Raw genomic sequence first — 54,749 nt, 5'->3', positions numbered from 1 at the left:
GACGAGGCCGTCAAGACCCTTCCGGTACGCGAGCAGCTGCAGACCGGACACCCCGCCGACGTCGCCCTCTTCGGCCGCATGGTCGCCGACATCCCCGGCCTGAACGTCGACGCCGCCACCCAGGTCGCCCACGCCATCTCCACCCACGCCACCGAACTCGAATTCGACTACTACACGGCCGTCGACGACGAGAACAGCGCCGACGAGACCGGCGCCGGCATGATCGGCACCATCGGCTTCAACTCCGCCACCCTCTACCGCTACGCCACCGTCGGCCTCCACCAGCTGCACGACAACCTCGGCGACGACAAGGCCACCATCGACGCCGTCGACCTCTTCGTCGACTCCTTCGCCCGCTCCATGCCCACCGGCTACGGCAACTCCTTCGCCCACCGCACCCGCCCCAGCCTCGTCGCCGTCGTCGTCCGCACCGACCAGCCCGTCAACCTCGTCTCCGCCTACGAGAACCCCGTCCCGGCCAGCCGAGGTATCGTCGCCGAGTCCGCACGCCGCCTCGCCACCGAATTCGCCACCGCCACCGACCAGTGGGGCGACACCCCGCCCTACGTCGCCGTCTGCCACACCCTCGCCAACGACACCGACGAAACCGGCCAAAAGCTGGGGCAGGCATTCGGCAAGAACCGCACCTTCGCCGAGCTGCGCGACGGCCTGCGCACCGCCCTCACCGAGCGGGTGAACAGCAACTGATGCTCGCCGACCCCACCCCCGAGCCGGCTCCGACCCCGGAGCAGGACCAGGCGGTCCTCGTGCTGCGCCTTGCCGGGCCCCTGCAGTCCTGGGGCGAGCACAGCGCCTTCAACCGCCGCGACACCCCGCCCCAGCCGACCAAGTCCGGCGTCGTCGGGCTGCTCGCCGCCGCAGCGGGATACCCCCGTGAAAAGGACATCACCAACCTGGTCCGCCTTCGGCTGGGCGTGCGTATCGACCAGCCCGGGACCCTGATTCGCGACTACCACACCGTCAGCGACTACCGGGGCCGGCCGCTGCCGCAGGCCGGCGTCAACGCGAAGGGCCTCCAGAAGCCGACCTCCCCGGCCAAGGACACCCACGTCACCCACCGCTACTACCTCCAGGACGCGGTGTTCGTCGCCGCCGTCCAGGGCCCGGTCGCCCTCGTCACGACACTCGCCGAGGCCGTCCGCCACCCGGCTTTCCCCCTCGCCCTCGGCCGACGCTCCTGCGTCCCCACACAGCCGATCGCCCTCGGGACGGTACGCGACGGCACGCTCGAGGACGTTCTCGCCCAGGAGCCGTGGCAAGCGGGTGAGGCCGCCAAGAACGCCTACCGCCGACAGGCCCAGCGTGGTCCGGAGCCGTCCTCCCCGCACCTGATCGACCTGGCCGCGACCTTCGACGACCCACTCGGCGATGGCACCCTGCAGGATGTTCCGCTGTCCTTCGCACCCCGCGAACGCGGCTTCACCACGCGGCGGATCCGCCACGCCTGGCTCAGCGTCCCCACCGGCCTGCCCTCATCCGCCACGACTGCTGACGATGCCCGACCGACCCACGACCCGTTCGCCCTGCTGGGCTGGTGACCCGATGACCTACCTCTCCCGCGTGCGCATCAACCCCCTGCGCGCCGCCAGCCGCACCCTGCTCGCCAACCCCCGCTCCCTGCACGGCGCCGTCATGGCCGGAATCCCCGACACCGCCCCCGGCGACCGGATCCTGTGGCGCCTGGACGCCGACCACCCCCGCCGCCCCATGCTGCTCGTCCTCACCCCCTCCAAACCCGACTGGACCCACGTCGTCGAACAGGCAGGATGGCCCGACGCCGAAGGCGAGCACTACGCGATCCGCGACTACAGCCCGCTGCTCGCCCAGCTCGCCATCGGCCGCGAGTTCGCCTTCCGGCTCAAGGCCAGCCCCGTCCAGAACACATCCAAGCCCGACAAGGCGAGCCCGCACCGCACCAAGACGGCGGCCGAGCTCCACCACCGCTCCTACCGCATGGCCCACCGCACCGCCGCCCACCAGCTCGTCTGGTTCCTGGAGCGCACCGAGCGCTGGGGATTCACGATCCCTGAGGCACGGACCGACAAACCAGCACCCGGCCTCGAGTTGCCCGCCACCGAACGTCACGGCGAGGTCCCGCCCATCGCTCGGGAAGTCCGGATCACCGACCGCAACCGCACCACCTTCACCAAGCCCGGCACCCGCAACTCCGTGACCCTCACCACCGCCACCTTCGAAGGCCACCTGCGCATCACCGACCCCGGTCTCCTGCAGGCCGCATTGCTCGGCGGGATCGGCCCCTCGAAGGCGTACGGCTGCGGCCTGCTCACCCTCGCTCCGCTGCTCCCCGGCGCCTGCTGACCGATGGCCGACATCTGGTGGAAAGCCCACCCGCACGACCTGCACCGCCTCGCCGACCGTGTCTCCAGTGTCTATGTAGAGCGCAGCCACATCGACCGTGACGAGAACGCCGTCGTCGTCATCAACAAGCGCGAGACCGTCCGCGTCCCCGCTGCCATGGTCGCTGTCATGCTCCTCGGTCCGGGCACCCGCATTACCCACGGCGCGGTCAACCTGCTCTCCGACTCCGGCACCACCATGTGCTGGGTCGGGGAGCAAGGCGTGCGCATGTACGCTGCCGGCCTCGGCCCCAGTCGTGGCGCGGCCCTCCTCAATCGCCAGGCCTGGCTGGTGAGTCGAACCAAGGAACGCCTCGCCGTCGCACGGGCCATGTACCGCATGCGGTTCCCGGGCGAGGACGTCAGCGCCGCCACCATGCAACAGCTGCGCGGCCGCGAAGGCGCTCGCATCCGCAAGCTCTACCAGGCCGAATCACGCCGGACCGCCGTCCCCTGGAACGGCCGCGTCTACAAGGCCGGCGACGCCTACGCCGCAGGCGACGACCTCAACCGCCTCCTGTCGGCGGCCAACGCCGCGCTCTACGGGATCTGCCACGCCGTCATCACCGGTCTGGGCGCCAGCCCCGGCCTCGGCTTCGTCCACACCGGACTGGCCACGTCGTTCGTCCTCGACATCGCCGACCTCTACAAGGCCGAATACACCATCCCCCTCGCCTTCGACCTTGCCAAGCAGGGCCACACCGAGGAACGAGACGCCCGCCTCGGCCTGCGTGACCGGATCGCCCAGGACAAGCTGCTGGGCCGCATCGTCCACGACGTCAAGGCGCTCTTGAGTCCGGACGGCACCGACATGCCCGACGTCGAGGTCAACGAACTCTGGGACGAACGCGTCGGCACAGTACAGGGCGGCGTTAACTGGTCCGACACCGAGGGCCCCGGGGCGGCCACTGTTACCGACCCGGGAATGGGCGACGAGCATCTGGCCATCATCGGCCCGGAGTTCACCGAGGACACGAGCAGCCCATGACCGTCATCATCCTTATCGCAGCCCCCGAAGGTCTACGCGGACACCTCACCCGCTGGATGGTCGAAGTCAACGCCGGCGTCTTCGTCGGCACCCCCAGCCGCCGCATCCGCGACCGCCTCTGGGACCTCCTCGCCACCCGCATCGGAGACGGCCAAGCTGTCCTCGTCGAACCCGCAACCAACGAACAGGGCTGGACCGTCCGCACCGCTGGCAAGGACCGCTGGAAGCCCGTCGACTTCGACGGACTGATTCTCTCGGCCCGCTCACGCCGCTAAACCCGCAGGTCATGAAGTGTCGGCCCCGCACGCGCGGGGATTGCTCCCCGCCGTCGGTCTCCGGCCCGTCCCGGCCCCGGTCGGCCCCGCACGCGCGGGGATTGCTCTGTGGCGCGCGGCGCGAAAGCGCTCGATGTGGCGTCGGCCCCGCACGCGCGGGGATTGCTCGGGCCTGTGAGAGGAGTCATCGTGACCTGGGGAGTCGGCCCCGCACGCGCGGGGATTGCTCCGTCCCGACGCCGTAGTCGTCGCAGTCCCTGCAGTCGGCCCCGCACGCGCGGGGATTGCTCCGGTAGGGTCGGCCCGGCTTAGCTGGGGCAAAGGTCGGCCCCGCACGCGCGGGGATTGCTCCAGCTCGGGCTGGCTGCCCGGGATGTCCATGGCGTCGGCCCCGCACGCGCGGGGATTGCTCCGACCCGGCAGAGATCGCCGCCCAGGTCGCCCGGTCGGCCCCGCACGCGCGGGGATTGCTCCCGGCCGCCATGAGAGTGATCCGTTGCATAGCCGTCGGCCCCGCACGCGCGGGGATTGCTCCTCGGCGTGGAACAGCAGGTACCGGACAGCGACGTCGGCCCCGCACGCGCGGGGATTGCTCCGGTGTTCCCGACCTGCTGGATCCCGCGCGCCCGTCGGCCCCGCACGCGCGGGGATTGCTCCGTGCGCGAGGGCATCCACGGTGCTCCGGGCGAGTCGGCCCCGCACGCGCGGGGATTGCTCCGGTGTTCCCGACCTGCTGGATCCCGCGCGCCCGTCGGCCCCGCACGCGCGGGGATTGCTCCGTGCGCGAGGGCATCCACGGTGCTCCGGGCGAGTCGGCCCCGCACGCGCGGGGATTGCTCCGACATTGACGACGACTTCGACGATGACGACGAGTCGGCCCCGCACGCGCGGGGATTGCTCCTTCAGCGCCTGGACGTAGTACTGCTGCCCCAGGTCGGCCCCGCACGCGCGGGGATTGCTCCGGGGCCGGGATCTCCGCCCTGACCGCGACCGCGTCGGCCCTGCACGCGCGGGGATTGCTCCAGCCACGCGGCGGTCACCCGACGGCTGCAGGTGTCGGCCCCGCACGCGCGGGGATTGCTCCGCCCCGGTGTCGATCCGCGCCGTCGGCACCAAGTCGGCCCTGCACGCGCGGGGATTGCCTCGCCGACGCCGAGAAGCTCGACCTGCCCCCGAAGTCGGCCCTGCACGCGCGGGGATTGCCCTTGGCGGGCGGGGACGATCCAGAGCCGGTCGAGCTCGGGGAGCAGGCCGTCCGGGGGCTGAAGGGCGAGGGACGGGTGGTGGTGGCGTGCGGGTGGGAGGTGGCTATGGGCGGGCGGGGAGGGCGAGGCGTTCGATGCGAGCGGCCAGGTCGGGATCGCTCTCGGTGCGGCCGAGCCGGCACATGGTCGTGGTGCGTACAGAGGTGGCCTTGACGCCGCGCATGCTCATGCAGAGGTGCTCGCCGATGGTGTAGACGGCGACGTCGTCGGTGCCGGCGGACTTGGCGATGTCGTGGGCGACGTCGTTGGTGATGCGTTCCTGGAGTTGGAGGGCGTGGGTGTGGGTCTGGAGGTGCCGCACCAGTTTGGACAGGCCGAGGACGGCTGTGTCGGGGACGTAGGCGATGGAGACGTCGAGGCGGAAGGGGAGCAGGTGGTGCTCGCAGATGCTCCATGCCTCGATGCCGGTCAGCAGGACGAAGTCGCCGTACTGGCCTTCCTGGGCGAAGGCGGTGTCGAGCCTGCCGGGGTCGTGGTCGAGGAACTCGGCCCACCAGTCGGCGACTCGGCGGGGTGTGTCCTTGAGGCCGTCGCGGTCGGGGTCCTCGCCGAGGGCGAGCAGCAGCTCGCGGGTCAGCTCCGCGACGCGCTGGTGGTCGATGGGGCGGCGTTGAGCTTGGACGGGTATGGACGTCACTGATCGTCCCCTTGGGGTGGGTTGACGGGGTCGCGAAGTGCGGTGTGTCAGAGGTGGGTGGCGCCGGGCAGGCAGCCGAGGATCGGCACGGCGGTGAACGCCTCCGCGTACCGGGTGCCGATGCGGGCACCCCAGAGCCGGCCGAGGGTCTCGGCCATGGGGCCGAAGTGCTGCTCGATCGGCTGGCTCGCGTGCACGCGCAACGCGGTCAACTTGGTGTCGAAGGTCGTGGTCGCGTCCACGATCACGTCGGCGCGAACCGGGCCGTCGAGGGTGAGCGAGTTGTAGGTGTCGCAGGTGTAGAGGCGGGTCGGGCGGCCGGTGGCGATGCGGGGCTCGGGGACGGCCGCGAGCACGGCGGCGGCGACTGCCCGGTGCTCGGGGTGGACGTCGTTGAGTGGGTGGGTGATGACGATGTCCGGCCGTGTCTCCAGCAGCAGTTGCTGCACGGTGGCGTGGTCAAGCCGGGGGACCTGGCGCAGGCCGGCGCCGAGGACGGCTGCGCCCCTGCGGGCCTCGGCGTCTCGGACGTCGTCGTGGTGCGGGACGGCGATGGTGACCGCGTTGTGCTTGGAGTGGTGGGCGAGGGTTGCGCCGGCCCACAGCTCGGCGTCGTCGGGGTGGGCGAAGGCCGCCAGGACCGATCCGGGCAGCGCGGCGGTCACCAGAGCCCCAGCTTCTCGACGACGTCGGCGGGCTTGGGCAGCTGCGGGCTCGCCACGTCGCGAAGGGCGACGGGGACGTCGAGGTCGCGGCGTACCGTGATCATCGTCTCCCAGCGGAGTACGTCGGCCCATGCGATGGTGATGGCGGCGCCTTTTGCGCCGGTGAGGCGCCCGGAGCCGGGCAGGTCGTGCAGTGGCATGCCGTCTCGCAGCAGGGTGGCGGCGACCTTCGGGCCGATGCCGCGGAGGCCGGGGATGTTGTCGGACTTGTCGCCGGTCAGGGCGCGGAAGGCCGGCCATTGGGCGGGGGTGACGCCGTAGCGGGTGAGAACCTCGTCGGCGGTGATGATGCGTTGGGAGGCTTTGCGGAAGCGGTTGAGGATCCGCACGTCGTCGTCGAGGAGCTGGTAGAAGTCCATGTCCCGCGACATGATCAGGACCGGCCGGGTGGCGGCGGCCCGGGTGGCGAGGGTGGCGATGACGTCGTCGGCCTCGGCGTCGTCGACCTCGACCCACCGGATCCCGTACGCGTCCAGGCCGTCCTTCACCGGGGCGAGGAACTGCAGCGGCTTGAGCGCCTCCGGCGTCGCCTCCCGGTTCGCCTTGTAGCCCTGGTCGGCGGCCACGCGGTCGGCGGTACCGTACTCGCCGTCGAAGACGACCAGGACCTCGGGCTGTGCGACGTCGAGGTCGTCACGGATCGCGGCGCGCAGCAGGGCGAAGAAGGCGAACAGGCCGGTCAGCTCACGGGACTTGTCACGGGAGAAGATCGGTGCGGGAAAGCCGAAGGTGCCGGCCCACAGAAGGTTGAAGCCGTCGACGAGCAGCAACGGGGCAGGGGTTGCGGGGTTTTTGGGCATCACGACACCGCCTCTAGAAAGAGTTCAGCGATTCGGCGCGGCTGGAACTCGGCCGCTCTCCGATACACGGTCTGTGTAGTCGCGGCATACAGTATGTCATCTTCCAGGAGGGTCTGTGCCGTCTTGTGGAGGGCGGCGGGGCCGTCGTCGTGCTCGACGAGCAGACGGTCGCCGTGGCCGGTCGGTTCGATCAGCGCGGGCAGGTTGCCGATCCGGTAGGCGACCACCGGGGTGCCGACGCTCATGGCTTCCAGGGCCACCAGGCCGAAGGTCTCCTTCAGGCTGGGGACGATCACCACCGCTGCCCCGGCGAGCCACGGCAGTACCTCGTCCCAGGCCAGCCCGCCGAGCAGAAGGACGTTCGGAGTGCGGGCCGCCGGTCGGCGGCAGCGTTCGAGGAGCTCGGACTGCGAGCCGACGGTGTTCTCGAATCCTGCTTCGGCGAGGGCCACTTCGACGGGCCGGTTCCAGTCGGCGGCGGCCTCCAGGAAATCGAGTACGCCTTTTTCCGGTCCGAGCCGTGCGAGGACGCGTACCGGGCCTTGGCGGCGCAGCTGCTCGCGGCGGGACGGCGTGGGCGGGGCTGCCGAGGCGTCGGTCATGAGTGCGTTAGGGACGACGCGCAGGTTCCGCGGGCCCCAGCCGGCCAGTTCGTCGCGGACGACCGGGGAGGGCACGAGGACGCGGGTCGCGCGGGCGAGTGCGGGTCCGGCGTCGAGGACGTGCGGCTTGACGTGGGCGGCGAGCGCACGGCGGACGTGACCGGGGATGTCCGCGCAGGCGACCGAGCCCCCACAGGGCGTCGCAGAACAGGACAGTGTCGATGCGGTGTTCGGTGATCAGGTCTCGGATCTGCCGGGTCAGCCTGCTGTCCTGGTAGGTGATGGCGCGCCGCAGAACGTCGTCGTCGCAGGGGAAGCGCACGTCATCGAGGCGCAGGTGCGCGATGGCGACGCCGGGAAGACCGGGGCTCTCGGGCTGGGGCGCGGCGGTGGCGATGACGGGCCGGTGGCCGCCTTGGGCGAGGCCGAGGGCCAGGGCCGCCGTCGCGCGTTCGATGCCGGCCGGGGCGTCCGGGGTCCAGGAGACGAGGACCAGCAGGACGCCTCGGGAGGAGGCGGCGGTGATCACCGGGAGTTCACCCGCCGCAGGGCCGGGACGGGCTGGGTCTGGCCCTGCGGCTGGATCTCCCAGGGGAAGACGACCCAGTCGTTGACGGTCCAGGCCCACCGGTGGGGGTTCTGCGGGCAGCCGCGGTTGCGGAACAGCGCCGCCGTCATGATCGTGGCATTGTCGGCGAGCAGATGGTGTAGTGCGTCGGTGACGGCAGCGAACGTCGCTCCCGTGCCGATGATGTCGTCGACGAGGAGCACCGTGCCGGTGAAGCGGGCGGGCAGCGTGTCCGGGAGGAGGACCCGGACGTCGCCGGTGGCCTTCTGGAACAAGGCGTCGCTCGTGTTGTGCCGGGCGGTGACGGCGTGAAAGGGCGTTTTCAGGTAGTCGGCCATAATCCGGGCCGGCTCGATGCCGCCGGAGGCGATGCCGATCACGCAGCCGACCGCCGGTTCGATGCCGACGACGGACTCGGCGAGCAACCGGGCCGCGTCGAAGCACTGGTAGCGCGTCGGCGCGAACGGAATCCGCCGGGCGAAGACCCGCCGCGCAGGGTAGGGGGCGTTGGTCATGAGCTGCTCCCGGAGGTGGGCAGGCGGAGGTCGGCCGGGCCGGTGACGGGGACGAACGCGGAGATGCCGGTGGCGCCCCGGGTGTTGCGCCAGGCGAAGCCGTCGGCGCGCAGGACCGTGAAGCCGCCCGCGCTGTGCCGGGTGCGCAGCCGGACCCGGACGCCGGCCGGGACGGTCAGCGGGCCGACGGTCTCCTGGGCCTGGTCGTCGGTGAGCATCTGCTCGGCGGCGAGTGCGGCGCCGTCGCCGATGGGGAGCATCTGGAGGAAGGACACCCCGCCGGCGCCGAGCTGGGCGGCGAGGTTCAACAGCTCCTGGGCCTCGTGCTTGTTGGCCTGCATGAGGACCATCTGGAGCTGGACGAACAGGCCTTCGGCGACGGCGGCGCGGATGCCCGTGATGGCGCGCCGGTAGCTGTCCTGGCCGCGCCAGGTGTCGTGGGTAGCCGCGGTGGCGCCGTCGAGGGAGACCCGGATCGCGTCGAGGGCGCCGGCGAGTGCCCGGGCTCGGCGGGCGAGGTGCCAGCCGTTGGTGGTGCAGCTGACCACGCTGGTGCCCCGGCTGCGGATCGCCCGTGCGAGGTCGGGCAGTTCGCGCAGCAGCAGCGGTTCGCCGCCGGAGATGTCGACGCCCAGGACGCCCGAGGCGGCGATGTGGCGCACGAGGGCGCGCCGTTCGGCCTGGGTGGACTCGCGCACGGTCTTGTCGTCGAGGCACTGGGGGCAGGCCAGGTTGCAGCGCACGATCGGGGACCAGCACATGCTCAGCGGGTAGTCGAGCGCGAGGGCGGCCGGGTCGGCCAGGGGCCAGGCAGCGACCTGCTGGTCGTCCAGGGCGACGCAGCCACTCGGGAGCGGTTGGGGCGGAAGGTGGTTGGTGCCGACCGCCGGGTCGTGAACGACGGTGGCGTCGTCGAACGTGGCGGCGGCGAAGGTACGGATCATCGGGTGATCACCTCGGCGTCGGTCAGGTGCTTGTCGGCAGTGGCGGCGAAGGCGCGGACCTGTCCGGCGGGTGCGGGCAGGGACAGCAGGTGGCGGTAGCGGGCGAGCGTGGCGGGCCAGGTGGCGAGCTTGGCCTGCCATTGGGCGGCGGCGTCCGACGGGTCGAGGTGGAAGCCGACGGCCTGGCGCAGCGGGATGACGAGGCAGCCGGCGGCGATCAGGGCCGCGCCGAGGTGGGTGTCCTCCATGCCCCAGCCCAGCGCGCCGAACTCCTCGTCGAAGCCTCCGACGTCCACCAGCTGCTGGCGAGGCACGGCCAGCAGCGCGGTGACTGCCATCCTCGGCAGGTCCCAGTCGTAGTAGAACCGGCCGTAGCCGAGGTTCTGGAAGTCGTCGGTGGCGTCCAGCGGTCGCCCGTCCAGCTCTTCGGTGAGCGTGATGCCGGAGTACGGCAGGACCTTGCCGACCGGTGGTGTCCAGATGACGCGGTGGTCGGCCGCCAGGAGCGGAGGCCCGTCGGGCAGCCGCACCCCGTTGCACGGCGCCGCCTGGCAGGGGACGTTGTGCCGGAACCCCGTCAGCACGGTGTCGTCGGAGGCCCGTGCGGCCACGTCGGCGATCACGTGGGAGGGCAGCACCATGTCCGCGTCGACGAACAGCACGGTCGGGGCCTGGGCGAGGCGGGCCCCGGTGTTGCGCGCCGCGGCCGAGCCGCGTCGCTCGGCCAGGCGTACCGCGGTGGTGACCGCCGGGTGCCGGCGGGCGATGTCGAACGTCTCGTCCGTGGACGCGTCGTCGACCAGGATCACCTCCACCGCGGCCGCGTGCTGCTGGGCGCCGAGCGCGTCCAGCACCGCCGGGAGGGCGTAGGCGGTGTTGCGGGCGGGGATCACGACGGACAGTCGTCGGCCGGCGCTGGCACCCGCGGGGGTGGGCTGGTGCCAGCCCACCCCGGTTCGCGCGGTGAAGTCCGTCGTGAAGTACCGGTGGGCGTTGGCCTGGGTCCCGAGCGTGTCCGCGAGGCTGGTGTGCATCATGGCCACCTCCATTCGTCGAGCACGGCGGCGGCCTGCGGCCAGCCGCGAGGGTCGGAGATCCAGTGCAGGGCCGGGCGCTCCGGCAGGGCCAGGAGATCGGCGAGCAGGATCAGGTAGTCGGGTTCGAGGACCAGTAGCACCCGCCGTGGGGCGCCGTTGGCGGTGAAGTCGCGGCGGATCTGTTCGGCTACCACCGGGCGTAGCTGCCGGGCGAGGCCGGCGTCGAGCCGCTGGTCGTAGGGCGCGAGAAGGTCGTCCGCCCGGACCAGGCCGTAGGCGGCGGACAGGAAGCGGATTCGGGTGCGGGCCTCGCGGTGCCCGGCGAAGCGGGCGTTCAGCTGCGGGGCGATGCCGCCGGTGTACCGCTCCAGGGCGGGCAGCGGCCGGGACTCCGGCGCCTTGCGGTGCGAGCAGCCCGCGATCACGAGGTCGCCGATCACGCCGCTCTCACCACCCTGAAGCCGATCCCAGGCGAGGCGAGCTCGGCGGGCGCGGCGTTCAGGAACGTGCACCTCGCATACAGCGGCAGTGAGTTGTAGGAGCCGCCGCGGATCACGAAGCCGTCGCCGATCGTGGCCGACGACGTCCACTCCCAGCAGTTACCCGCCATGTCCCACAGGCCGCTCGGAGTCCGCCCGTGGGGATGGGAGGTCACGGGGGTGGGTCGTCCGCAGGCGCCACGTAGGTTCGCTCGCGATTCGTCCGGCTCCTCGCCGCCCCACGGGTACAGACGGCGCTCGACGCCGGAGGCCGCCCACTCCCACTCCTTCGACAGCGGCAGCCGGCCGCCCAGGTCGGCCGCGATCCGGGCCGCCTGCGCATGGGCCACTGCGACCAGCGGCCGGTGGTCCGACCCGAGCCCAAGCTGGAAGGGCGTCAGCGGTGTGGCCGTCCACTCCAGGTCGGCCACCTTCACCGGCTTCCGCCGGTCGCCGAACAGGCACGTTCCACCCGCCACCGGCACCCAGACGAACGAGCGTCCGGCCAAATTCGCGGTCATCGCTCGCCCTCTCATCCGGCGATCAGGAACAGGTCTTCGGCGTTCGCCCCGGCCCAGACCTTCGACTTGGCGAGGTTGGGCCACAGTCCGCAGCAGGCCAACGCCTTGGTGACGGCTTCGAGGGCCTCGCCGGCCTGTTCGGCGCCGTCGCAGAAGACGCAGTAGTTGTCCGCGAACCGCACGACGCGGTACCCGGCCAGCCGTGCGTCCGCCCGGGACAGACGCAGGTTGATCAGCAGCGGCGCCAGCGCCGTCCCCGGCATGATCGGGAAGGGCAGCGGTTCCAGCACCCGCTCGAACAGGCGCAGGAACGAGCCGTCCGCGACGTGCTCGGCCAGCCAGCCGGTGACCTTGGTCGCGCTCGATCCTTCCGACACCCTGCGCACGTCCACGTCCACGACCCACCGGCAGCCCTCACGCAGGTGTCGGTCGGCGTCGCGCAGTGCCGAGATCCGGTTGCGCCCGGCCCGATAGCCCGAGACCCAGTCGGCGAACGCCCGCTGCTCCAGGACCGGCTCGACGGCGTTGCGCATCGCCCGCTGCACGACCCGGTCCGCCACCGTCGGGATCACGGATACGAACGTCTTGCCGGTGTACGAGGTGATCTCGACCTCGCGCACCGGGCTCGGAGTCCAGGAGCCGGCTCGCAGTTCCTCGGCCAGAGCCTTCAGCCGGCCGCCGAGGTCCTGCCGGAACTGGGCCCAGCTCATCCCGTCGGCCCCTGGGGCGCCGGCGCGGCGCATGCAGGCACGTGCCGCCCTCTTCAGATGCCGGACTTCGACGAGGAACGGCATCAGCGAATGGGCGCGTAGTGCAAGGGAGTTGGCTATAGTGGGATGTGCCTGAGCGGCATGCAGGATCCCGCTCCCCTCCGCACCGAGTGCTTGGCCGCTACCCAACACGAGCGGCCTCGGGGAGCCGGAACGACCGCGCCGCTCAGGCACCTTGCTGTTCTCAGCGGCCACGCTCGTCCTCCCAGAGCAGCGTGTGCAGCCGCGGCGTGAGGTTCCAGCCCCGGGCCAGGACTTCGTCCGCCAGCGCCCGCATCCCGCCGAGCACCGCTTTGCTGCTCGTGCCCTCCGGCATGATCCACACCTCGGGGAACGAGAACTCCTCCGCCAGGGAGGCGACTTCATCGAGCTGGCCGGCCTCGCGTACGACGAACTTGAACCGGGCCTTGTCGCAAGCCGCGAACGCCCGCAGCGCCTCCGGGTTGATCCGCCGGTCGCCGGGCGCGGCGAAGGCCTCCAGCTTCGGCGAGACGTTGAACCCGGACACCGCTTCGACCAACCCGGGCCGCGGGCTGATGGTCCCGTTCGTCTCCACCTCCACCCGCCGCCCCGGAAGCAGTCGCACCAGGTCGACGACCGCGTCCTGCTGGAGCAGCGGCTCGCCCCCGGTCACCACCACCAGCCGCGACAACCAGGACATCACCCACGCTGCGAGGTCCTCGACACCGATGCGGGTGGAAACCTCGCGCGGGTCGAACCGCGACCAGTCCCACGTCTCCGGGGTGTCGCACCCCGGACAGCGCAGGTTGCACCGCGACAGCCGCACGAACAGAGCCTGCTGCCCGCAGCTCGGGCCCTCACCCTGGAGCGTCGGCCCGAAGCACTCCGCCACCAGCAGCCCCCTGCCGCCGGCGAGCTTGCCGCCCGACAGGCTCACCGCTCCTCCAACACGAACTCGGCCCAGCTGCTCGCCGTTTCCGACACCCGAACCGACACCAGCCGGCCCGGCAGCCCCGGTTCCAGCTGCTCCACGAACCAGCTGGCCAGCCACGCGGCGAGGTTCTCCGACGTCGGCGCGACCGGCAGGACGTCGTTCAGCACCCGGTGATCGAGCGTGCCGTCGATCATCTTCTTCACCGGGCCGAGATCGCCGAAGTCCGTGACGAAGCCCGGCCCCACCAACCGGTCGGCCGCGAGCACGAACACGGCCTCGTAGGAATGGCCGTGCATCCGGGCGCACTGGTGCCCCACCGGCAGGCTGGACAGGAAGTGCGCGGCCTCGAACCGGAACGTCTTCGCGATCCGGTACCGGCCGGGCAGCACGAGCCCGCTCATCGGGCCACTCCCGACGACGCGGCGGCGTACACGGTCGGATCATCGACGCCGGCCAGCTCGAACGCCTCAATCCGCTCGGTGCACGTCCCACACGTCCCGCAGTGCAGCGCGCCGCCGCGGTAGCAGGACCAGGTCTCCGCGAACGGCACACCGACCTGCTCGCCGACCCTCACGATGTCGGCCTTCGTCTGACCGATGAACGGCGCCAGCAACTGGAAGTCCTCGGGGATGAACCCCTCGTTCCCGACCCGGGCCACCTCGGCGAAGCGGTCGAAGAACTCGGCGCGGCAGTCCGGATAGACGGAGTGGTCGCCGGCGTGGGCACCGAACGCCACCGCGTCCGCACCCGAGGCGACCGCCACACCCAACGCGACCGACAACATGATCGCGTTCCGGTTCGGCACCACCGTGCTGCGCATGCCCTCCGCGGTGTAGTGGCCGTCCGGCACCGCGATGGTGGCGTCCGTGAGTGCCGAGCCTGACAGCAGGCGGCCGAGCCCGCTCAGGTCCACCACCTCGTGGCGGGCCCCGAGACGGTCCGCGATCAGCACCGCGAAGTCGAGCTCCTTCCGGTGCCGCTGGCCGTAGTCGAAGGAGAGCAGCGTGAGTCGGCTGCCGCCGCTGGCGAGCCAGTAGGCCACGGTGGTGCTGTCCAGCCCACCAGAGGCGATCACCACCGCGTGACGCGGGGGCGCTTGTACAGTCATCTCCATACATCTTTCTCGTAGTCCTCCAGTACGGAGGGCGGAGTGAGTTCGTGCGGCTTGGCCAGGACGCAGCCGGTCTTCTCGAACAGCCGGCAGATCTGACAAGGCGCGAAGGTGTGTACGGGTGCGGTTGCTCGGCTACGCGGTCGTTCCCGTGAACGAGGCGTCCGGGGCGCCCGGGGCGAGGACCACGGTGGGTTCCTCGGACCTGTCCAACTGGTGGTCGATGAGCAGGCCCAGCAACGTCAGGCCCAGGAGGTTCCCGGCCAGCCAGCCCGCTTCGATCGCGGCCCCCAAGCGGTTGGAGAGGCGCGCCCGCCGGTGCTGCGAACCATTGCCCGAATGCAGGCCGCTGATCTCCTCGCGAGCTTCGCGCCGTGCGACGGCCGTGCCACTGAGAGAGGGCGACTTCATGGTCAGTCTCCGCGGATGCGCAGGTGAATTCCGCTCGTCCGGAAGAGCCGGGTGAGCGGATGGGAGCTCAGAATGCCTTGCAGAAAGGGGACATGATCAGACCCGAGCTGGACGTCTCGGGACGTCCTCTGTATCGTCCTGAGGCCTCAGTACGTCCCAAGACGTCCTACTCGGGAGCGCAATGGCGAACGAACGTCTCCGATCGGCTCTCGTCATCCGAGGCGTTACGGAGAAGGAGCTGGCTGAGCACTGCGACGTGGACGCCAAGACGGTGGAACGCTGGATCCTCAAGAACCGCGAACCGTACCGGCGTCATCGGCAGGCTGCAGCGGCCAGGTTGCAGATCGACGAGGACTATCTCTGGCCGGACGCGAAGCCTGAGACGCAACGCCGGGACGAGTCGGACGCCGAGATCGTCCACCTCTACCCGCACCGCTCCTCCGTCCCGCCAGAGCTGTGGCTCCAGCTCGCCGAGCGCGCCACGGTCGAGATCGGCGTCCTTGTCCATGCGGGCGTCCACCTTGCGGAGAACCCGCGGTGGCACCGAACGCTCGTCGAACGGGCGCGAGCGGGGGTTCGCGTCCGTCTGCTGCTGGGCGACCCGGACAGTGCCGAGGTCGCGCGCCGGGGCGAGGAAGAGGAAATCGGCGAAGGCGTCGCGTACAAGGTACGCGAGGTCATTAAGCTCTACCGCCCGCTCTACGGCACGCCCGGCATCGACTTCCGATCCCACCGCTCCACACTGCACAACTCCCTGTACAGGTTCGACGACGAGATGCTCGTCAATACCCAGATCTATGGCGTGAGTGCCCCGTTGACCCCGGTGCTCCACCTGAGGCGCGTCGCCGGCGCCCAGCTCGTCTTGACCTACCAGCACAGCTTCGAGAAGGTCTGGGCGAGTGCCGTTCCCCTACCGAGGCAGGCATCGTGAGCCGTACCGACTACTTCGACGACCCGGGTGCCCCGAAGGCCCAGCGGATCGTCCCCGCCGTCACCGCCTTCGTGGTGAACGACCGCGGCGAGCTGCTTCTCGAAAGGCGCTCCGACAACGGCCGGTGGGGGATGCCGGGCGGGGGCCTCGAGATCGGCGAGAATCTCCCAGGTGCCGTCGTTCGCGAGGTACTTGAGGAGACGGGCATCGAGGTCGAGGTCACCGGCCTCGTCGGCACCTACAGCGACCCGGGGCACGTGATCGAGTTCTCCGACGGGGAGGTCCGTCAGGAGTTCTCCCTGTGCTTCCGGGCGAGGCCGGTCGGAGGTGAACTGAGCGCCAGCTCCGAGTCCTTCGAGGTCCGGTGGGTACCGCGCGAGGAACTGGAGGCGCTGGACATCGCCCCGACGACCAGGCTCCGCCTCGCTCACGGTTTCCGGGAGGAAGCGGCCCCCTACCTCGGCTGATCAGGCGCAGCCGGCTTCGGCGAGGCGCTTGGCCACGCGGTCGACCATGGCCAGGAAGGCGGGCCGGGCCGCTGACACCGCGCGGTGGACGACGTCGTCCGCGTCGTACCGCCGAAGCACTTCGTCGAGCCTGGACACGGGTTCGACGACGGTGCCGTCGGGGCCGCTGGTGACGTCGCAGTAGGTGATCGCGTCCAGCAGCTCCGACGGCGGCCGGCGGAAGACCGCCAGCTCGGCCGACAAGGCCAGTTCGGCCACTTCCCATTCCGACGAGGAGTGGTAGGCGACGAGCGAGCAGACCATCGGATCGACACCGAGGTGGCTCAGATAGCGCGCGCCGTCGATCATGTGCTGCCCCGTGTCGACCACGGAGGCGGCATAGCCGACATCGTGGAGGATCGCGGCGACAGCGACCAGATCGGCGTCCGCGCCGAGCACCGGAGCGAGAAGCCGGGCCTGCTCAAGGACCCGGCACGAATGCGCCCAACGCGAGGGAATGCTCGCGAGCAGCGATTCGGCGGTCTGGTACGCGAGGCTCAGGTGCATCGCTCTAGGCTAAGGGCTGGGCTGTCCCGTAATTGAGCGGATCCGGCCCGCAAGGGCTCGCCCTTGCGGGCCGGCCGCAGCAGCCGCACTCCCCACCGTGCGAGCTCGTGTTCGAAGGCGCGGCCGTAGTATTGCCGGTCGCTGATCAGGATCTGCCCAGGCCGGGAGCCGGCGAGGTGGGGCTCGTCGCCGAGCATGCCGAGCACGGTCTCGCGTTCGTCCGCCTTCGCGCCGGTCAGCGCGAAGGCGGACGGGCAGGCCGTGCAGGGTGCAACCCGGGTGCAGACGCAGGCCCCAGAAGAACAGGGAGTGGCTGGCGCAGTAGCCGTACTCGGCCCAGCCAGCCAGGTCGGATCGCTGGGCCGTCTCCGGTGCGCGACCGCATTCCACCGCCCGGAGTCGACGACCCACACGGTGTCGGCCCACAGCAAGGTATCCCCTGCGAGGAAGCGATTGCCCCGGGCGATCAGGTCGGCGGCCTTGCGCAGTCGCCAGTTGTAGCCCGACTGCGTGGGCAGGTACGGAAACAGGTGGCGCAGCTAGGCGGTGGCGCAGCACGCGCGGGGATTGCTCCCAGGCCGCCCGAAAGCTGAACATGAAAGAAGCGTCGGCCCCGCACGCGCGGGGATTGCTCCAAGACCCAGCCCCTCGCCCCGTTCCTGCGCGAGTCGGCCCCACGAGCGCGGGACCGACACCTGACCCCGCGCACTGTCAACAACTCCGAGCAACCCCCGCGAGCGCGGGGCCGACGAAGCCCTTGCCCGTGGCCACGAGGTCACCACGGAGCAACCCCCGCGAGCGCGGGGCCGACTTCTGCATGCTGGCCTGGAAATCGCCGGCCGTCGAGCAACCCCCGCGAGCGCGGGGCCGACACTGGGAGGGAGTCCCGGTGATGGCGAGAGCCAGAGCAACCCCCGCGAGCGCGGGGCCGACCCTACCGGCCGTAACCCCCGGTCGTCACCGTCGGAGCAACCTCCGCGAGCGCGGGGCCGACCCTACCGGCCGTAACCCCCGGTCGTCACCGTCGGAGCAACCTCCGCGAGCGCGGGGCCGACGTCAGCCAGTACTCGGCATCGGGCCCCTGGACGGAGCAACCCCCGCGAGCGCGGGGCCGACCCATTCGCGGGCTCCCGAGCTCGGTTCAACCGGGAGCAACCCCCGCGAGCGCAGGGCCGACATGCGCCACGCCATGTCGACGCCCATGCCCTCGGAGCAACCCCCGCGAGCGCGGGGCCGACCCGCCGGGTGTCACCCCCAAGCGCCTGCGCCGGGAGCAACCCCCGCGAGCGCGGGGCCGACTCCAAGAGGAGCGCCGCCACAGGACCGCAGGTGGAGCAACCCCCGCGAGCGCGGGGCCGACTTGCTGGACACCCGTACCTGCACCGACTGGACGGAGCAACCCCCGCGAGCGCGGGGCCGACTCCAGCGCGAAGTCGTGCCCGCCGGAGAACGAGAGCAACCCCCGGAGCGCGGGGCCGACACTTGCTGACCTGCGGTGATCTGCCTTAGCCGGTGCGTTCTGAGTTATCTCGATTGGCTGTCAGCTTCTCGAGGAAGCAGAGAATTGTCTCATCTCTCTTTGCTGCTGGCCGAGTTGTCAGCCTCGCGCCCTGCGCTCCTGAATCCTATCTTGCATGGGAGGTCGGACGATGGTCGATGACCGCTGGCGGCGGTATCCACCACAGGTCAGGGGTTGGCTCGGTGTCTTGTGGGGCAAATCCGCCGGGCAGGCCGGCGGCACTGCCAACCTGCTGCTGTCGCACATGCTGGACACTGCCGCGGTCGCGGAGATCGTCTGGGACCGCTACCTACCGCCGGTGACACGGTTGGGTCCGGACGCCCTTGTGGGCGGTCAGGGTAAGGGGCGATGCCTGTTCGCCTGGCTGTGTGGGATTCATGGCTGCGGCAAAGCCACCCCTGGTGTTCCAGTACCTTGATGCGGTCGGCGAGGATGAAGCCGCAGTTGATGTATCGGTGCGCGGCACCGGGGTCGGCGATCGATCCCTCGCCGCAGATCAGCGGGGTCAGGTCCTGGCTCCGGTTCTGGCACTGGTCCAGGTGGGGCATCCCGACCCCATGGCTGGCACGTGCGCCCGGGTCCGGCTCCCTGTGGTTGCGACTCGGTGACCATTCGTCAGATCACCTGTCGCACGGCCGTGCGAACCGGCATCCTGGCGACATGCGGTGGATCCGGCGCGCGGCACGGGTCACGGACGGCGACCTCTTCCAGGCGTGGCTGTACGGCGGTCTCACACTGGCGGTCGACCTGCGCCTCCTGGCCATCGTTCGGGACGCACGCACCGGCGCGTCCCTCGTGTTCCTGGCCTCGGCCGGCGCCCTGGCCGGATTCGGCCTCGGCGTCCTGCTCGGACGCCGCCGGGGGTACCGCCGGTGGACGGCGGCGACCGTGCCCCGGCCCGCCCTCCGCCTGGTGCGGTGCGCGACGACGGGGGCCCTCTACGCCCACCTCGTCCTGCCGGCCGTCCTCGTCGTCGACGTGGTCCGGCACCCGGACCACGTCATTCTCTACCTGATGGTCCTCGGCGCCTGAACCCGGCCCGCCCCGGCGCTCTCCTGCGCCTGCCCGGGGAGGGCGGGCGGGCCGTCCTCGGTGTGCATGGTGGCGCGCGCCCGCTGGACGTACCGGTCGATCAGGTGGCGTAGCACGCTGACGGTGGCGGCGACGTCCGGGTCGGGGATGCCGTCCAGTGCGCCGGCCAGTCCGGTGATGTTGGCCTGTTTCAGCCGGTCGAGCACGGCGTGTCCCTCGGGGGTGAGTTCGACCTGGCGGGCCCGGCGGTCCGTCGCGTCCTGGGTGCGGGCCACCAGCCGCTGGCCCTGGAGGCGGTCGATCTGCCGGGTGACGTGGGAGGACTTGACCATGAGGCGGTGGGCGAGGTCGGTGACCCGGCTGGCGCCCTCGGCTTCGGCGAGCGCGCGCAGCAGGTAGATGTCCGAGCGGGCGGCGGTGATGCCAGCCCGGGCCATCTGGCGTTCGTGCTGCTGTGAACGCGTCAGGAGGTAGGCCAGACTGGCCAGTACGGCCTCCAGGTCCGAGGTGGTGGTCCGTTCGTCTACGGGGTCTTCGGCGTCCGACATGCAGGAACCTTAGCGATCCGGTGCGGGTCGCGGCGGTGGTGTGGCGGTCGTGCGGTGCCGGTGCGGGCCTCTGACCGGATTTCGGACAGATTCGTTCGCCACCCGGCGGGGCCTTTCGCCGCCACGGACCGCGAGTTAGCGTGACGATGAGTTAGTTGCTTAAGGCACGCAATGAACCCGGGGGCCGCTGCACCACCCCGCTGCACCACCCCGCCGCGCCACCCCGCCACCCCGCCACGCCCCCACCAGCCGCCGGCACACCAAGCTCCGGGAAGGGAGCCCCCCATGGCCACGGCCGCACCCACCCCCCGCTTCACCCACCCCGCCGCCCGCGGCGCCTGCCCCTTCGCCCCGCCCCCCGCCTACCAGCAGGCCCAGCAGGAGGAGCCGATCAGCCGCGTCTCCCTGTGGGACGGCACCCCCAGCTGGTTCCTCACCCGCTACGACGACATCAAGGCCGTCCTCGCCGACCCCCGCTTCAGCTCCGACGCCACCCGCCCCGGCTTCCCCTTCATCAGCGCCGGCGCCCGGCAGCTGGGCGCCGGCCAGGTCACCTTCATCCGGATGGACGACCCCGAACACGCCCACCAGCGCCGGATGCTCACCGGCGAATTCATGATCAAGAAGGTCGAGGCGCTGCGCCCCGAGATCCAGCGCATCGCCGACCGCCTCCTCGACGACATGACCGCCGGCCGCACCGAGGCCGACCTCGTCAGCGACTTCGCCCTGCCCCTGCCCTCCCTCGTCATCTGCCTGCTCCTCGGCGTCCCCTACGAGGACCACGCCTTCTTCCAGGAGTGCAGCCGCGTCCTGCTGCGCCGCGACTCCGCGCCCGAGGACGTCGACGCCGCCCAGAAGCGCCTGGCCGACTACCTGGTCGCCCTCACCGAGACCAAGCGCACCGCACCCGACGACGGCATCCTCAGCCGCCTGGCCGAGCGCGGCGAGCTCACCACCGAGGAGATCGGCGCGATGGGCCGCCTCCTCCTGATCGCCGGGCACGAGACCACCGCGAACATGACCGCCCTGTCCGTCCTCGCCCTGCTGCGCAACCCCGCCCAGCTCGACCACCTGCGCGCCCACCCCGAGTCCGTCCCCGGCGCGGTCGAGGAACTGCTGCGCTACCTGACCATCGTCCACTCCGGCCTGACCCGCGTCGCCACCGAGGACGTCGAGGTCGGCGGCGTGACGATCCGGGCCGGCGAAGGCGTCATCTGCATGGTCAGCACCGCCAACCGGGACGCCGCGCAGTTCCCCGGCGGCGACGAGCTCGACCTCACCCGCGACGCCCGCCGCCACCTCGCCTTCGGCTTCGGCACCCACCAGTGCCTCGGCCAGCCCCTCGCCCGCCTGGAACTCCAGATCGCCCTCGACACCGTCCTGCGCCGCCTGCCCGGACTGCGCCTGGCGGTCCCCTTCGAGGACGTCCCCTTCCGCGGCGAGATGCTCGTCTACGGCCTCCACGCACTGCCCGTCACCTGGTAACACCCCCAGCCCCCATACCAGTTCACCCACCCCGAAGGGAAAACCCGTGCTCGTCACCATCGACCAGGACAAGTGCTGCGGCGCCGGAAGCTGCGTCCTCGCCGCCCCCGACGTCTTCGACCAGCGCGACGAGGACGGCATCGTCGTCCTGCTCGACGCCCGCCCGCCCGCGGACCTCCACCAGGCCGTCAAGGACGCCGCCGACGTCTGCCCCGCCGCCGCGATCCGCCTGGAACTCGCGTGACCGCACTGCGGCGGATCGCCGTCGTCGGAGCCGGCGCCGCCGGACTGCACACCGCCGAAGCGCTGCGCCGGGCCGGCTACGACGGCCGCCTCACCCTCGTCGGCGCCGAGGACGCGCCGCCCTACGACCGGCCGCCGCTGTCCAAGCACCTGCTCTCCGGCCAGTGGCAGCCCGAGCGCCTCACCCTGCGCGAGCCCCACGCGCTGGCCGAGCTCCGGCTCGACCTGCGCCTGGGCGTGGCCGCCGCCGCCCTGGACCGCCGGGCCCGCACCGTCCGCCTCGCCGACGGCCACGAGGTGCCCTGCGACGCCGTCGTCATCGCCACCGGGGTCCGCCCGCGCCGCCTGCCCGGCGCCGAGACCCCGCTGGCCGGCGCCCACGTGCTGCGCACCCTCGCCGACGCCCTCGCCCTGCGCGAGGACCTGCGCACCGGCGGCCGGCTGCTGGTGGTCGGTGGCGGACTGCTCGGCGCCGAGGCGGCGGCCACCGCCGTCGCCCTCGGCGCCGAGGTCACCTGGCTGGTCTCCACCCCCACCCCGCTGGCCGGCGTCCTCGGCACCGAGACCGCCGCCCTGCTGGCCGGCCTGCACCGCGAACACGGCGTGCGGATCCACGTCGGCACGGCCACCCGGGTCCTTGAGCGCGGCGGGCGCGCCACCGGCGTCCGCCTCGCCGACGGCACCGACCTCGCGGCCGACAGCGTCCTGATGGCCGTCGGCTCCGAACCCGCCACCGGCTGGCTGGCCGGCAGCGGCCTCGCCCTGGCCGACGGCGTGCTCTGCGACGCCTACTGCGCCGCGGGCGACGGCGTGTGGGCCGCCGGCGACGCCGCGGCCTGGCCCGACCCGCACACCGGCCGCCACCGGCGCCTGGAGCAGCGCACCAACGCCACCGAACAGGCCCTGCACGCCGCCCGCAACCTCCTGGCCGGCCCGGACGGCACCCGCCAGGCCTACACCCCGGTCCCGTACCTGTGGACCGACCAGTACGGCCTGCGGATCCAGGCCTTCGGCCGCCCCGGCGCCGCCGACCGCTTCGAACTCGTCGACGGCACCGTGGCCGAGCACCGCTTCGCCGCCGCCTGCGTCCGCGACGGACGGGTCGTGGGCGCGGTCGGCATCGCCGCCGCCAAGGCCCTGCGCGGCCTGCGCGCCCAGGTCGCCGCCCACGGCCCCTGGCCCCCCGACCAGGCCTGACCCGGCCGTAGGGGGCGCGTATAGTCCGGGGTCTGATGATCATTCGTATTCCAATTCTTGGGGTTCCCTTGAGCAACACCTCCATCAGGCGGCGCGGCGCGTTCCTGTTCGCGACCACCGCCCTCGTCACCGCCGGCGTCATGGGCGGCACCGCCCAGGCCGTGCCCAACTCCGGCTCGCTGTGGGTCGGTTACGGCAAGAGCAACACGTACGCCAGCGTCAAGTGCGTCCAGCAGATCTCCAACTCCCTGCACTACCAGACCGGTTACCACACGATCGACGTGGACGGCTCGTTCGGCCCCGACACCGACGGGGCGGTCAGGGCCATCCAGAAGTGGGCGAGCCTGGACCAGGACGGCGTCGTCGGCCCGCGGACCGGCGACGCCATGATCACGGCCACCAAGGACGCCTACGGCTGCTACCCGTACCTGCCCACCCTCAAGTGACACCCGCCGCCCGGCCCTGGTAAGCATCGGGCGCCGATGGGCCCCGCCCCGCCTCCGGGCAGGGCGGGGCCCGCACCGGGGGAGCGGTCCTGCCGCGACGCGGCCTACCGGCCCAACGGTCATGCGGCTACCGTTAGTTGGCGCGAGCTATCGAATCCCACGCTGGTGAACGCGCCGACCCGACTTTCCCCGGCCGTCTCTCGTCCCGGTCCGCCGACGCCCGTCCTGCCCGATACCCGGCTGCGGCCGCGGGGGCGGTGGCACTAGCCTGGCGGCTTCGCGGAGTGGAGGAGGGGTGCGGTGCTGGTCATGCCGGGGCGGCGGACGTCGACGATGGAGCTGCTGGCCGCCGAGGCGGCCGGCCGGGGGATGCGGGTCCTGGCGGCGGAGGAGGCGGGCCAAGACGCGGGACCGGTTGCGGGTCCGGTGCACTGGTACGGCGGGCCGCTCGCGGGTGCGCGGCTGGCGGAGCGGCTCGGGTTCGCGCTGCTCGAACCGGCCGACGACTGGCTCGCCGAGCTGCCGGCGGAGTTCACCCGCCGGGACGTCAGGGCGGCAACCCTCGCGGACGCGTGGGCGCTCGACCGGCCGACCTTCGTCAAGCCGCCGCGGGACAAGTCCTTCCCGGCGGACGTCTACGCCGACGGCTCCCGCCTGCCCGCCGGCCTGGACCCCGCGACACCGGTGCTGCTCTCCGAGGTGGTGACGTTCGCGGCCGAGTACCGGCTGTTCCTGCTGGACGGGCGGATCGCCACGGCGAGCCGGTACGCGGTGTTCGGCCGCCTCGACCCGCGACCGCTCGACGGCGACCCCGCCGCCACGGAGATCGCCGAGTTCGTCGCCCGACTGGTCGCCGTGGCCGGCCCCACCCTGCCGAGCGCCGTCGTCCTGGACGTCGGACAGCTCCTCGACCCCTACCGCCCGGGCCACCGCTGGGCCGTGGTGGAGGCGAACATGGCGTGGTTCTCGCACGCGTACGCCGCCGATCCGGCACGTGTGCTGGACGTGGTGCTGCGCGCGGCGGGACCGCGCGAGCGGGTGCGGCCGCAGGACCTGCGCTTCGTGCGGCACCCGGAGTACCCGGATTACCCAGGGCAGTGAGAAGGGCCGGGAGACGTCGCCCCGGCCCCTCCCTCAGTGGCGGATTCCGGCGAACCCGCCGGTCGGCTCAGACACACTCCCACCCGTACGTCGACTCGGACACACATACGCTGGTGTTCAGGTGGCCGTTGATGCCGAACGCGTGCGAGCCGGGGTAGTAGAGGTCGGACGTACCGTTCATGTAGACCCGGTAGTCGGTCCAGGGCCCGCGGAGCGTGAAGAAGACCGTGGAGACGTCCTCCGCACGGTTGTAGGACACGCCGTCGACGCAGATCTGCTCGCCGTAGCCGTTCATCGGGCTGCAGCGGGAGGACGCCTGGGCCGGGGCCGCGATCGCCACCGTTGCCGCGAGCATCGCTCCGGCCATCAGGGCAGCTCGAACTGTGCGCATGTGGTTCTCCCTTGTGCGGTGGATGGCGCCGGGAAAATTACGCTGTCGGCCGTCGAGCGCGACGGGACCGCCCGCATCGACATCCAGCATTGAAACAGCGGGGGCAACGGTGGGCAAGCCTTCCGTCAAAATGCGTCCGACCAGCTGTAATTGACGGACAGACGTGCCGCAAGAGACACTTTTCCGGACTGAATGACAGGTAAGTGACATAGCATCATAATGACCTTGACCTGGGGGGATGCTGCGCTGGATCGCTCTTGTGCCGGTCCCGGAAAAGCTATTCAGGTCGATAGTCGCGCATACGGGGAAAATTCCCCAGACCTGCCTTTCCGTGGAATGTTGAATTCCTGAGGGACAAGGTCGCCGCCGACCGCGTAACCGAAGGCCGGAACCGCGCGGTCCGATCCCTCGTCACCTACGGTGGCCGGTCGCCCGAACCGGCCTGACCGGGGGAAACGTGTTCATGTCGCTGCCGTGGACCGCCGCGCGCCGACCGTGGCCGCACCCGAACGACCGCACGGCGAAAGGCCAGCAGACATGAGCACGCACACCGACAGCGCCACCGGGCAGCCCGAGCAGCCCCCGGCGCAGCCCGCCGGCCCCGCGGTGTCCCGGCGGCGCCTGCTGCGGATCGGGGCCGGCGTCGCGGGCGGCGGGGCCCTGCTGGGGGCCGGTGCCGCGGGCGGGATGCTCGCCGGGTGGCTGCCCGGCGGGGTGGCGCTGAAGAAGGCGCTGGGCATGACCGGCACGGACGGCACCGTGCCCGACGCGGCGCCGGGAGCGGTGCACGTCGAGCAGGTCCGCTCGGCGGCGCGCGGCCGGAACGTCACGATGGTGACCATGCTCCCGCCCGGCGCCACGGCGAGCACCAACCTGCCGGTGTGCGTGCTGCTGCACGGGCGCGGGAACGACGCCCAGGGCATGGTGACCCTGGGCCTGCCGCAGTTCCTGGCGGCCGCGGTCAAGGCCGGCGTGCCGCCCTTCGCCGTCGTCGCGGTGGACGGCGGGGACGCCACGTACTGGCACCAGCACGCCCCCGGCGACGGCGACGACCCGCAGACGATGCTCCGCGAGGAACTCCCGGGCTGGCTGCACGCCCGCCAACTGCCCACGCCGCGCGCCGCGATGGGCATCTCGATGGGCGGCTCCGGCGCCCTGCAGTACGCGATCGGCCGCACGCACGCCGGCCGCAACCTCGACGCCGTCGCGCTGCTCAGCCCGGCCGTCTTCCGCACCTGGGCGGACGCCCGCACCACCGGCGGCTACGCCGACGAGACGGACTGGCAGGCCCACGAGCCGGCGCTGCGCCTCGACGGGATGCAGACCGGCGCCCTCGGCGTGTGGTGCGGCCAGGAGGACCCGTTCTGCCCCGCCGCCCGCGAGGTCGCCCGTCAGGCCCGCGCCCGCGAGGCGCACTTCCCCGACGGCCTGCACACGGACGGCTTCTGGCGGCGGGTGCTGCCCGACGCGTTGTCCCTGCTGGGGCACACCCTGGCCACCGCTGGTGGCCAGTAACGGGAGATCAGGCCCGTGCTGCGACATTGCGACTCCCCTGCCTGGCGCCCGAGGCAGGGGAGTGCGGCGAGCCCCGTCATCGGTACGTCCTTCCCGGTTCGGCCCACGCCCACATCCACGCACTGTGTCGACCGGCCGTGCCGGCGTCTGAGGTGAGGCCGTGGGCTGGCCCGGTGAACGCAGCCGACCCGTAACAACTCGCCATCCGCTTCGGTGAATTCTTCGTCGAGTGCCGCCGCCTTGGTGCCCGGTGCCCGGTGCCCGGCGACGACTGGCTGACCCCGGTCTGCGCCCTGGCCGATTATGTGACAGGACCCTTCTTTGTACAGACCCAAAACTCAGGGTGAAAGAGGCTTAGTAGGGAAGCAGGTTGGAGGTGTCGAGGGAGAAGCTGAAGGGCTTGGGGACGTGGATCGGCTGACCGAAGTCGGCATCCTCCCGCATTCGGTAGCGATCGCCGTCGATTTCTTGGAAGAGTGTGGCAGTCTTCTGCTTTGCATCCACGACCAGGTAGAGCGGGATTCCCATGAGCGGGTAGTCACGGAGCTTGCCGGTCCAGTCGTTCTCGGGGTTCGACGGGGAGACGATCTCAACGGCGATCAGCGCCAGCTCCGAGGGGGTGGTGTTTTTGCCCGTGGTCATGGCGTCGTCAGGCAGATAGGTCAGATCGGGGTTGCGTAGTTTCGAGACCTGGGGGGAGTAAAGATCTGTGTTGTTGCTGAATAGGTAACCGTCCGGGGCGTGACGTTCGAACTGGCGCTGCACAATGGCGAGATTCCGCTGGTGAATGTCGGTGGGCGACGCCTGCATGATGACGGTGTCGCCAGAAAATTCGACCTTCCAGTCCGACGGGATCGTGCGACGGACTTCCTCGATCATCTCGAGATGGCGCGGGTCGATACTCAAGGAGTCCTCCTAGGATGTCTCGGATATCTTACAACCGCTGCTGCCAGGGCAGGCAGAGGACAGGGCGTTTCAAAGTTCTGACTGGGCGTTTCGTCCTTGACTTTGGTGGCTCAGGTTCCGTGTCACGTCGGGGTGCTCTCGCCGGTGAGCTGACGGGCCATGAGGCCGACGATCTCCACGTCGATTCCAGGGTGCGCCGATGCGGCCGTGCTTCTCCCGGGTGGTCTCGGCGGTGATGCTGACTCGGCTGTGCCCCGGGCCGTTGCCCTGCCGGGGTGACCGAGAAGACGATCAACCGTTACCGCGGGGCCGTGGAGCCGCTGCTGGGGCCGGGCGAGGCCTTGCTGGACGTGGCGAAGGTGGTCCCCGTAGCTGGGGTTGGCGCGCTCGGAGCCGACCCGGTCCCGTTCGGCTCGGCGCTCGCGCGCATCGGCGCGGTCGCCGGGGGAGGGGGGAGCCTGGCGGCGGCCTTCCCCACCGGGACGGCCCTGGGGAAGGCCGGGCTGCTGACGGTCACCGACCGCCGGGTCGCCTTCGTCGAGGCGGGCCCGGACCTCCGCAAGCCCGGCCGCCTGCTCTGGGCCGCGCCCCGGGCCCGGGTGGCACGGGCCGAGCGCCGGCCGAGGACGCAGGCGATGGCGCGCTTCCGGCTCCACTTCGCGGACGGTTCGTCGGTGGCGATGATGACCATGCGCCGGCGCACGATCGAGTCGCTGGCTGTCCACCTGGGCCGGTGACGGGCGCTCAGGCCCCGGCGTCCGCCCGGTGCAGCAGGTAGGCGCCGGAGGCGGCGGCCAGCAGGGCCATGCAGGCGGCGAAGACCAGGCCGGCATGGGCCAGGCCGAGCGGCCCGGTGAGCAGGCCGACGCCGATGACGGGGACCGAGATGCCGAAGTAGGCGACGACGAACAGCGCCGAGAGCGCGCCGCCGCGGTGCTCGGCGGGGCTCGCGGCGGCGACCTCGCCCACCGCGCCGCGCAGTCCCATGCCCTGGCCGGCGCCGCCCACCAGCGCGGCGAGCACCAGCAGGGCCAGGACGGCCCACGCGAGCGAGCCCGCCAGCAGCGCCAGCCCGGCGATCAGCACCAGGCAGCCCAGCGGGATGGCCCGCGCGGTGCCCAGGCGGGGGACGAGGAGCTGGCCGAGCGTGGAGGCGAGGAAGGCCGCGAAGACGACGAGTCCGACGACGGCCCGGTTGTGGACGTCCAGCGCCTCGGCGAGGAAGGCGGGGCTGACCGACGTGAACACCCCCAGCAGGGAGAACCCGGCGAACGCCGCGAGCCCGGCCGGGACGAACACCCGCCGGACCTCCGGCGTCAGCTCGGCCCGCTGGGGCCGGGCGGTGCGCAGCGGCCGGGTGCCGGCGACGGTCTCCGGCAGCGTCAGCACGAGGGCGAACGAGGCGGCGAGCAGCACCAGGTGCACCACGAACGGCAGCACCAGGGGCCGGGGCGCGTACTGCGACAGCAGCCCCGACAGCAGGGGGCCGCAGCCGAGCCCGCCCATGTTGGCGGCGGTCGCGGCGAAGCCCGCGCGTCCCCGGTGCCGCGCCGGGGCGAGCTCCAGCACGTACGCGGTGGCCGTGCCGGTGAACAGGCCCGCCGACAGCCCGGACAGCAGTCGCCCGAGGCAGAGCAGCGCCACGCTGTCCGCGGCCAGGAACACGACGGCGCTGCAGGCCGCGAAGCCCAGCCCGCACAGCAGGACGGGCCGGCGCCCTACGGTGTCCGAGACGTTGCCGACCAGCAGCAGGACGCCGATGACACCGAAGGCGTAGACGGCGAACACGACCGTCACCGTCAGCTCCGAGAAGCCGATCCGCTCCCGGTACAGCCCGTACAGGGGCGTGGGCAGGGTGGTCCCGGCCATGGCCACGGCGAACGCGAAAGCGGCCGGCAGGTAGCCCGCCCGGGCGGCAGCAGGCCGGACGGCCCGATGATCGGTCACCACGCCACGATAGGCACGCCACCCGGCCCGGCCCCCGACCGGCGGCCCCGCGCTGCGCCGACCGGCCGTACGCCGCGCCGCGGCCGCCCGCGGTTGATCATGGCTGCGGCGGGGCCTACGCTGGCCCGGTGAACGCAGCCGTACCGCAGCAACTCGCCGTCCTTCCCGGTGAGTTCGTCGTCGAGCAGCACGGCCCCGGTGCCCCGGTGCCCGGCGGCGACTGGCTCGCCCTGGTCCGCGCCCCCGAGGGCCTGACCGTCGTTCGGCCCGCCGACGCCGACGCCGACGCCGACGCCGACGCCGGGGGTGCGGGCGAGGGCGCGGAGCGCTGGGCCGCGTTCTACGGCGGGCAGACCGCCCACGGGCTCGACGTGCCCGGGATGCTGGCGGCGCTGCTGACCCCGCTGGCGGCGGCCGGGATCCCGGTCTTCACCGCCTCCACCTTCCACGCCGACCTCGTCCTGGTCCCCGCAGCCCGCCTCGCCGCCGCGACGGCCGCCCTGCGCGCGGCCGGGCACGCCGTCGGCTGACCGCCGTCTCGGTCGGCCGTCGCGCGCTCGCCGACGACCGCACCCCGGCCCCGTCCGCGAGTTGCGTGATCACCGAGTCCTCCACGGGGCGTGCGCCGTACGCTTGTCCGGACAGCGACAGGGGACGTCACCGGGGGGTGCAGCGCTGGTGGAAACTCGCGGGGCAGGGGCAGGGGCGCCGGATCCGGGCCGGGCGGAAGACCTCGCCGAACTCATCGGCCTGCTCGGCGAGTTGCGGGCCTGGGCCGGACAGCCGTCCTACCGGGTGCTGGCCGGCCGGGTGGGGCCGCTGCTGCGGCCCGCGCGGACGGTGTCGGCGACCACGGTCGTCGACGCCTTCAAGGCCGGGCGCCGCCGCCTCGACCTCGACCTGCTCGTGGGCATCGTCCGCGCCCTGGGCGTCGACGAGGCCGGCACGGAACGCTGGCGGGCGGCCTGCATCAGGGTGCACGCCGGGGCCAAGACCGGCGGCACCGCCGGGGTCTTCCGCCAACTGCCCGCCGACCTCGCCACGTTCACCGGGCGCGGACGCGAACTCGCCGCCCTGCTCGCGGCGGCCGGCCCCGGCGGCAACGCCGCGACGACCGTCGTGATCTCGGCGATCGAGGGCATGGCCGGGGTCGGCAAGACCCAACTGGCCGTCCACGCCGCCCACGAGCTGGTCCGCGCCGGCCGCTACCGGGACATGCAGCTCTACGTCAACCTGCGCGGATTCGACCCCGAACTGCCCCCGGCCGATCCGGCGGCCGTCCTGGACGCCTTCCTGCGCCACCTGGAGGTGCCCGCCCAGCGCATCCCCGACGGCCTCGACGCCCGCGCGGCCATGTTCCGCGACCGCCTCGACGGCCGGGCCGCGCTGATCGTCCTGGACAACGCCGCCGACGAGGACCAGGTCCGCCCGCTCATCCCGGCCTGCCCGTCCAGCCTGGTCGTCGTCACCAGCCGCCGCAGCCTGCTCGGCCTCGACGGCGCCACCGCGACCCGGCTCGACGTGTTCGACCCCGCCGAGGCCCTCGCCCTGTTCGCCCGCATCGCCGGACCCGAACGCACCGCGGCCGAACCCGAAGCGGCCGCCGCGATCGTCGCCGCCTGCGGCCACCTGCCCCTCGCGGTCTCGCTCACCGCCGCCCGCCTGCGCTCGCGCCCCACCTGGACCCTCGCCTACCTGCTGAGCAAACTGCACACCCACGGCGTCGACTCCGTCGCCACCTCACGACAATCACTGCGCGGCGTCTTCGACCTCTCCTACGAGGGCCTGCCCCCGGCCGCGCAGCGCCTGTTCCGCCTCCTACCGCTCAACCCCGGCCAGGACTTCACCCCCGGGGCCGCGGCGGCCCTGGCCGGCCTCGACGAACCCGGAACCGAACTGCTGCTGGAACGGCTCCAGGACGAACACCTGCTCCAGCAGAAGACCCCCGGACGCTACGCCCTGCACGACCTCCTCCACGCCTACGCCGCCGGATGCGCCCGCCCGGACCGGGACGAGGAACGCGCCGCCACCGGCCGCGTCCTCGCGTGGTACCTGGCCGGCGCCGACACCGCCGCCGACCGGATCGTGCCCTCCCGCTACGCCCTGGCGCCGGATCCCGCCCTCGCCGCCGCCTCGCCCCCGGCCTTCGAGGGCAGCGCCGACGCCATGGCCTGGTGCGACGCCGAGCACGCCAACCTGCTGGCCGCCGCCGAGAAGGCCGCCGCACTCGCCGAAAAGGCCGCCGCACCGCCGGTCGCCGGGGTGCCGGGCGGCGGCGACCTCGCCTGGCGCCTGGCGACCGCGCTGTCGACCTACCTGCACCTGCGCTGCCAGTGGCGGGAGCACGAGCACATCCACGAACTGGCACTGGAGGCCGCCCTCGCCACCGGCCACCTGGCCGGCGAGGCCTGGGTGCGCAACAACCTGGGCATCTGCCTGGCCGCCCTCGGCCGGCCCGACCACGCCGCCGCCCACCTCACCCGCGCCCTCCAGGTGCGGCGCGTCCTCGGCGACGTGAGCGGCGAGGCGGCCACCCTGAGCAACCTCGCCCGCGCCGCCGCCGAGGCGGGCGACCTGGAGGCCGGCCTCGGCCACGCCCTCCAGGGCCTCGACGCCGCCACCCGCGCCGGCGACCGCAAACGGGAGGCCGCGGTCCTCAACAGCATCGCGATCTGCCTGTGGGAGCTCGGCCGGCCCGAGGAGTCGCTCGCCTACCTGCTGCGGAAACTGGCCATGCACCGCGAGGACGAGGACCCCAACGGCCTGGGCCTGGCCCTGCACAACATCGCCGAGGTGCACGAGGCCCTCCACCAGTACGACCGGGCCGCCGGCGTGCTCCAGGAAGCCCTCGACACCGCCCTCGCCGCGGGCGACGTCCACGCCGAGGCCGGAGCCCTCTTCGGCCTCGCCCGCTGCCTGCACGCCACCGGCCGCTCCCGCACCGCCCGCGCACACCTCCAGCGGGCACTCGCCGTCTTCGAGGACCTCGACGCCCCCGAAACCGCCCGCGCCCGCGACCTGCTCGCCACCCTCGACGCCTCCGGACCGCACACCTGAGCCGGGGAAAGGCGCGTCGAAGCTCCGGTCGAGGGCGACGGACGACGTCACCCTCGACCGGAGCCCCGACACGCCGGGATCGACCCCACGCCGCCCCCGCACGTCCGGCCTGCACGCGCCCCGCACGTCCGGCCGGCACGCGCCCCGCACGACCGGCCGGACGCCGGATCAGCCCACCAGCCGCGAACGGAAGCCGAGGTAGACGCCCTCGATACCGGGCGGCTTCTCCGACGAGAACTGGGTGACGCCCACGCTCGTCAGCTCCTGGGCGTCGGGCGACACGGCGAACGTCTCCGGCGTGCGGTCGCGCGTGTCGGGGTCGACGTGCCGAGCCGCGCCGGTCTCCACGCTGCTGCCCTTGTTCGTGGTGAACTTGATCTTCCCGAGCTTCTGGCCGTAGGTGCCCTCGACCTTGGTGACGTACTCGTCCTGGGCGAGGGTGAGTTCTTTCAGGGCTCCGCCGGTGCCGCCCATCTTGTCGCCCCAGTCGTTGCCGTACTTGATCTGGATCGCGTCGACGTCGTCGTAGCCCCAGACGCGTACGGCCGTGATCCGTTCTCCGCGCTTCGTGACGGTGGGCGGGTTCGACGCGTCCCAGGGGGCGCTGCTGATGTTCGTCCCGTCCCAGCGGTTGCCGCCGTTGCCCCGTCCGTACGTGCCGTAGAAGAGTTCCCGGTCCAGGCCGGCCTTCGCCGAGTCGGGGATCTTGTCGACGAGGTAGGGCCAGAGCCTGGCGTAGTCGAGGACGTTGAGGCTCATCGTCGTGTCGTACTCCGCGTAGGCCTTGCGCTCATTGGCGTCCGGACCGCCCCTGGAGAGGATCCTCGACGCGGGGACCTTCACCTTCGCGCGGCCTTCGGCGTAGACCTTGTTCACGTAGGACACGTAGTCGGTGTTCGCTGCGGCCGGCTGGGCCTGCCTGCCGCTCCGGAGTTCCTGCGCCTGCTCGCGCCAGACGTCGACCGACTTCGCGGAGGCGCCCAGCGAGGGCCCCTTGGTGATCGCGTCGTTGAGGGCGCCGAGCTTGTCCGAGGTGCTCTTCGTGCCGCTCCCGGCATTGCCCCCCGACGTGGTGAGGTTCGTGAGCCTGTCGCGCATGTCCTTGATCTCGCTCGGCGAGAGCCCCCATTTCGCGCCCTGCTTGACGCCGTCGGCCAGCAGCGCCAGGTGCACGTTGGCCGCCGCGGCGAACAGCGGGAGCGCCGCCACCGCGTAGCCGTCCTTCTGGAATTGCGGGATCTGCTGCTGGACGTTGACCAGGGAGGCCCGGTGCAGGGTCCGGATCCGCTCGGCGGCCTTGTCCCGTGCCGTTCCCGCGGGTGCCTTCGCGAAGTCGTTGACCGCCTTGGTGTAGTCCTCCAGGTTGGTGTCGATGCCCGTCAGGCTCGCCCGCAGGGTCTTCGCGTCGTAGTCGCCGAGCTTCGCGTCGATCATCCCCCCGACGCGGTCGCTCAGCTTCTGCCACAGCTGGTCGACCGACGGCTTGCCGGTCGGGAACAGTGCCTTTCCGAGGAAATCGGTCATGCCGGACAGAGCGCTGCCGCCGTAGGGCACGAGCTTGACACCGAACGCGAAGACGGCCAGCACGTACCTCGCGATCTGGTTCGGATCCGTCACCTCCAGCTTGTCGCCTTTGCGTGAGGCCGCGTCCAGGCTGGTGAGCAGCTGGGTGATCCGTTCGGTCGGCGTCTTGCCGTCCATGGCGTCGGTGGGCTGGGCGGCGGCTGCCGAGATCCGCTGCGCCTGGCTCGGCTCGCCCGCCCAGGCGTACGACGACGCCAGGGGGACCGAGCCGAGGGACAGGACGACGGCCGTCGCCACGAACTTGAGCGGGATGCGCCGTGTGCGTTTCATGCTTTGGTGCCTCCAGGTCTTCCGGGTGGGCCTCTCTCCAGACGAAGGGGCCGTCCGATCCGCCGAGTCGAATGGCTGGAGTCCGATGGAGTGGCATGGATCATCCTTCGGCACCCGCACTCCCGCCGACAGGGACAGAAGTGTCGAATACCCACAAAATGCCGCCAGAGGACGGGACAAGCCTGGCTGCGGATCCGTCTGTTGACGAACCGTCGGCGATCGGGGCGGTGGCCGTTCAGCGGCCGACGGTCACGCGGGAGACGATCGGCTGGTGGTCGGAGGGGATCTCGGCCAGGGGGTCGCCGCCCTTGCGGAGCCCGTCGTAGCCGACGATCCGCTCCTCGGAGAAGGAGGGCTGGGCGCCCGTCCCCTTGATGTAGCCGATGTAGTCCAGCCGGTTGCGGTACTTGGCGTAGCCGTTGTCCTTGTTGTCGCGCAGCCCGGCGCGCGGGTTGTCGACCATGTCGTAGGTGTAGCCGGTGGTGCCCGGCGTCGCGAGGACCCCGCCGAGCGCCTCGTTCGCCTTCGCGACCTCACCGCTGACGCCCGCCCCGGGCGCGTGACCGTTCTTCGGGTCCGTGGTGTAGTACTCGACGTTGAAGTCGCCCGCGACCACGACGGGTGCGCCCCCGGCCTTGTTCGAGGCCCAGGCCCGCAGCTCCTTGAGCTGTTCGAGACGGACCTTGCGCGTGTTCCCGACCGGGCTGCTCCCCTCCTCGTCGGCCTGGAGGTGGGTCCCCGCGACCCACACCGACTGCCCGTTCACCGACAGGCGCGCGAGCGCCGCGCCCTTGTTGGACTTGTAGTCGGAGGTCTTGGAGTCGGAGTTCCGGTACACGAGCTGGTGGGACTCCAGGATCGGGTACTTGCTGAGGAGCGTCACGCCTCCGTTGACGACGAACGGCGAGTTGCTGCAATTCCCCTCGTAACTCGTCCACCGGCCGGAGCCGCTGCAGTATTCGCCGACCAGGCTCGTCTGGTACGGGTAGACCTCCTTCAGCTCCATGGCGCGCATCGCCTGGGCGTACTTGTTGAACGCCTCGTCCAGCACGACGACGTCGGCGTTCTCCCGCTTGATGACCACGGCGGCGGCCTCGCGCCGCTCCGCGCGGCGGTCGCTGCCCGGGGTGCCGGCGAGCTCGGTGATGGAGGGCAGCTGCTCCACGTTGAACGCCATGACGCTCAGGGACGGGGCTGCGCTCTCCGCGGCCGCCGCCGTGCCCACGGCCGCCGGGGACAGCAGCGCCGCCGTCCCGGTGACCACGAGGGCCGCGCGGGGGAGACGGGGGAGGCGGGGGAGGCGGGGAAGGTCGAGGGCCACGTGCTTCTCCAATTCGGTTCGGATCCGGTGTACTTGGTGGTCCCGCCGGTGACATCCGGGGCGGGAGCCGGACACTGCGAGAATCCCAGCGCCCCGCCCGCGAGCACATCCGGGAAATGCCGCAGTGTTCTTGCGGATTTCCCGCAGTGTGCAGGTTCCGCCCCACCATGAGTTCGTGGCGCAACCTTCCGGCAACCGTTCGCGGGAATGGTTGACAGTGGTTGCCGCGTATCGGAGGGTGGAAGGCGTTCCGTCCCCGCACAAAGGAGCCGGTATTCCCATGCGATGTCCACGAAAAGCCGGTTGATGACCGTCCCCGCGACCGCCCCCACGACCGCCCCCGTGAACACCCCCGCGACCTCCCCCGTGACCGTCGTCCTGGTCGACGACCACCTGACCGTGCGAGCCGGCACCCGGGCGCTCCTGGAACCCGAGGGATTCGTCGTGGTCGGGGAGGCCGCGGCCGGACCCGAGGCGATCGACCTCGTGCGGACGCGCCGGCCCGACCTCCTCGTCCTGGACATGGTGCTGGCGTCCGGCCCGGTGCAGTCGGCCATTCCCGAACTGCGCGCGGCCGCCCCGAGGACGGGGATCCTCGTGCACAGCATGTACGAGGACGCGGCGCTCGTGCGCGGGGCCCTGGCCGCGGGGGCGTCGGGCTACCTGTCGAAGAGCACGTCCGTCCCCGAACTGCTCCTGGCCGCACGCACGGTGGCCGCCGGCGGCAGGTACGTCCAGCCCCCGCTCGGGGCGGACACGGCACATGCCCCGGTGTCCCCGCGGGCGTTGAGCCCGCGCGAGGGGCAGGTGCTGGCGCTGCTGGCCGACGGCCACACCAACCGCGAGGTCGCCGCACACCTGACGCTGAGCGTGCGCACCGTGGAGAGCCTGCGGGCCGCGCTGCGCAACCGGCTCGGCCTGGTCACCCGGGCCGACCTCGTCGCCCACGCCCGGCGCACCGGCCTGCTCGACGGGCCGCCGGGATCCCCCGGGCCCCAGGGTCCGCATGGGTAGCGGCCCCCGCGGACGCCCGGCGATCCACCGGCCGCACGTCCTCGGCCCCGTGCGCAACCTGTGCCTGGCGCTGGCGCTCCTCGGTGCGGTCGCCTACGCGGCGGACGCCCTCACGCAGGAACCGCTGCCCGTGCGGCCCGTCGCCGCTCTCGCCGTCGCCTCGGCCACCGGCGCCCTGGCGGTCATGGTCCGCGCGCTGCCGAAGGTCCGCGTGCTGCTGACCATGGTGGCCTGCGGGTTCGCCGCCCTGGCCGCCGGCCGGCTGTTCCACGCCGAGGCGGCGTACCCGGCGCTGGTCCTCCTGCCGGCGGCGGCGGTGTACGCGGTACGGGCCTGGCCCGAGGCGAGGACGCTGCTCGGCCAGGGCCGGGCCCGGGCCCTGATCGGCCGGCAGGAGCACTACGCGGGGCTCATCGCCGGGGAGCTCCACGACGAGGTGCTCCAGCTCCTGGCCCTCACCCGCCGCCAGCTCGACGCGGCCCTCGCCGAGGAGGACCCGCAGGCGCTGCGGCGCTCCGCCCGGACGGCCGTGGGCCGGCTCGACGAACTGGCCGCCGTGCTCCGCAGCATCGTCGCCACCCTCCACCCGGTGGCCCTGCGCGGACTGGGCCTGGCCGAGACGGTCCGCTCGCTGGCCGCGCGGGTGGCGGCCGAGAACGGCCTGATCGTGGACGTCGACGTCCAGGGCGAGCGGCTCGGGGCGGCGCCGGCGGCGGACGAGGAGGCGTGCCTGGCCGCCTACCGCGTCGTGCAGGAGGCCCTCGGCAACGTGGTCAAGCACGCGGACGCGGAACGGGTGCGGGTGTCCCTGGCGTACCGTCACCATCACGTCGTGCTGTCCGTCACCGACGACGGGCGCGGCCTCGCGCACACCTCCCCGACGCCCGGACCGGGGTACGGGGTGGAGGGGATGCGCTGGCGGTGCGAGGCGTACGGCGGGACGTTCTCCCTCACCTCCGACGGCGCCGGGTGCGGCACCACCGTGCGGGCCGCCATCCCGCTCCCGGGGGAACGCCGCGGCGCGTGAGCGCCCGCCGTCCCCCCGTCCTGCCGTCCCCCCGTCCTGCCGTCCTGCCGTCAGGAGACGACGTCGGCCGGGCACAGCTGGCTGCCCGGCCGCCCGCGCAGGGCGGCGTCCACGCAGCCGCCCGGCAGGCCGTCGTGGGCCGTGGTGCCGAAGTTGGCGGTGACGGTCAGCGTGCCGTCGCCGAAGACGGTCCGCTGCACCAGGTGGTCCTCGGTCAGCCAGCGGAAGGAGGTCAGCGGCTCGGTGCCGGCCGCCTGGTGCAGCGGGGCGAAGTACTGCTGCAGGGCGGCCAGTTCGCGCAGATTCTGCGCGTCGCGCGGGTCCTTGTCGCTGAGTACGAAGTTGAGCGGGGTGTTGGAGAGCACGGCCAGCAGCGCGCGCGTGGTCTTCTGCTCCGGCAGCTTCCCGAAGGGCAGCTCCCACCGTTCGGCGTTGACCAGCGAACCGTGCAGCGCCGTCTCGTACAGCGGCACCCGGTAGCGCGGGTCGTACATCGCCTTGAGGGCGGCGGCCACCCGGGCCTGGTGCTCGGGCTTGAAGTCCGCGGTGCGCACCGGCTTGAAGAAGGTGGCGGCGGCCCCTTCGGGCATGTAGCCGCCCCAGGCGGCGTCGTCCTTGGGGTCCTGCGGCCGGTTGTCGAAGTGCCCGGTCTCCATGGCCCACAGCCGTCCGTCCACCGGGGTCGCCGCGCCGTGGTCGAAGGCCAGCACCTGGTTGGCCCAGGAGCCGGCCGATTCCGAGCCGAGCACCAGCGGCCGCGCGGACGTGTCGTAGGAGCCGTCCGCCAGGCGCCGCATCCGGGCGAGGCGGTTGGCGCGGTCCTCGGCCATGGTCATCGCGTGGCCGGGGCCGTGGTCCCGGAAGAGCTCGCCCGCCGCGTCCACGTCCAGGAAGTAGCTGCCGGCTCCGTTGGCGACCAGCGAGCGGGTGCGGGCGGCGAGGTAGTGGTGCTGCGGCTCGGCCTGCTCGAAGGCCTGGGAGCTCAGGTAGCAGCCCTTGTTGCGGAAGCCGGGCTGCGGCGTCCCGTCGGCCCTGACGACGCAGAAGCGGGGGTAGACGTCGTCCGGCCACACGGTGTTGGGGGAGGAGTCCTCGGTCTTCTGCTGGCCGTCGGCGAAGGAGTCGTACGGGCCGGCGAGGTAGCCGTCGGCCTCGGCGGCCCTGACGTCGGCGCCGGTCATCGGGGCGTCGTCCGAGTCGTAGCCGAGCCAGAGCCGGGAGACGCCGAGCGCCTTGAGCTTGTCGAGGTAGGCGGGCCGGCGGGCGCCGCCCCAGGCGTAGGCGTGGAAGGCGCCGAGCAGCTTCGCGGTCTGCGGGTTCTTCCGGATCTTCTCGGCCAGGCTGCCGAGTTGCCCGTGCTCGGCGAGCCAGTCGCGGTAGTCCGCGGCCGGGGCCACCGGGGAGCCGTCGGTGAGGGAGAGGGCCACGGTGTACGCACCGGTGCCGTTCCCGGCGGCGAACCCGTGCTCGGCGGTGGCCCGCAGCCGCCCGTCCTGGGAGGCGAACGTCAGCGACGTGCCGATGTCGGTGGGGACGATGTAGCCGGCGCCGGCCCGGCCGGTGCGCAGCGTGTAGCCCCACACGGGCATGGACAGCTGGGAGTCCAGCTCCTGCGCCTCGCCGACGAGCGCGCCGTCGGGGGAGTTCCAGAACGGGTCGTCGACGGGCACGGACAGCCCCTCGCCGCGCGGGAACTGGATCGCGCCGGCGGCCGGATCGGCGGCGGTCACCGGCCAGCGCACCGAGGTGTCGGCGCCGGTGGCGGTGAGGGTGACCAGCAACCGGCCGTGGTCGGCGCGCACGTCGGCCCGCAGGCCCGCCTCCGGGTACGACCAGCCGGCGCCGTCCGCCGTCCTGGCCGGCGCGCTCGCCCGGCCCAGCCCGGAGGCGGCGGCAGCGGAGAGCAGGACCACCCGCCCGTCGCCGGTGCGGGCCTCGGTCCGCAGGGTGGCGGTGTCGATGGTGGCCGTGCCGCCGCGGACGGGCACGTCGACGCGCCCGCCGTGGATCCGCACCCGCTGGGCGGAGCCGTCGGTGACGGCGCTCGCCGCGGTTCCGGAGAGCAGCGCGGTGGCCACCGCCAGGACGAGGACGGAACGCGGGACGTGGCGGCGGGCGGGGCGCGCGAGGGGTGACGCATGAGTGCCTGTGTGCATGACACAGTGATACGGAGTTTTCCTAAGAGGTCTTTAAGAACCGCTGCCACTGGGGCCGCTGACGAACCACCACCGCTATGACGCCGGGATGTTCAGCGAGGGCGCTGCGGAAGTACTTCTTCATGTCGTCGAACGTCGACGGGTTGCCGCTCCACCCGTGGACGAAGACGACCGGCCGGTGCCCGTCCGCGCGGGCGGCGGCCTGCGCCGGCGGGGGCTGGACCTGGGACAGGACCGCGGCGACCGCGCCCACGGCCACGATCGGGGCGAGGCGGCGTCGCACGGGACGGTGTCGCACGGGGTGGCGCCGCACCGGGCGGCCGGGCGGTGGGAACGTGCGGGAACGGGCCGGTGACATGGGAACGTCCTCTCCTGGGGCCTGGCCCCGTCTTCCGACTGTCGGTTCTCGGTTCTCGGCTTTCGAGTTTCGGTTTTGCGAGAACCGTCGAACCGATCGTCATCGGCGGACGAACGCGGGGCATCGGTGGAAACCCGCACGATTCCTGCGGCTTTCCCGCAGCCGATCGTGCTGCCCGGAACGGTGGCGGGTTCTTGCGGCCCGGCGGCATTTCTGCGCCTGGCTGCCTCCGGCGCGGCGGTGAAAACATGACGTCCACTCGGGAATTCGCCCTGCACCCAGCCGGAGAGCCGTGATGAATCGCTGTGCCAACGGAAACCCGGCACCCACGGGCCGGCCCGGACCGCGGTGGTCCGTCCAGGCCTGGAGCCTGGTGGGACTCGGCTACCTGGCCGCCTTCGGCGCCGCCACGGTGGCGGCCGTCTACACCCTGGCCGGGCGGGCGGACCGGCTTCCCGGCTGGTTCGTCGACGTCTACGACGGATTGGTCTACGCCGGGGTCCTCGTGGCGGCGGTCGCCTTCCTCGTCGGCCGTCGACGGCTCGGGCTGAGCCGGTCCGAGCTGGGGCTTCCGCCCAGGAAGGAGGCGTTCTCCGCCGGCTCCCTGGGGGCCGTGGCCGCGGCGTACCTGGTGATGCGGACCGCCTTCGCCGTCCTCGCCCTCTTCCCGCAGCCGGAATCCGCGAAGGCCTCGGAGGTCCTGAACACCGGCATGAGCACGGGCAGGATCCTGCTCTGGTCCGCGACGGCCGGAGTCGTGGAGGAAGCCCTGCTGCTCGCCCTCCCGGTCGCCGTCATGACCCGCATGCGGTGGCCGTGGCCGGCCCAGCTGGCGGTCCTGGTCGCCCTGCGGTTGCCCTTCCACCTGTACTACGGCGTCCAGTTCCTGGCCCAGGCCGTGATCTGGGCGGGAGGCCTCCTGTTCGTCTACCGCCGGTACAGGGTCCTCTGGCCGTTCGCGCTGGCGCACTTCCTCTACGACACGATCAGCCAGTCCCTGTACGGGAGGGCGAACCCGCTCCTGGGAGCCGCGCTGCTGGTCCTCGGCGGGTTCTCGATGGTGTGCGTGGCCAGAGGCCGGTTCGGACGGACGACGTGAAGGCCGCCGCGCAGGAGCCGTCCCGGTGAAGCGGCCCGGAGGCGGGCGCACCCGCCGCCGGGGCCGTGACGGTGGATCAGCCGCCGCCGTGCACTCCGGGGCCGTCGGCGGGTCCGGCCGCCTTGCGAGGGGGCACGGCCAGACGGCACCAGACGTGCTGGTGGCCGTCGTGGAGCCGGGCCGCCCCGCACTCCAGGCTGAGGGCGGCGACGATGCCGAGGCCGCGCCCCCGCTCCCGCAGCCCCTCGCCGGGGAGCCGGCACCGGCCCGCGTGGAAGGGGTGGTCCCGGCCGAGGTCGTAGACGCCGACGATCAGGCTGCCCGGAGCGCGGGGCTCCGAAGGGAAGACGTCGAGGCACAGCGCGTCCAGGCGCCCGCCGTGTTCGGCGGAGTTGGCGGCCAGTTCCGCCACGACGAGCCCGGCACACGCGATGACCTCGCCGTCGCAGTCGTGGGCCGCGAGCCACGCGCACGCGAGGCGCCGGGCGTCGCGCGAGGGGGTGGTGCCGAAGGCGTGCCGGCCCCACGTGACGGCGTGTCGGCGCCGTGTCTCCCAGGAGCTCCAGGACATGGGATCCATTCCCTTCCCTTGACGGACGATCGGGACAACGCCAGTCTTTTCGACCGCACCCGATTCATCCAGGGGCAGATCTGCCAGGCGCCGGAAACATGCCGCCGGAAACATGGTGTGGATTCCCGGAGAGGCGGGATTTCGCGGACCGGTGTCGTCAACGGTCCTGGCAGACGCGGGAGATGCCCTGAAAGGATGGCCCTGGCCGGGAAAGGAAATTCGAAAAGAGACGCACGGGGTTTCCGGGCGGGAAGTCACCGGCCGCCACGGCGCCGGTCGCCGTCCGCGGCGGGGGAAGGGTAGGGCCCCGGTGCCGCCGGGCGGTCGGCGAAGGCCGCCCGGTAGTCCTTCGGGGTGACGCCCACGATCTTCCGGAAGTGGTGCCTGAGCAGGGCGCTGTTGCCCATGCCGGTCTCGTGGGCGATCTCCTCGATGTCCAGGGAGGTCTCCTCCAGCAGGTGCCGGGCGTGCAGGACCCGCTGCAGGGTCAGCCACTTGTGCGGGGTGGTGCCGATCTCCGTGCTGAAGCGGCGGGCGAGGGTCCGGGGCGACATGCGGGCCCGCTGCGCCAGTTCCGCCACGCTGTGCCGGGCGCCGAGGTTCTCCCGCATCCAGCCGAGCAGGGGCTGGAGACTGGCGCCCGGGTCCTCGGGGACCGGCAGGTCGACGAACTGGCGCTGCCCGCCCTCCCGGTGGGGCGCCACCACCATCTTGCGGGCGATCGCGTTGGCCGCGGCGGAGCCGAGTTCCCGGCGCACCAGGTGGAGGCAGGCGTCGATGCCGGCGGCCGTGCCCGCGCTGGTCAGGACGGTGCCGTCGTCGACGAACAGGACGTCGCCGTCGACCCGCGCCAGGGGGAAGCGGCGCGCGAAGGCGTCGACGTAGCTCCAGTGGGTGGTGCAGCGACGGTGGTCGAGGAGACCCGCGGCACCCAGCACGAACGCCCCGCTGCACACCGAGAGCAGGGTCGCACCGCGCCGGTGCGCGGCGCGCAGCGCGTCCAGGACGGCCGGCGGGTAGTCCTCGCGGATCGTGGCGGCGGGCACCGCCACCAGATCGGCGTCCCGCAGCGCCTCCAGGCCGTGCGACGGGATGACCCGGAACCCCGCACCGGTGGACAGCGGCGCGCCGGCGTTCTCGCCGCACACCCGGAAGTCGAACGGCGGCACGCCGTCCGGGGAGCGGTCGACGCCGAAGACCTCGCAGAGCACGCCGAACTCGAACGGGGCCACTCCGTCGACGAGCACGACGGCGACGGTGGTCAGCACGGCACCGGCCCGCCGCCACGGGAGCGGGGCCCGCGCGCCGGCGGGTGCCGGCGGCGGGCCCGCGCGGGTGCCGTGCTACGCCGCACGGTGGTAGAGCTTGGCCGCGACGGTCCACCGCTCGCCCACCTTGAGCAGGTTCAGGTAGTCCTCCATGGTGTTCCCGAACAGGCGCAGCCGGACCTTGACCAGGGCCATCTCGGGCGACAGGACGTCGATGAGGAGGATCTCGTCGTGCCGCGGCGCACCGGCCTCGGTGGGCGACTGCCGCCCCTCCATGACCGCCCGGTACGCGGCGCGCGGGCGCACGACGACCTCGCCGTCCTGTGCCGAGTACAGGACCGAGTCCGGGTGGAAGACCCGTTCGAACAGGTCCATGTCCTGGGTGTAGAGGAGGTCGAAGTAGTCCTTCAGCAGGCCTTCGATCCCCGAGCTGTCAAACCTCGCCCTGAAGTCGTTCACGGTTTCCCTTTCGTCGAGGACCGGCCGCACGGAGCGCGCCAGGGGTCCACCGGGCGACGTACACGAAGAGTCTTCGCCTTCCCGGCCTCCTCCACCAGGGACGACAGCACCGTTCGCCCACAAGATCCTGCCAACCCGGACGAGCCGTGCGGCCCGCCACCGCACACCGGGGGTCCGCCGCCGTCCGGCAGCGGGCCCCACGCGCGCGGGTGCCTTCACGCCGCCTTGGGTGCGACGATGTCCGCCTCGGCGGCGGCGCGTTTCACGGCCTCGCAGCCCTTCTGCGCACCCTGCCTGGTCGGGTAGGACTCGCCGACCGCGACGATCTCCCCGTTCCCCGCCTTGAGCCGGAACCTCCACTGGTGGGCCTTGTCCTCGTAGACCTCGAAGTGTGCGGCCATGCCGTCCTCCTGCCGGTGCTCGGGGCGCTGTTCCTTCCAGCCTGCGAGCAGCCCGCCCGTTCGGCATCCCGGCTACGGACGGTGTGGCTGGCGGGTGCCCGGGTGGCGGTATTTCGCGGGGGAAGCGGCGTTCTCGTGACTCAGCGCCACCAGGGGTCGAAGAAGGCGTGGTGGAGTTCCGTCCCGTTGACGAAGCCGGCGGGCGGCTCGGCGAAGTCTCGGCGATTCCGCCGCGGCCGGAGGCACTCGTGCTCCCCGCCCGGGGCCGTGTTCACCGCTCGGCGCGGCTGGCGCTCAGCAGTGCGGAGGCCGCGTTCGCGTGGGTGCGCAGCAGGTCGACGGTGCGGCGGGTGCCGTCCGGGAGGAAGGGCAGGACGGTGAGGGCGGGCACGGTGGCGAGCACCGTGATCACGAGCGCGGGGGAGAGGAGGGCGACCAGCAGCACCCGCTGCAGGTTGCCGATGCCGCGGGGGCTGAGGGGCAGGAAGGCCATGGCGAGTCTCCGCTCGTTGTTCGCGCCGGGGTGGTCCCGGCGGGACCAAGCTGGCACGTGCGCGGGTTCGCCGGGGTTGTTCGCCGCTCCGTCCCAGGTCAGGCCCGAACAACCCGGGTTGTTCGGCGGCAAGGGCGATAATGGCGGCAAGGCCGGGCGGCAACAGGCGAGTTGGGGGAGCGGGTGGCGGCGCAGGGCAACCGGGGCGGGCGGCCCCTGGGGGAGGTCCGGGCCGACACGCGCGAGGCGCAGGAGCTGGCCGAGTTCCTGCGTCACCTCCTGGAGAAGGCCGGGACGTCGCTGACCGGCCTCGCGGGGGTGGTCGGCTTGGCGCCGAGCACGGTCAGCACGTACCTGAGCGGCAAGGTGCCCGAGGAGGAGTTCGTCCTCAAGGTGGTGGCCGCCACGACCCGCGACCCGCACGACCGGATCCGGGCCCTGCGCCTGCTGAAGGCGGCCCGCGACCCCGTGTCCCGCCACACGCCGGCCCGCCGCGCGGGCGCCGGCGCGGACCCGGACGAGCACCGCTCCCACCTGGAGAGCCTCCACCGGCGGCTGATCCGCGCCGAGGACCAGCGCGAGGACCTCCAGCGGACGCTGGACAACACCACCAGGCTCGTCATGCTCCTGCTGGGCATCCTCCAGGCGCTCCAGCAGCGGGTGGGCGAACTGACGGTCGAACGCGACGCGCTGCTCGGCCACCGCGAGGAGATCGCGCGGCTGCTCGCGGCCCAGGAACAACTCGCGCGGGCCCAGGCCCAGGAGCGCCGGACCGTCGGCGAACTGGTGCGGACGGAGGCCCTGCGCAGCGAGACGGAACGGCTGCTGCCCCAAGTGCTCGACCAGGTCGTCCGGTTGACCGAGCAGGTGGCGCTGCTGCAGGGCGGTGCGGCCGGGCCGGCACACCCGCTGCCGGCCCGGCAGGGCCCCGCGGGCGCCGCGGACCCCGCCGCGCTCGACATCGACCGGGCGCTGACGCGCGCGGGCGAGGTGTACGCGCAGGACGAGCGGACCGTCCGCCGCATCTCCGGCGAACTGGCCCACCCGGGCGACCCGTTGCCCGCGCTCGCCCCCGGCGGCCCGGGGAACGCCGGCCCGGGGGGCGCCGACGGGCGCATCGTCACCTTCTACTCCTACGAGGACGGCATCGGCCGCCCCGAGGCGCTGGCGAACTGCGCCTGGATCCTGGCCGCCAACGGCCACCGGGTGCTCGTGGCGGACCTCGGGTTCGAGGCGCCGAGCCTGGAGCGCCACTTCGGGCGCCTCCTGGCGCCGTCGGCGCTGGAGGGCGCCCGGGGCGTGCTCAGCCTGCTCCTCGACTTCCGCGACGAGCAGGCGCGCACGAGCGGCAGGCCCGGCCGGGAGTGGCTGGGCCGCAGCGTGCGCGGGGCCGTCCGCACCGTCGACCGCTCCGGGTTCGCCGCCGGCGGCCTGCTCGACGTGCTGCTCGTGGGCCGCAGGGAGCGCCAGGTCACCGAACTGACGCGCGGCACCCAGGCGTTCGCCGACGAGGGGTACTTCGGCGACCTGCGGGAGGAGCTGCGCCGGCAGTACGACTACGTGCTGGTCGACGGCTGCACCGGCTTGTCCACCATGGCCGACATCTGCACCGAGCAGCTGCCGGACGACCTGGTCGTCTGCTTCACCCTGAGCGGGCGCAGCATCGACGACGCGTCGCGGATCGCGCTGCGGATCGCCGGACGCCAGGGGGAGCGGGCCGTGCGGATCCTCCCGGTGGCGACGATGGTCGACGGCTCCCACGAGGGTGTCACCGAGATGGGCCGGGCCCTGGCCGCGGCGCGCTTCGCGGGCCTGCCCGCCACGGAGCCGGTGGAGACGGTCGAGATCCCGTACCGGCCGCTCCACGACGACGGGCGGCCGCTCGCCGCCGCACCGCACCCGGGCGCCCCCGCCGGCCTGCTCGTGGCCTACGAGCGCCTGACCGCCGCCGTCACCGGAGGCCGGGTCACCGGGCTCCCGCGCCCGGCTTCGCCGGCGCAGCCGCACCACCGGCCGGCCCCCGCCGAGCCGGTCGACGTCCACCTCAGCTTCGTGCCCGAGGACCGGATGTGGGCGGAGTGGATCGCCCACGTGCTGGAGACGGCGGGCTTCCGGGTCCTGCCGCGCGACGCCGGGCCGGGGATGGCGCGCCCGGTGGAGACGGTCGTGGTGGTCGTGCTCTCCCCGGCCTACCTGCGTTCGGACGCGGTGGGGGAGGCGTGGGAGTGGGCCGTCGTCGAGCACGCCTTCGGGGCCCGGCGCCGGCTGGTGCAGGTGCGGGTGGCCCCGGTGCCGCCGTCCGAGCAGCTCAACCGGTTCGACCTGGTGGACCTGGCCGACGCCGACGAGCCGCAGGCGGCGGCCCGGCTGCTCTCCGCCCTCGGCCGTCAGGAGCTCCCGGCCCCGGGTGCGGCGGGCGCGCCGCGCTTTCCCGGCCGCCGTCCGAGGATCTGGAACGTGCCGCCGCGCAACCGCCACTTCACCGGCCGCGCGGAGGAGTTGGGGCTCCTGCGCGAGCGCCTGCAACAGGGCGCCGTCACGGTGGTGGGGCCGGCGCCCCGCGCCCGGGACCGGTTCGGCGGGGTGGGCGCGACGCAGCTCGCACTGGAGTACGCGCACCGTTTCAGGGCCGACTACGACCTGGTCTGGTGGATCGACGCCGGCCAGTCGCAGGAGGTCCTGCCGCGGCTGGCGGAGCTGGCCGGGGTGCTGGGCCTGGCGGACGGCGCGGAGCTGCCGCGCGCCGCCGGCCTGGCGCTGGTGGAGCTGCAGTACGGGACCGCCGGGACGGACGGGCGGTGGCTCGTGGTCCTCGACGACGCGCAGGACCCGGGTGAGGTCGTCCACCTCGTCCCCGGCGGCGGCGCGGGCCACGTCCTGGTCACCTCGCGCGACCCGCGCTGGGCCCGGGCGGTCACCCCGGGCGCCGTGGCACCGACCGCCGCGGTGACCGTGGACGCGTTTACCCGCGCCACCGGCACGGACCACCTGATGCGCCGCACGGAGGGCGCCCTCGCCCGAGCCGACGCCGAGGCGGTGGCCGCGGCCGTGGACGACCTGCCGCTCGCGGTGGACCTGGCCGGCGCCTGGCTCAAGGCCACCGGCACCCCGGCTGCCGACTACCTGGCCGCCCTGCGCGAACAGACGGCCCGGCTGCGGGAAGCCGGCGGCGGCCCGGCGGACCCGCTGCCCGTCGTGCGCGCCCACTGGCGGGTGGCCGCCGCCTACCTGCGGCCGCACGCCGCCTCGGCGGTCGAGCTGATGCGGCTGTGCGCCCACCTCGGCCCCGGACCGATCGCCGCCCACCTCGTCCCCCGCCGCCTGGCCTGGGTCCTCCCCTCGGTCGTGCGGTACGGCCTGGTCACCGCGGACGCGGCGGACGCCATCCGGGTGCACCGGATGGTCGGGGAGGCCGTCCGCGCCGAGATGACGGGGGAGGAGCGGGACACCGCCCGGTACGCGGTCCACCGCCTGCTCGTCGAGGCCCGCCTGGCCGTCGGAAGCGCCGAGAACCCGGCCAACTGGCCCTTCTACGAGACGATCTGGCCGCACCTGGCGCCCTCCCGCGCCCACGAGTCCCGGGACACGGACGTCCGTGTCCTGATGCTCGACCGCATCCGCTACCTCCGCCGCCGCGGCGCCGGCCACCAGGCCCAGCGCATCGCCGACCAGCTGGGCTGAGGCCCGTCAGCCGCCGTTGCCCAGACCGCGGTCGGGGGCGCTCATGTCGCCCGTCCGGGGGATCCCGTCGGCGATCCCGTAGCGCAGGAACACCGTGCCCGTGGGGCCGGCCGCCGGCGGTTCGAGGAGCGTGACGTTGGTGGGCACCGCACCGGTGTCGAACACCTTCTTGCCGACGCCGAGCACGATCGGGTGCACCCACAGGTCGAGCCGGTCGAACAGCTTCTCCCGCAGGAGGGTCTGCACCAGGTCCAGGCTCCCGACGACCTTCACGTGCTCGTGCCGCTCGCGGATCCCGCGCACCGCGGCGACCAGGTCCGGGCCGAGCTGCGTGGAGCCGGCCCACGGGAGGTCGGGCTCGCCGCGGGAGGCCACGTACTTCGGCACGCTGTTGAAGAGCCCGGCGAACGGGCCGCCCTCCTGCTTCGGCCAGTACGCGGCGAAGATGTCGTAGGTGCGCCGCCCGAGCAGGAGGGCGTCCGTGCCCTCGTACGCGGCGGCGATCTGCGCGCCGGTGGTCTCGTTCAGCAGGGGCGCCTGCCAGCCGCCGAACGGGAACCCCTCGGGGTCCTCGTCGGGCCCGCCGGGCGCCTGCGCGACGAGGTCGAGGGTCGTGAACAGCTCGATGTGGATGAGGCCCATTGCCTTGCTCCCGATGAGTCGGTCGTGCCGGTCGGTCCGGTCGGGATGCAGACCCGCGGCCGCCGGGAAACTCATCGCTCCGACGGCAACCGGTACTCCGCGTCGCGGATCGCTCACGCCATGCAATCATGCGCCGGCCGCGGGCGGACGACTGTGCGGATCGGCACCGCGCGGAGCCCCCGACTGTGCGCTCGCGCACCGGACGCCCCCGGCGGCCGACCTAGATTCGACGGCGGTCCGCGGTGCAGGGCGCGGGCCGGCTGACGCAACGTCCGGCTGGAGGGGATTCGATGCTCAAGGTACGCGCACTGGCACTGGCGGCGGTCGCCGCGGGATCGCTCGCGCTCGGGACGGCCACCGCCGCACCGGCGTCGGCGACCACGACCGACGTCTGCCAGGAGTGGTGGGACGGCAACACCTACGGCGCCATGTGCCCCCGCTCCGACAGCCACATCGTCTTCCGGGCGATGGCGGTCTGTCAGAACGGCGAGAACGTGTACGGCCCCTGGAAGCCGACCGGCAGCGGCCTGTGGAGCTACGCCTACTGCACCAGCGTGAACTCCTCGCTCCTGGACTACTACCCCCAGTTCAAGTAGGAGCCGACGGCAACGCCGATGGGGCCACCGGGAATCCCGGTGGCCCCATCGCCGCTCAGCTCGCCGGGCGGTCCAGGACGGCCCCGACGATCCGTACGAGCCGTTCGCCCGCGTGCTCGACGCTCCGGTTCTGGGCGCTCACCTGGGCCCCTTCGAGGGCGAAGGTGATCTCCGCGGCAGCCCCGTCCGGGTCGGGCAGCCCGGCCCGGACGCACAGGTCGGCGAGGCGGCGCAGCTGGCGGGCCTTGTGGGCCTCGATCAGCCGGCGCGCGGGGTGGGCGCGGTCGGGCAGTTCCGCGATGGAGTTGATGAACGGGCAGCCCCGGTGGGAGATCCCGGGGAGCCCGTCGGCGATGAATCGGGCGATCCCGAGGATCTGCGCCCGGGGGTCGTCGGGGTGGGCGGTCTCCAGCCGGTCGAACGCGGCGGTGTAGTCGGCCGCGACGATCCGCAGCCATTCCTCGACCAGCGCGTCCTTGGTCGCGAAGTGGCGGTACAGCGCCATCTTGGTGGTCTCGGCCCGGTCGGCGATCGCCTGGACGCCGACCGCCCTGATCCCCTCGCGCGAGAAGAGCTCCTCCGCCGCGTCGAGGATCCGTTCCCGGGGCGGCAGCTTGGCCACCCGGCTCCGCCTGCTGACTCTCGCCGTGTCCGCCATGTGTCACCCTCCGCCGGTCCGCCCGATGGGGCGTCGAGCCGCCTGGCCGCAATGCTACGGTACCGATCAGTCCCACACGATACCGATCGGTATCGTTCGAGACCTATCGGTATCGTTTCCCCTGGCCGGATCTGGACGGACGAAGAAGATGAAGCTCTCCGAGTACGCGGACCACGACGGCGTCGCCCTGGCCGCCCTGGTGGCCCGCGGTGACGTGACCGCCGCCGAACTCGCCGCGACCGCCCGACTGGCGTGCGAGGCGGTGAATCCGCGGATCAACGCCGTCGTCGAGACCTGGCCCGCCGAGGACGCGCCGGCGCCGGGCAGCACGCCGCTGGCGGGGGTGCCCTTCCTGGTCAAGGACCTCGCCGTCGCGATGGCGGGCAAGCGGGTGGAACTGGGCAGCCGCCTCGCCGCCGGCAACGTCGCCGCGGCCGACTCCTCGCTCATGGCCCGCTTCCGCCGAGCCGGACTGGTGACGCTCGGGCGCACGGCGACCCCGGAGTTCGCCTACAGCACCACCACGGAAGGCGTCCTGTACGGCGCCACCCGCAACCCCTGGGACCCGGACCGCAGCCCCGGAGGCTCCAGCGGTGGCTCGGCGGCCGCCGTCGCCGCGGGCATCGTCCCCCTCGCGCACGCCACCGACGCGGCCGGCTCCATCCGCGTCCCCGCCGCCGCCAACGGCCTGTTCGGGCTGAAGCCCACCCGCGGCCGGATCTCCATGGGCCCCGACGCGGACGAGGTCTTCAACGGGCTCGCCGTCCACGGCGCCCTCAGCCGCTCGGTCCGCGACAGCGCCGCCCTGCTCGACCTCGTCCACGGCCCCGAGGCCGGCGACCCCTACACGGCCCCGCGCCCCGAGCGGCCCTACGCACAGGAGGTCACCCGCCCCCCGGGCAGCCTCAGGATCGGCCTCCTCACGCAGCCCTGGGGCGGCCGCACGGTCGATGGCGCCATCATCGACGCCACCCTGCGCTCCGCACGGCTCGCCGAGTCCCTGGGCCACCGGGTGGAGGAGGTCCGGGTCGATCTCGGCACCGGCTGGGAGGAGTTCGTCCTGGCCAACGCCCGCCTGTGGAGCGCCAACCTGGCGACCTGGATCGACGGCCTCGCCGCAGCCTCGGGCCGGCCCGTCGACCCCACCACCGTCGAACCCGAGATGCTCGCGAGCCACGCCTACGGGCGGGAGGTCGGCGGCACCGAGTTCGTCCACGCGCTCGCGATGCGCAACACCGTCGCCCGCGCGATCGGCCGCTACTTCGCCGAGTACGACCTGCTGCTCACCCCGACCCTGCCCGAACCGCCCGTCCCCCTGGGCACGTACGCCGAGGGCGCGGAGGGCGCCGACGGCCCCGGCTGGCTCCGGCAGGTCTTCCACCGCTCGCCCTTCACCGCCGTGTTCAACGTCGCCGGCACCCCCGCCATGTCCGTGCCCCTGCAGACCGACCCCGCCACCGGCCTGCCCATCGGCATCCAGTTCGCGGCGGGCCACGGGCGCGAGGACGTCCTCTTCCGCCTCGCCGGACAGCTCGAACAGGCCGCCCCCTGGGCCGGCCGGACCCCCACCGTCTGGGCCGGCGACCATCCCGGGGCCTGACCCACCGGCCCGCCCCGCCACGACCGGGATACCCGCGTGACGGCCGCATGATCATCGGCGATACTCGTCGCCGGACGATCGGGGGCACGAACCATCGTGCGCGCGTCCGGCGGCGTCGGCTACCTCTGGGGCGGCACCCTGTACACCGCCGCCTCCGACTTCAGGACCACCGGTCAGGGTGCCCACGACAACGAGGTCGACCCGAAGCTTCAAGGCCCGTCACCGGTCCGTCATGTCGGTGGACATTCCGCAGGGCCGTGTGAACATCGTCCGTGTGCACCGCCGCTGGGGCATGGTGCAGATCCCGAAGGTCGGCCGGGTCCGGTTCCGCTGGACCAAGCCGTGCCGCGGCCCCCGGCCGTTCCCGGGGCGGGTCAGCTGTGGTGCCAGGTCACCTCGAAGGCGCTGCCGGCGCTGAGGGGCGAGGTCGTGGCCAGGACGGTGTGGTCGTGGTCGGCCATGGTGATGTTCTCGGGGCCGAAGTCGCCGATCGGCTTGCCGTTGGCCTTGGCGTCGGTGAAGGCGATGGTGCCGAAGTCGGTCAGCGGCAGTGGCCCGGACAGGGTGGACGGCGCCTCGGCGATCACCTCGGCCGAGGCGAGCTTCGCGCTGGCCAGGGTCTTGTGCTGGACGTGGCTCCAGTGCCGGGTCTCGTCGGTGATCGTCAGGGTGAACCTCCCGGTGGTGGTCGCGGTGACGCTCGCCGTGAAGTGGTCGCCGGGCTCGACCTTGTCCTTGTAGAACACCGGGTACGCCGGGTACATCTCGAACCAGGCGTAGTACTGCGGCTTGCCGCCCACGCAGTCCGCCGAGCTGCCGTTCTGCTCGACCGAGCGGCTGCCGTCGCCGTCCAGGCCCACCCAGAAGCTGGAGTAGGTGTCCTCGGTGGTGCAGTGCGCCTCCGGCTGGACCCAGCTCGCGCTGACGCTGGTGAACTTGGTGCCGGTGGCCGCGTAGCCGGCCCAGTTGGCGCTGGTGCCGTCGGCACGGCCGTCGTGCGGGCCGCCCTGGTGCGCGTCCCCGTCCGGGCGCAGCAGCGGTGCCCGCAGGAGGGCCGGTGCGGCCGGGCCGGCGGGCCGGGCGAGTGCGGGGGTGGTGGCCAGGAGGGTGGCCGCCGCGGCGAGGGCGGCGGTGGCGAGCATGCGGTGGCGGGCTGCGGGCATGGTGCGGTGCTCCCTGGGGACGGGCGGGGGAATCCGGGCTGACGGTCAGTCGCTCACGGTAGTTCTGCCGGTGCGTCAGGCGGGGTGACGGGTCTCGGAATCCTCGTGGCTTCACCCGTAAGGCCGGACGGCCAAACCGGGGTCCTTGCCGCATTGTCACTGGTATTGGCGCGAACCATCATTCATCCGTGGAAGCCGTTTCGGCCGACGGAGGGCAATCGGCAAAGGACTTGACGGACCATCACTCGTGCACAGTATTTTTTGCGACGACAGGATGTGGGCGTTGCCACCCCTTGACCCCGGCCTGCGTCCATCCGTGGTCCGGGGGTGGTGTGGCCCGTCGCCGGTGTTCCGTCGTGCATCCCGGGCCGGCCGCCGGCCGGAATCTTTCCAGAAAATGCTCAATTCACTTGGGGGAAACAGAAGATGACTCGCAGGACATTATCCTTGCAGCGGATATTCGGTATGGCGGCCGCGGCCGCCTGTGCCGTCGCCGCCTTCTCCGCCCCGGTGGCCGGTGCCGTCACCGGCCCCGCGGCCGCCGACGGTTCTTACGCCTACACCGCCAAAGTCACCATCGGCGACAACGCGCGCGCCTGCACCGGCGCCCTCGTCGACCGGTACTGGGTCGTCACCGCCGCGTCGTGCCTCGCGGACGACCCCGGCCGGCCGCAGGGCCTCGCCGCGGGCGTGCCCAAGCGCAAGGTGACCGTGACCGTCGGCGACAAGAGCGCCGACGTCGTCGAACTGGCGCCGCGTCAGGAGCGCGACCTCGTCATGGCCCGCCTGGCCCTCCCGCTGAACGGCATCGCGCCGCTCGCCGTCGCCACCACCGCGCCCGCTCCGGGCGAGAGCCTGCGGGTGCCCGGGTACGGGCGCACCGCGGACGAGTGGGTGCCCGCCAAGCCGCACACCGGCCTGTTCGGCGTCGACGCCGTCCAGCCCACCGGCGTCACCGTCACCGGTCAGGGCGGCGCCGCGATCTGCAAGGGCGACACCGGTGCCCCCGTCGTGCGCGAGACCGGCGGCAAGGCCGAGCTCGTCGCCGTCGCCGCCCGCTCCTGGCAGGGCGGCTGCCTCGGCACCGACCCCGCCGAGACCCGCACCGGCGCGATCGGCACCCGCACCGACGACCTCGCCTCCTGGATCGGCGGCCTGGTCAACCGCGCCTACCAGGTCGTCAATCCGGCCAGCGGCCGCTGTCTCAACGTGTCCGGTGCGGGCCCGTGGACGAACGGCAACCCGATCATCCTGTTCGACTGCGTGCCGGGCGCCGGCAACGAGACGTTCCAGCTGAACGCCTCGGGCCAGCTGTTCAACCCCGCGAGCAACCGCTGTCTCAACGTGTCCGGCGCGGGCCCGTGGGCGAACAGCAATCCGATCGTCCTGTGGGACTGCGTGCCGGGCGCCGGCAACGAGACGTTCCAGCTGAACGCCTCGGGCCAGCTGCTCAACCCGGCCAGCAACCGCTGCCTCAACGTCTCCGGCGCGGGCCCGTGGCCCAACAGCACGCCGATGATCCTGTGGGACTGCGTCACCGGCCAGGCCAACGAGACGTTCGTCCTCGCCTCCGCCGACAAGCAGGCCGCCGGTCCGACCGCCGCGCTGCTCAACCCGGTGAGCGGACGCTGTGTCGGCCTCTCGGGCACCAGCGCGACGTGGGGCAACTCCACCCCGATCGTCCTGTCCGACTGCGTGCCGGGCGCGGGCAACGAGCAGTTCCAGCTGACGGCCTCGGGCCAGCTGCTCAACCCGGCGAGCGGGCGCTGCCTCAACGTGGCGGGCGGCGGCCCGACCTGGGACAACAGGACCCCGATCATCCTGTGGGACTGCGTGCCCGGCCAGGGCAACGAGACGTTCCGGATGACGGCCGACGGCCAGTTCCTCAACCCGGCGAGCGGGCGCTGCCTCAACGTGTCGGGTGCCGGCCCCGTCTGGGACAACGGCACGCCGGTCATCCTGTGGGACTGCCTCCCCGGCGCGGGCAACGAGAAGTTCGCGTTCGCCGCGTAAGGCACGGACGGTGGTGGGGGCGGGCAGCGCGGCCCCGCCCCCCCCCCCGGTGCGCCGGGAGCCCCCCGCGGAGCCCGAGGGGGCCCGCCCGGCCCCGGGCGGCGCAGGACCCGGCCCCGGACA

56 protein-coding genes, 2 pseudogenes and 2 CRISPR repeat arrays (1 of these 60 running past the window's edge) are annotated in these 54,749 nt (G+C 72.6%); of the genes and pseudogenes, 26 read left to right on the top strand and 32 right to left on the bottom strand.

What is annotated here, in order from left to right; translation table 11 throughout:
• The 5 genes in view from cas7e to cas2e are tightly spaced (at most 4 nt apart) and all read left to right on the top strand, a layout consistent with a single transcriptional unit that may run on beyond the window.
• On the top strand, positions 1–708 hold the 3' portion of the coding sequence (gene cas7e / locus ACFVSN_RS37175) for a type I-E CRISPR-associated protein Cas7/Cse4/CasC (RefSeq protein ID WP_387595993.1). Its footprint begins 432 nt before the window's first position; only the last 708 of its 1,140 coding nucleotides appear in the window; its start codon lies off the left edge, out of view; its stop codon occupies positions 706–708.
• Positions 708–1,559 carry a type I-E CRISPR-associated protein Cas5/CasD gene (gene cas5e / locus ACFVSN_RS37170; RefSeq protein WP_387595996.1) on the top strand — a complete coding sequence of 284 codons (852 nt, stop codon included), beginning with the start codon at positions 708–710 and terminating at the stop codon, positions 1,557–1,559. Before cas7e ends, cas5e begins: the two co-directional genes overlap by 1 nt.
• A gap of 4 nt (positions 1,560–1,563) precedes the next feature.
• A complete protein-coding gene (cas6e, locus tag ACFVSN_RS37165) occupies positions 1,564–2,340 on the top strand; it encodes a type I-E CRISPR-associated protein Cas6/Cse3/CasE (protein WP_387595999.1) in 777 nt (258 codons plus the stop codon).
• 3 nt (positions 2,341–2,343) lie between these two features.
• A complete protein-coding gene (gene cas1e / locus ACFVSN_RS37160) occupies positions 2,344–3,366 on the top strand; it encodes a type I-E CRISPR-associated endonuclease Cas1e (RefSeq protein WP_387596002.1) in 1,023 nt (340 codons plus the stop codon).
• The gene (gene cas2e / locus ACFVSN_RS37155) at positions 3,363–3,641 is read left to right on the top strand and encodes a type I-E CRISPR-associated endoribonuclease Cas2e (RefSeq protein ID WP_331744407.1); all 279 of its coding nucleotides are present in this window, start codon (positions 3,363–3,365) and stop codon (positions 3,639–3,641) included. Before cas1e ends, cas2e begins: the two co-directional genes overlap by 4 nt.
• An 18-nt stretch (positions 3,642–3,659) precedes the next feature.
• Positions 3,660–4,847: direct repeats of the CRISPR family, unit length 28 nt; unit sequence GTCGGCCCCGCACGCGCGGGGATTGCTC.
• A gap of 102 nt (positions 4,848–4,949) precedes the next feature.
• On the opposite strand, the gene folE is transcribed toward cas2e, so the two are convergent.
• From folE to ACFVSN_RS37085, 14 genes are all read right to left on the bottom strand, one after another.
• The gene (gene folE, locus ACFVSN_RS37150; protein WP_387596006.1) at positions 4,950–5,543 is read right to left on the bottom strand and encodes a GTP cyclohydrolase I; all 594 of its coding nucleotides are present in this window, start codon (positions 5,541–5,543) and stop codon (positions 4,950–4,952) included.
• 47 nt (positions 5,544–5,590) lie between these two features.
• Positions 5,591–6,208: a PIG-L deacetylase family protein gene (locus ACFVSN_RS37145; RefSeq protein WP_387596009.1), complete on the bottom strand. Its 618-nt coding sequence runs from the start codon at positions 6,206–6,208 to the stop codon at positions 5,591–5,593.
• Positions 6,205–7,068, bottom strand: coding sequence for a 5'-3' exonuclease H3TH domain-containing protein (locus tag ACFVSN_RS37140; protein ID WP_387596012.1), 864 nt, complete (start codon positions 7,066–7,068; stop codon positions 6,205–6,207). Before ACFVSN_RS37140 ends, ACFVSN_RS37145 begins: the two co-directional genes overlap by 4 nt.
• Complete coding sequence (locus ACFVSN_RS37135) at positions 7,068–7,670, bottom strand: glycosyltransferase family 4 protein (protein WP_387596015.1); 603 nt, start codon at positions 7,668–7,670, stop codon at positions 7,068–7,070. The genes ACFVSN_RS37140 and ACFVSN_RS37135 overlap by 1 nt, the downstream gene beginning before the upstream one ends.
• A gap of 525 nt (positions 7,671–8,195) precedes the next feature.
• On the bottom strand, positions 8,196–8,753 hold the full coding sequence (locus ACFVSN_RS37130; RefSeq protein ID WP_387596018.1) for a phosphoribosyltransferase: 558 nt from the start codon (positions 8,751–8,753) through the stop codon (positions 8,196–8,198).
• A complete protein-coding gene (locus ACFVSN_RS37125; protein ID WP_387596021.1) occupies positions 8,750–9,697 on the bottom strand; it encodes a radical SAM protein in 948 nt (315 codons plus the stop codon). The genes ACFVSN_RS37130 and ACFVSN_RS37125 overlap by 4 nt, the downstream gene beginning before the upstream one ends.
• Positions 9,694–10,734, bottom strand: coding sequence for a glycosyltransferase family 2 protein (locus ACFVSN_RS37120; RefSeq protein ID WP_387596024.1), 1,041 nt, complete (start codon positions 10,732–10,734; stop codon positions 9,694–9,696). Before ACFVSN_RS37120 ends, ACFVSN_RS37125 begins: the two co-directional genes overlap by 4 nt.
• Positions 10,731–11,174: a hypothetical protein gene (locus tag ACFVSN_RS37115; protein WP_387596027.1), complete on the bottom strand. Its 444-nt coding sequence runs from the start codon at positions 11,172–11,174 to the stop codon at positions 10,731–10,733. Before ACFVSN_RS37115 ends, ACFVSN_RS37120 begins: the two co-directional genes overlap by 4 nt.
• A complete protein-coding gene (locus ACFVSN_RS37110; RefSeq protein WP_387596030.1) occupies positions 11,171–11,734 on the bottom strand; it encodes a formylglycine-generating enzyme family protein in 564 nt (187 codons plus the stop codon). The genes ACFVSN_RS37115 and ACFVSN_RS37110 overlap by 4 nt, the downstream gene beginning before the upstream one ends.
• Before the next feature lie 11 nt (positions 11,735–11,745).
• Positions 11,746–12,444 (bottom strand): RNA-directed DNA polymerase, encoded by a 699-nt coding sequence (locus ACFVSN_RS37105; protein ID WP_387596033.1) that lies wholly within the window; start codon positions 12,442–12,444, stop codon positions 11,746–11,748.
• A gap of 244 nt (positions 12,445–12,688) precedes the next feature.
• Positions 12,689–13,402 (bottom strand): 7-carboxy-7-deazaguanine synthase QueE, encoded by a 714-nt coding sequence (locus ACFVSN_RS37100; protein WP_387596036.1) that lies wholly within the window; start codon positions 13,400–13,402, stop codon positions 12,689–12,691.
• The gene (locus ACFVSN_RS37095) at positions 13,399–13,800 is read right to left on the bottom strand and encodes a 6-pyruvoyl tetrahydropterin synthase family protein (protein ID WP_387957854.1); all 402 of its coding nucleotides are present in this window, start codon (positions 13,798–13,800) and stop codon (positions 13,399–13,401) included. Before ACFVSN_RS37095 ends, ACFVSN_RS37100 begins: the two co-directional genes overlap by 4 nt.
• A complete protein-coding gene (queC, locus tag ACFVSN_RS37090; protein WP_387596041.1) occupies positions 13,797–14,507 on the bottom strand; it encodes a 7-cyano-7-deazaguanine synthase QueC in 711 nt (236 codons plus the stop codon). Before queC ends, ACFVSN_RS37095 begins: the two co-directional genes overlap by 4 nt.
• A 138-nt stretch (positions 14,508–14,645) precedes the next feature.
• Complete coding sequence (locus tag ACFVSN_RS37085) at positions 14,646–14,921, bottom strand: hypothetical protein (protein WP_387596044.1); 276 nt, start codon at positions 14,919–14,921, stop codon at positions 14,646–14,648.
• Positions 14,922–15,102: 181 nt separating this feature from the next.
• Here ACFVSN_RS37085 and ACFVSN_RS37080 point away from each other — a divergent pair, with 181 nt between their 5' ends.
• Together ACFVSN_RS37080 and ACFVSN_RS37075 are read left to right on the top strand one after the other, a co-directional pair.
• Positions 15,103–15,852 carry an XRE family transcriptional regulator gene (locus ACFVSN_RS37080; RefSeq protein WP_387596047.1) on the top strand — a complete coding sequence of 250 codons (750 nt, stop codon included), beginning with the start codon at positions 15,103–15,105 and terminating at the stop codon, positions 15,850–15,852.
• Positions 15,849–16,319, top strand: coding sequence for an NUDIX domain-containing protein (locus tag ACFVSN_RS37075; RefSeq protein WP_387596050.1), 471 nt, complete (start codon positions 15,849–15,851; stop codon positions 16,317–16,319). Before ACFVSN_RS37080 ends, ACFVSN_RS37075 begins: the two co-directional genes overlap by 4 nt.
• On the opposite strand, the gene ACFVSN_RS37070 is transcribed toward ACFVSN_RS37075, so the two are convergent.
• A complete protein-coding gene (locus ACFVSN_RS37070) occupies positions 16,320–16,865 on the bottom strand; it encodes an HD domain-containing protein (protein ID WP_387596053.1) in 546 nt (181 codons plus the stop codon).
• Between the two features lie 38 nt (positions 16,866–16,903).
• Positions 16,904–17,404 (bottom strand): annotated as a pseudogene (locus ACFVSN_RS37065) (transposase); the annotation flags it as partial.
• 126 nt (positions 17,405–17,530) lie between these two features.
• A CRISPR array of direct repeats spans positions 17,531–18,345; the repeat unit is 28 nt; unit sequence GAGCAACCCCCGCGAGCGCGGGGCCGAC.
• Positions 18,346–18,499: 154 nt separating this feature from the next.
• Between ACFVSN_RS37065 and ACFVSN_RS37060 the strand changes: the two are divergent.
• Positions 18,500–18,802: an HD domain-containing protein gene (locus tag ACFVSN_RS37060; protein ID WP_387957852.1), complete on the top strand. Its 303-nt coding sequence runs from the start codon at positions 18,500–18,502 to the stop codon at positions 18,800–18,802.
• Positions 18,803–19,044: 242 nt separating this feature from the next.
• A complete protein-coding gene (locus ACFVSN_RS37055) occupies positions 19,045–19,416 on the top strand; it encodes a hypothetical protein (RefSeq protein ID WP_387596056.1) in 372 nt (123 codons plus the stop codon).
• On the opposite strand, the gene ACFVSN_RS37050 is transcribed toward ACFVSN_RS37055, so the two are convergent.
• Complete coding sequence (locus ACFVSN_RS37050) at positions 19,392–19,964, bottom strand: MarR family winged helix-turn-helix transcriptional regulator (protein ID WP_387596059.1); 573 nt, start codon at positions 19,962–19,964, stop codon at positions 19,392–19,394. The two genes, ACFVSN_RS37055 and ACFVSN_RS37050, sit on opposite strands and share 25 nt — an antisense overlap.
• 285 nt (positions 19,965–20,249) lie before the next feature.
• Between ACFVSN_RS37050 and ACFVSN_RS37045 the strand changes: the two genes are divergently transcribed.
• The 5 genes from ACFVSN_RS37045 (at position 20,250) to ACFVSN_RS37025 (ending at position 24,436) form a co-directional block, all read left to right on the top strand.
• Positions 20,250–21,449 (top strand): cytochrome P450, encoded by a 1,200-nt coding sequence (locus ACFVSN_RS37045; protein WP_387596062.1) that lies wholly within the window; start codon positions 20,250–20,252, stop codon positions 21,447–21,449.
• A 46-nt stretch (positions 21,450–21,495) separates the two neighbouring features.
• Complete coding sequence (locus ACFVSN_RS37040) at positions 21,496–21,693, top strand: ferredoxin (RefSeq protein ID WP_380440429.1); 198 nt, start codon at positions 21,496–21,498, stop codon at positions 21,691–21,693.
• Positions 21,690–22,889, top strand: coding sequence for an NAD(P)/FAD-dependent oxidoreductase (locus ACFVSN_RS37035; RefSeq protein ID WP_387596065.1), 1,200 nt, complete (start codon positions 21,690–21,692; stop codon positions 22,887–22,889). Before ACFVSN_RS37040 ends, ACFVSN_RS37035 begins: the two co-directional genes overlap by 4 nt.
• Positions 22,890–22,957: 68 nt before the next feature.
• Positions 22,958–23,335: a peptidoglycan-binding protein gene (locus ACFVSN_RS37030; RefSeq protein ID WP_387596067.1), complete on the top strand. Its 378-nt coding sequence runs from the start codon at positions 22,958–22,960 to the stop codon at positions 23,333–23,335.
• 333 nt (positions 23,336–23,668) lie between these two features.
• A complete protein-coding gene (locus tag ACFVSN_RS37025; protein ID WP_387596159.1) occupies positions 23,669–24,436 on the top strand; it encodes an ATP-grasp domain-containing protein in 768 nt (255 codons plus the stop codon).
• Positions 24,437–24,503: 67 nt separating this feature from the next.
• Here ACFVSN_RS37025 and ACFVSN_RS37020 read toward each other — a convergent pair whose 3' ends face one another.
• Complete coding sequence (locus tag ACFVSN_RS37020) at positions 24,504–24,827, bottom strand: hypothetical protein (protein ID WP_387596070.1); 324 nt, start codon at positions 24,825–24,827, stop codon at positions 24,504–24,506.
• A gap of 537 nt (positions 24,828–25,364) precedes the next feature.
• Here ACFVSN_RS37020 and ACFVSN_RS37015 point away from each other — a divergent pair.
• Entirely contained in the window at positions 25,365–26,342 is a 978-nt protein-coding gene (locus ACFVSN_RS37015) for an alpha/beta hydrolase (protein ID WP_387596072.1), read from the top strand.
• Between the two features lie 354 nt (positions 26,343–26,696).
• Here ACFVSN_RS37015 and ACFVSN_RS37010 read toward each other — a convergent pair whose 3' ends face one another.
• Positions 26,697–27,248, bottom strand: a complete 552-nt coding sequence (locus ACFVSN_RS37010; protein ID WP_387596074.1) for a Uma2 family endonuclease — start codon at positions 27,246–27,248, stop codon at positions 26,697–26,699.
• Positions 27,249–27,523: 275 nt separating this feature from the next.
• On the opposite strand from ACFVSN_RS37010, the gene ACFVSN_RS37005 reads away from it, so the two are divergent.
• A complete protein-coding gene (locus tag ACFVSN_RS37005) occupies positions 27,524–27,985 on the top strand; it encodes a hypothetical protein (RefSeq protein ID WP_387957850.1) in 462 nt (153 codons plus the stop codon).
• A 7-nt stretch (positions 27,986–27,992) separates the two neighbouring features.
• Here ACFVSN_RS37005 and ACFVSN_RS37000 read toward each other — a convergent pair whose 3' ends face one another.
• On the bottom strand, positions 27,993–29,198 hold the full coding sequence (locus ACFVSN_RS37000) for an MFS transporter (RefSeq protein WP_387957849.1): 1,206 nt from the start codon (positions 29,196–29,198) through the stop codon (positions 27,993–27,995).
• Positions 29,199–29,323: 125 nt separating this feature from the next.
• On the opposite strand from ACFVSN_RS37000, the gene ACFVSN_RS36995 reads away from it, so the two are divergent.
• Together ACFVSN_RS36995 and ACFVSN_RS36990 are read left to right on the top strand one after the other, a co-directional pair.
• Entirely contained in the window at positions 29,324–29,725 is a 402-nt protein-coding gene (locus tag ACFVSN_RS36995) for an ACT domain-containing protein (RefSeq protein ID WP_387957847.1), read from the top strand.
• A gap of 148 nt (positions 29,726–29,873) precedes the next feature.
• On the top strand, positions 29,874–32,252 hold the full coding sequence (locus ACFVSN_RS36990) for an ATP-binding protein (RefSeq protein ID WP_387957845.1): 2,379 nt from the start codon (positions 29,874–29,876) through the stop codon (positions 32,250–32,252).
• A 168-nt stretch (positions 32,253–32,420) separates the two neighbouring features.
• On the opposite strand, the gene ACFVSN_RS36985 is transcribed toward ACFVSN_RS36990, so the two are convergent.
• Both ACFVSN_RS36985 and ACFVSN_RS36980 read right to left on the bottom strand, forming a co-directional pair.
• Entirely contained in the window at positions 32,421–34,106 is a 1,686-nt protein-coding gene (locus ACFVSN_RS36985) for an insecticidal delta-endotoxin Cry8Ea1 family protein (protein ID WP_387957843.1), read from the bottom strand.
• Between the two features lie 235 nt (positions 34,107–34,341).
• Positions 34,342–35,427: a sphingomyelin phosphodiesterase gene (locus ACFVSN_RS36980; protein WP_387957841.1), complete on the bottom strand. Its 1,086-nt coding sequence runs from the start codon at positions 35,425–35,427 to the stop codon at positions 34,342–34,344.
• A gap of 285 nt (positions 35,428–35,712) precedes the next feature.
• Here ACFVSN_RS36980 and ACFVSN_RS36975 point away from each other — a divergent pair, with 285 nt between their 5' ends.
• Positions 35,713–36,441, top strand: coding sequence for a response regulator (locus ACFVSN_RS36975; RefSeq protein WP_387957839.1), 729 nt, complete (start codon positions 35,713–35,715; stop codon positions 36,439–36,441).
• Positions 36,434–37,468 (top strand): sensor histidine kinase, encoded by a 1,035-nt coding sequence (locus tag ACFVSN_RS36970; protein WP_387957837.1) that lies wholly within the window; start codon positions 36,434–36,436, stop codon positions 37,466–37,468. The genes ACFVSN_RS36975 and ACFVSN_RS36970 overlap by 8 nt, the downstream gene beginning before the upstream one ends.
• 50 nt (positions 37,469–37,518) lie before the next feature.
• On the opposite strand, the gene ACFVSN_RS36965 is transcribed toward ACFVSN_RS36970, so the two are convergent.
• Both ACFVSN_RS36965 and ACFVSN_RS36960 read right to left on the bottom strand, forming a co-directional pair.
• The gene (locus ACFVSN_RS36965) at positions 37,519–39,624 is read right to left on the bottom strand and encodes a glycoside hydrolase (RefSeq protein ID WP_387957834.1); all 2,106 of its coding nucleotides are present in this window, start codon (positions 39,622–39,624) and stop codon (positions 37,519–37,521) included.
• Between the two features lie 22 nt (positions 39,625–39,646).
• Positions 39,647–39,907 carry a hypothetical protein gene (locus tag ACFVSN_RS36960; protein WP_387957832.1) on the bottom strand — a complete coding sequence of 87 codons (261 nt, stop codon included), beginning with the start codon at positions 39,905–39,907 and terminating at the stop codon, positions 39,647–39,649.
• A gap of 448 nt (positions 39,908–40,355) precedes the next feature.
• Between ACFVSN_RS36960 and ACFVSN_RS36955 the strand changes: the two genes are divergently transcribed.
• Positions 40,356–41,081: a CPBP family intramembrane glutamic endopeptidase gene (locus tag ACFVSN_RS36955; RefSeq protein WP_387957830.1), complete on the top strand. Its 726-nt coding sequence runs from the start codon at positions 40,356–40,358 to the stop codon at positions 41,079–41,081.
• Between the two features lie 76 nt (positions 41,082–41,157).
• Here the strand turns inward: ACFVSN_RS36955 and ACFVSN_RS36950 are convergent, their stop codons facing one another.
• The 5 genes from ACFVSN_RS36950 to ACFVSN_RS36930 all read right to left on the bottom strand — a co-directional run bounded on the left by ACFVSN_RS36950 (position 41,158) and on the right by ACFVSN_RS36930 (position 44,273).
• Entirely contained in the window at positions 41,158–41,652 is a 495-nt protein-coding gene (locus ACFVSN_RS36950) for an ATP-binding protein (protein WP_387596104.1), read from the bottom strand.
• Between the two features lie 254 nt (positions 41,653–41,906).
• A complete protein-coding gene (locus ACFVSN_RS36945; protein ID WP_387957828.1) occupies positions 41,907–42,920 on the bottom strand; it encodes a GlxA family transcriptional regulator in 1,014 nt (337 codons plus the stop codon).
• A gap of 75 nt (positions 42,921–42,995) precedes the next feature.
• On the bottom strand, positions 42,996–43,379 hold the full coding sequence (locus tag ACFVSN_RS36940; protein WP_387957826.1) for a nuclear transport factor 2 family protein: 384 nt from the start codon (positions 43,377–43,379) through the stop codon (positions 42,996–42,998).
• Between the two features lie 215 nt (positions 43,380–43,594).
• On the bottom strand, positions 43,595–43,780 hold the full coding sequence (locus tag ACFVSN_RS36935; protein ID WP_380446848.1) for a YegP family protein: 186 nt from the start codon (positions 43,778–43,780) through the stop codon (positions 43,595–43,597).
• 271 nt (positions 43,781–44,051) lie between these two features.
• On the bottom strand, positions 44,052–44,273 hold the full coding sequence (locus ACFVSN_RS36930; RefSeq protein WP_387596109.1) for a dTMP kinase: 222 nt from the start codon (positions 44,271–44,273) through the stop codon (positions 44,052–44,054).
• Between the two features lie 183 nt (positions 44,274–44,456).
• Here ACFVSN_RS36930 and fxsT point away from each other — a divergent pair, with 183 nt between their 5' ends.
• Positions 44,457–47,954, top strand: coding sequence for an FxSxx-COOH system tetratricopeptide repeat protein (gene fxsT, locus ACFVSN_RS36925; RefSeq protein WP_387957824.1), 3,498 nt, complete (start codon positions 44,457–44,459; stop codon positions 47,952–47,954).
• A 6-nt stretch (positions 47,955–47,960) separates the two neighbouring features.
• Here the strand turns inward: fxsT and ACFVSN_RS36920 are convergent, their stop codons facing one another.
• The gene (locus ACFVSN_RS36920; protein ID WP_387957822.1) at positions 47,961–48,596 is read right to left on the bottom strand and encodes a dihydrofolate reductase family protein; all 636 of its coding nucleotides are present in this window, start codon (positions 48,594–48,596) and stop codon (positions 47,961–47,963) included.
• 290 nt (positions 48,597–48,886) lie between these two features.
• Between ACFVSN_RS36920 and ACFVSN_RS36915 the strand changes: the two genes are divergently transcribed.
• Entirely contained in the window at positions 48,887–49,192 is a 306-nt protein-coding gene (locus ACFVSN_RS36915; protein WP_380446844.1) for a hypothetical protein, read from the top strand.
• 55 nt (positions 49,193–49,247) lie between these two features.
• On the opposite strand, the gene ACFVSN_RS36910 is transcribed toward ACFVSN_RS36915, so the two are convergent.
• The gene (locus ACFVSN_RS36910) at positions 49,248–49,850 is read right to left on the bottom strand and encodes a TetR/AcrR family transcriptional regulator (protein WP_387957820.1); all 603 of its coding nucleotides are present in this window, start codon (positions 49,848–49,850) and stop codon (positions 49,248–49,250) included.
• Positions 49,851–49,998: 148 nt separating this feature from the next.
• Here ACFVSN_RS36910 and ACFVSN_RS36905 point away from each other — a divergent pair, with 148 nt between their 5' ends.
• Positions 49,999–51,450: an amidase gene (locus ACFVSN_RS36905; RefSeq protein WP_387957818.1), complete on the top strand. Its 1,452-nt coding sequence runs from the start codon at positions 49,999–50,001 to the stop codon at positions 51,448–51,450.
• A 205-nt stretch (positions 51,451–51,655) separates the two neighbouring features.
• A pseudogene (locus ACFVSN_RS36900) lies at positions 51,656–51,790 on the top strand (RNA-guided endonuclease TnpB family protein); the annotation flags it as partial.
• Between the two features lie 34 nt (positions 51,791–51,824).
• On the opposite strand, the gene ACFVSN_RS36895 reads toward ACFVSN_RS36900, so the two are convergent.
• The gene (locus tag ACFVSN_RS36895; RefSeq protein ID WP_387957816.1) at positions 51,825–52,613 is read right to left on the bottom strand and encodes a G1 family glutamic endopeptidase; all 789 of its coding nucleotides are present in this window, start codon (positions 52,611–52,613) and stop codon (positions 51,825–51,827) included.
• Positions 52,614–53,078: 465 nt separating this feature from the next.
• On the opposite strand from ACFVSN_RS36895, the gene ACFVSN_RS36890 reads away from it, so the two are divergent.
• The gene (locus ACFVSN_RS36890) at positions 53,079–54,626 is read left to right on the top strand and encodes a ricin-type beta-trefoil lectin domain protein (RefSeq protein WP_387957814.1); all 1,548 of its coding nucleotides are present in this window, start codon (positions 53,079–53,081) and stop codon (positions 54,624–54,626) included.
• Positions 54,627–54,749: the final 123 nt, after the last annotated feature.

The sequence above is a fragment of the Kitasatospora sp. NPDC057904 genome (assembly GCF_042887925.1).
Taxonomy (GTDB): Bacteria; Actinomycetota; Actinomycetes; order Streptomycetales; family Streptomycetaceae; genus Kitasatospora.
This window is presented reverse-complemented; position numbering and strand designations above follow the sequence as displayed.

Coding starts and splice junctions, on each gene's coding strand:
- cas1e (WP_387596002.1), top strand. CDS start 2,344: ATGGCCGACATCTGGTGGAAAGCCCACCCGCACGACCTGCACCGCCTC.
- ACFVSN_RS36910 (WP_387957820.1), bottom strand. CDS start 49,850: ATGGCGGACACGGCGAGAGTCAGCAGGCGGAGCCGGGTGGCCAAGCTG.
- cas2e (WP_331744407.1), top strand. CDS start 3,363: ATGACCGTCATCATCCTTATCGCAGCCCCCGAAGGTCTACGCGGACAC.
- ACFVSN_RS37135 (WP_387596015.1), bottom strand. CDS start 7,670: ATGACCGACGCCTCGGCAGCCCCGCCCACGCCGTCCCGCCGCGAGCAG.
- ACFVSN_RS36985 (WP_387957843.1), bottom strand. CDS start 34,106: ATGAAACGCACACGGCGCATCCCGCTCAAGTTCGTGGCGACGGCCGTC.
- ACFVSN_RS36920 (WP_387957822.1), bottom strand. CDS start 48,596: ATGGGCCTCATCCACATCGAGCTGTTCACGACCCTCGACCTCGTCGCG.
- ACFVSN_RS36890 (WP_387957814.1), top strand. CDS start 53,079: ATGGCGGCCGCGGCCGCCTGTGCCGTCGCCGCCTTCTCCGCCCCGGTG.
- queC (WP_387596041.1), bottom strand. CDS start 14,507: ATGACTGTACAAGCGCCCCCGCGTCACGCGGTGGTGATCGCCTCTGGT.
- ACFVSN_RS37080 (WP_387596047.1), top strand. CDS start 15,103: ATGGCGAACGAACGTCTCCGATCGGCTCTCGTCATCCGAGGCGTTACG.
- ACFVSN_RS36970 (WP_387957837.1), top strand. CDS start 36,434: ATGGGTAGCGGCCCCCGCGGACGCCCGGCGATCCACCGGCCGCACGTC.
- ACFVSN_RS36935 (WP_380446848.1), bottom strand. CDS start 43,780: ATGGCCGCACACTTCGAGGTCTACGAGGACAAGGCCCACCAGTGGAGG.
- ACFVSN_RS37120 (WP_387596024.1), bottom strand. CDS start 10,734: ATGATGCACACCAGCCTCGCGGACACGCTCGGGACCCAGGCCAACGCC.
- ACFVSN_RS37095 (WP_387957854.1), bottom strand. CDS start 13,800: ATGAGCGGGCTCGTGCTGCCCGGCCGGTACCGGATCGCGAAGACGTTC.
- cas5e (WP_387595996.1), top strand. CDS start 708: ATGCTCGCCGACCCCACCCCCGAGCCGGCTCCGACCCCGGAGCAGGAC.
- ACFVSN_RS36975 (WP_387957839.1), top strand. CDS start 35,713: ATGTCCACGAAAAGCCGGTTGATGACCGTCCCCGCGACCGCCCCCACG.
- ACFVSN_RS37020 (WP_387596070.1), bottom strand. CDS start 24,827: ATGCGCACAGTTCGAGCTGCCCTGATGGCCGGAGCGATGCTCGCGGCA.
- cas6e (WP_387595999.1), top strand. CDS start 1,564: ATGACCTACCTCTCCCGCGTGCGCATCAACCCCCTGCGCGCCGCCAGC.
- ACFVSN_RS36895 (WP_387957816.1), bottom strand. CDS start 52,613: ATGCCCGCAGCCCGCCACCGCATGCTCGCCACCGCCGCCCTCGCCGCG.
- ACFVSN_RS37045 (WP_387596062.1), top strand. CDS start 20,250: ATGGCCACGGCCGCACCCACCCCCCGCTTCACCCACCCCGCCGCCCGC.
- ACFVSN_RS36950 (WP_387596104.1), bottom strand. CDS start 41,652: ATGTCCTGGAGCTCCTGGGAGACACGGCGCCGACACGCCGTCACGTGG.
- ACFVSN_RS37125 (WP_387596021.1), bottom strand. CDS start 9,697: ATGATCCGTACCTTCGCCGCCGCCACGTTCGACGACGCCACCGTCGTT.
- ACFVSN_RS36905 (WP_387957818.1), top strand. CDS start 49,999: ATGAAGCTCTCCGAGTACGCGGACCACGACGGCGTCGCCCTGGCCGCC.
- ACFVSN_RS36915 (WP_380446844.1), top strand. CDS start 48,887: ATGCTCAAGGTACGCGCACTGGCACTGGCGGCGGTCGCCGCGGGATCG.
- ACFVSN_RS36930 (WP_387596109.1), bottom strand. CDS start 44,273: ATGGCCTTCCTGCCCCTCAGCCCCCGCGGCATCGGCAACCTGCAGCGG.
- ACFVSN_RS37070 (WP_387596053.1), bottom strand. CDS start 16,865: ATGCACCTGAGCCTCGCGTACCAGACCGCCGAATCGCTGCTCGCGAGC.
- ACFVSN_RS37060 (WP_387957852.1), top strand. CDS start 18,500: ATGGGAGGTCGGACGATGGTCGATGACCGCTGGCGGCGGTATCCACCA.
- ACFVSN_RS37015 (WP_387596072.1), top strand. CDS start 25,365: ATGAGCACGCACACCGACAGCGCCACCGGGCAGCCCGAGCAGCCCCCG.
- ACFVSN_RS37050 (WP_387596059.1), bottom strand. CDS start 19,964: ATGTCGGACGCCGAAGACCCCGTAGACGAACGGACCACCACCTCGGAC.
- ACFVSN_RS37105 (WP_387596033.1), bottom strand. CDS start 12,444: ATGAGCTGGGCCCAGTTCCGGCAGGACCTCGGCGGCCGGCTGAAGGCT.
- ACFVSN_RS37085 (WP_387596044.1), bottom strand. CDS start 14,921: ATGAAGTCGCCCTCTCTCAGTGGCACGGCCGTCGCACGGCGCGAAGCT.
- ACFVSN_RS37055 (WP_387596056.1), top strand. CDS start 19,045: ATGCGGTGGATCCGGCGCGCGGCACGGGTCACGGACGGCGACCTCTTC.
- ACFVSN_RS37110 (WP_387596030.1), bottom strand. CDS start 11,734: ATGACCGCGAATTTGGCCGGACGCTCGTTCGTCTGGGTGCCGGTGGCG.
- ACFVSN_RS37140 (WP_387596012.1), bottom strand. CDS start 7,068: ATGCCCAAAAACCCCGCAACCCCTGCCCCGTTGCTGCTCGTCGACGGC.
- ACFVSN_RS37130 (WP_387596018.1), bottom strand. CDS start 8,753: ATGACCAACGCCCCCTACCCTGCGCGGCGGGTCTTCGCCCGGCGGATT.
- ACFVSN_RS36965 (WP_387957834.1), bottom strand. CDS start 39,624: ATGCACACAGGCACTCATGCGTCACCCCTCGCGCGCCCCGCCCGCCGC.
- ACFVSN_RS37025 (WP_387596159.1), top strand. CDS start 23,669: ATGGAGCTGCTGGCCGCCGAGGCGGCCGGCCGGGGGATGCGGGTCCTG.